Raw genomic sequence first — 42,602 nt, 5'->3', positions numbered from 1 at the left:
CGATTATATTTTTTACTACAATAACAAACGAATCAAAACAAAATTAAAAGGACTTAGTCCTGTGCAGTACAGAATTAAATCCTTTCAATAATATTTCTTGTCCAACTTTTGGGGGTCAGTACATTTCCACATGCTCCCAAAAAATAAGGGCTATTCCTCATTAGCATTGACACTGAATTTTATTTGTTCTATCAAAGCAAAAAGTGATAACACTTTTCAAAAATGGTATTATCCGTTATAATGAAACTTATGAAAAAACGCATATTTTTGAAGATTTTAGAAGCTCTCTGTGTCGTAGCAGTTTTGGGCTCAGTCGCTGCTAGCTTTTACTTTTTTGATGTCGCACAGGTGAGGGGCGAAAAATCGTTTGTGTCTAGTGATGAGACCCCTGCGGATAGCCGCCTTTATGCCTACCAAGAGGCTTTTGATAAACTGCCTAAAGAAGAACGCCAGATGACCCATCAAAATTTGAAGCAGGTGGCCTGGTATGTTCCAGCAGCGCAGAAAACAGATAAGACCGTTATCGTTGTTCATGGATTTGGTCAGACAAAGGCGCGGATGAGGCCTTATGCCTACCTTTTTCATAAGTTAGGCTACAATGTCCTGATGCCGGATAATATCGCTCACGGTGAGAGTGACGGGCAGCTTATCGGCTATGGTTGGAATGATCGGTTGAATGTGATTCGATGGGCAGAGCTTCTGGTTGAAGAAAATCCGATGAGTGAACTGGTGCTGTACGGTTTGTCTATGGGGGGTGCAACTGTTATGATGGCAAGTGGTGAGAGCAACTTGCCTGAGCAGGTGACAGCAATTATCGAAGATGCGGGTTACACCAGTGTTTGGGATGAACTTGTTTTTCAAGCCAAAGACATGTATAACTTACCAGCTTTTCCGCTCCTGTACCAAGTTTCAGCCTTGTCTAAGTTACGGGCAGGTTTTACTTATGGCGAAGCTAGCGCAGTCAAGCAACTTCAGAAAAATACCTTACCAACCCTCTTTATCCACGGTGATAATGATAACTTTGTCCCAACTTACATGGTTTATGACAACTATGAGGCGACAGCGGGCGATAAAGAACTCTATATCGTGAAGGGGGCAGATCACTCGGAGACCTTCCAAACAGATGTCGCAGCTTATGAGGCGAGGATTGAAGCATTTTTGAAAAGTGTGAATTAAACCGGGCTGAATAGTCGTGATGACACATTGAAAATCCGCACAAGCATGCTGTTGTCACTGTTTTTGCTAAGTGAGTTAATCTCGTTCTTTTAGTTTTTGGGAACGATTGCGCTATGCTTCTCAGGGGATTATGTTAGGCTTGACGAACATTCTCGTCTAAGTTAGAGTAAAAGAAGAAAACTGATTGTTTTGGTGGAACAGTTAAGCCATAAAAAAATCAGTTTAACCCCTTGCCAAGTTTCTTCTTTTTTGGTAGAATGGTTGGGTATGTGGTGCTAGCACATCCTTATATATTCTACGTAGGAGGAAACACAAATGGCTAAAGTATGTTACTTTACAGGTCGTAAGACTGTATCAGGCAACAACCGTTCACACGCGATGAACCAAACCAAACGCACTGTAAAACCAAACCTTCAAAAAGTAACTGTCTTGATTGACGGTAAAAAGAAAAAAGTTTGGGTTTCAGCTCGTGCGCTTAAATCTGGTAAAGTTGAACGCGTTTAATAAAAAAGTCCGTTAGGGCTTTTTTATTTTTGCCTCATAAGGTTGAATTTGTGGTAAAATAAAAGGGATACTAGTGGCTTGATACAAAGTTGAGGGTGGTTTTGGGGCAATAGCAGAGCAACTGCCTTGACCTTTGTAGCAAACCTAGTATCAGACCTTGTCCTCAATGGAATTGACTTCTTAAGCGGCTACGTTATAGCTAGCCGTTGTATTGGAACCGGTCTATTGAAGGGCGTGTCTTAATACTACATTTATAAGGAGACACTCATGTCCAAACAAGTTTTTGAAACAACCTTTGCTGGTCAGCCACTCGTGATTGAGGTTGGTCAGCTGGCCAAGCAAGCCAATGGTAGCGTGGTGACCCGCTACGGTAACTCAACTGTCCTGACCGCTGCGGTTATGTCTAAGAAAATGTCCACAGGAGATTTTTTCCCTCTCCAAGTCAACTACGAGGAAAAAATGTATGCGGCTGGTAAGTTTCCAGGCGGCTTCCACAAGCGGGAAGGTCGTCCGTCAACGGATGCAACCCTGACCGCTCGCTTGATTGATCGTCCGATTCGCCCGATGTTTGCCGAAGGATTTCGTAACGAGGTGCAGGTCATCAACACGGTTCTTTCCCATGATGAAAATGCTAGCGCTCCAATGGCAGCCATGTTTGGTAGCTCGCTAGCTCTGTCTATTTCAGATATTCCTTTCAATGGACCGATTGCTGGGGTACAGGTGGGCTATGTCGATGGTCGCTTTATTATCAACCCGACCAAGGAAGAGCAGGAAAAATCGCTTCTTGACCTGACCGTTGCTGGCACCAAAGAAGCCATCAACATGGTGGAGTCTGGGGCTAAAGAGTTGTCAGAAGACATCATGCTGGAAGCTCTGCTATTGGGCCACCAAGCCATCCAAGAACTAATCGCTTTCCAAGAGCAAATCGTGGCCGTTGTCGGCAAGGAAAAGGCAGATGTGGAGCTCTTGCAGGTCGATCCTGAACTTCAGGCAGAGATTATCGCTGCCTACAACGCCGATCTCCAAGCTGCTGTTCAAGTTGAGGAAAAGCTGGCGCGTGAAGATGCGACCAACGCCGTCCGTGAGCGTGTGACAGCTGTCTATGCGGAACGCTACGCTGATCATGAGGACTATGACCGCATCATGCGTGACGTGGCGGAAATCTTGGAGCTCATGGAACATGCCGAAGTGCGTCGTCTCATCACCGAGGACAAAATTCGTCCAGATGGTCGTCGTGTCGATGAAATCCGTCCGCTGGATGCGGAAGTGGACTTTTTACCACAGGTACACGGTTCTGGTCTCTTTACGCGTGGGCAGACCCAAGCCCTGTCCGTCTTGACCCTTGCTCCGATGGGAGAGACCCAAATCGTTGACGGTTTAGAGCCGGAATACAAGAAACGATTCTTGCATCATTACAATTTCCCGCAGTACTCTGTCGGTTCAACTGGACGTTACGGTGCACCTGGTCGCCGTGAGATTGGTCACGGGGCACTTGGTGAACGGGCTCTGGAGCAAGTCTTGCCGAGCCTTGAGGAGTTCCCTTATGCCATTCGTTTGGTCGCAGAGGTCTTGGAATCCAACGGTTCCTCCTCACAGGCCTCTATCTGTGCAGGCACGCTGGCGCTCATGGCTGGTGGGGTGCCGATTAAGGCACCTGTCGCAGGGATTGCCATGGGGCTGATTTCAGATGGGAACAACTACACCATCTTGACCGACATTCAAGGTCTGGAAGACCACTTTGGTGATATGGACTTCAAGGTAGCGGGGACGCGTGAAGGGATTACAGCCCTGCAAATGGACATCAAGATTGAGGGTATTACGCCGCAAATTTTGGAAGAAGCTCTGGCACAAGCCAAGAAAGCTCGCTTTGAAATCCTGGATGTGCTGCACGAGGCTATCCCAGCTGTTCGTCCAGAATTGGCACCGACTGCACCGAAGATTGACACCATCATGATTGATGTAGACAAGATTAAAGTGGTCATCGGTAAGGGTGGTGAGACCATCGACAAGATTATCGCTGAGACAGGTGTCAAAATTGACATCGAAGAAGACGGTTTGGTGTCCATCTTCTCTAGCGACCAAGCTGCCATGAACCGTGCCAAGGAGATTATTGCAAGTCTGGTGCGTGAAGCCAAGGTCGGTGAGGTCTACAAGGCCAAGGTTGTCCGCATTGAAAAATTTGGTGCTTTTGTCAACCTCTTTGATAAAACAGATGCTATGGTGCATATCTCTGAGATGGCATGGAACCGAGTGAACCGTGTTGAGGACTTGGTGGAAATCGGTGACGAAGTGGATGTCAAGATTATCAAGATTGACGACCGTGGTCGTGTGGATGCCTCTATGAAAGCCTTATTGCCACGTCCGCCAAAACCAGAAGGCAAGGATGGCGAACGTAAACCACGCCGTGAAAAAGCTGACCGTCCTGCAACTGGCTCTGCTGAAAACTAAACTCATTACCAAGATAAGGGAAGTTGGGCGTGATTGTTCTGTTCATTGTTTCTGTTTAGCTAGCTCTAGCGTCATCATCAGTGAACAGATAGGCTTAATCGTGTTGAGCCAGTTTCTGATGACTGAACTCTGCCCATTTCCCGCTTTTTAAGGAGAATATGATGAAAATAAAACTAACCAAGGAACTAGATAAGCGCCTGCGTGCCTTTATCGCTGACCCGACTAATTTTTTGGATGCCTTGGGTTTGGTCAATGCTTTTCATGGTGAAACTGTACTTGCCAGTGATAAACCCTATGCTATCGAGGTTGAAGGTCAAAAGGTTGTTCCGGTTTTTACAGATGTCGCTGACTTGAATCAATTTAAAGCACTGCAAGCCAGTGCGAACCAACAGAACTGGGTCGATCGTTCGGCGCTGGATGTCTTGCGTGAAGCGATTGAAAAACAGCTGGCAGGACTGGTCTTCAACTTGAAGAAGTCAGGCGACGGAGGCAACTCCACATTGATTAAGACCAGTGATATGATCACTTTTGTCAATCACCACACGCAGGTTCTGAATCGGGTGTTAGGAGAGGACAATCAGGCTGCTGATAAACTGGATAAGACCTACCTGATCCCTGCCTATCATCGCAAGGACGAGGATGGTAATCTGGTGCGGATTTTTGCCATGATGACCAATCCAGAAGGGCAGCACTACGTCCCTGTCTTTTCTAACCTCGTCAGCTTTGCGAGATGGTACAACGATGAGAATTTTGGTGGCTTTTTCCGTCAACAAGAAGGTGTCATTATGGTCTGGGAATTGAGTCGGTTTAAGACCCCGCCAGCCGGGAAAAATATCCTAGATGAGACGACAGGGATTGCCATTAACCCTTTCGACGAGGGGATGGAACTTTTGCTATGGGAACAGCTAGAGCCGAAAGCTTAGTCTGGATGTAAGTTCAGCTAGCTCGATGTCAGAGTGAATAGCCAACATCCTGAAGCTCTCTGGTGGACGTTGTTCATTTTTGATACACGGTTTAAACTGATTACTGATATGATATAAAGGAGAGGAAGATATGGGCTGGTGGGCAAAAACGATTGCGATCATCAAACAGCTAGATCCTGCGGCGCGGACAACGGCGGAGGTTCTTTTGACCTATCCTGGAGTCAAAGCTTTAGCTGCCCATCGCCTGTCCCACTGGCTTTGGCAACGTGACTTCAAGCTCTTAGCACGTATGCACAGTCAGTTCTGGCGGTTTTGGACCCAGATAGAGATTCACCCAGGAGCTGAGATTGCGGCTGGGGTCTTCATTGACCATGGGTCTGGTCTGGTAATCGGTGAGACTGCTGTCATCGAGGAAGGTGTCATGCTCTACCACGGGGTGACACTTGGTGGCACGGGGAAAGATACGGGTAAGCGTCACCCGACCATACGGCGAGGGGCCTTGATTTCGGCTCATTCGCAACTGATTGGTCCGATAGAGATTGGGGAAAATGCTAAAGTGGGAGCGGCTTCTGTGGTGCTTGCCGATGTTCCTGCTGATGTGACGGTTGTCGGTGTTCCAGCACGTGTCGTTCGGGTGCACGGTAAAAAAGATGATCTGGTCATTCATCAAATTGAGGAGGAACGTGAGTCGCTCTATTACACGTCTAAACTGGAACAGCTGAAAGAAAGCAGTCACCAGTCATCGGAGTTGTAAGATAGAGTAAATGTGGAGGGGTGAGAAGTATGTTATTAACGGAATTTAATCCGATTCCTGCGGTTATCGAACCAGATAATCTAGGGCTCAGCCATCGTGTGGATGAGGTCTGCTCGACCTTGATTTACTCGTTTAATGGGGAAATCGTAGAGCGGGTGCGTCAGATGGCAGGTGTCAGGCAGATTGGCTATATGAACAGCATCAACGGGCACAATCCCATCTACCTTTACGAACACGATGGGGTTCAGGTTGCTGTCATGCTGGCGGTAGTTGGAGCTCCGATGGCAGTTGGTCAGTTGGAGGAGTTAAAGGCATTTGGATTTGAACACTTTATCGTTCTGGGCTCGTGTGGGGTCTTGGACAAGTCGCTCAAGGCTGACCGTATTATCTTGCCAGCCTCTGCCCTACGGGATGAGGGGACAAGCTACCACTACGCTCCTGCTAGCGATGAGATTGCCTATGATCCAGCTTTGCTATTGACCATGGAAAAGGCCTTAGATGCCGCAGGGATCCCACATGTGCGGGCAAAGAGCTGGACGACGGACGCTTTTTACCGCGAGACGGCGGACAAGGTGGAGAGGCGCTTGGCGGCTGGAGCGACGGTGGTGGACATGGAGGCCTCAGCTATCATGGCGTGGGCGCAGTATCGACAAGCCAAGGTCTACCAGTTTTTCTACACAGCGGACTACGTTGACCATACCAGCAACCAGTGGGACAAGCGGGCAGACGAGCGCACCGCAGATGTCCTGACCTTCTTTGACGTGGCGTTGGTGATAGCGAGATATTTAGCGATGTAAAGAACCCTCTGCACCTGTCATGGTGCAGGGTTTTGTGTTATAATGGGAAAAGAAAGCATTTATAGAGAAGCAGGAAGCCTAAATGTTGTTCACATTCCCTTTTCTGCTGCTGAGGGCTCTTCAGCATTGTGTGATTATTGGTCTTGCTAGGAGTAACAAGCCTATCAGCACTCTAAAAACGAACTCGCTCTGCTATTTTTCAAAAGAATGAATGAGGACTATATGATTAAACTCTACGACACCATGACCCGCAGCTTGCGTGACTTTTTGCCCTTGGAAGAGGGAAAGGTCAAGATGTATGTTTGCGGACCGACGGTTTACAACTACATTCACATCGGCAACGCCCGATCGACGGTCGCTTTTGACACCATTCGCCGCTATTTGGAGTACCGTGGCTACGACGTCACCTACATCAGCAACTTCACCGACGTGGACGACAAGATTATAAGGGCGGCTGCGGAAAGCCAAATGACGCCAAAGGAGTTGGCTGACCAGTTCATCGCCGCTTTTAAGGAAGATACTGCCCAGCTCTTTGTCAAGCCTGCGACCAAGAACCCTCGCGTCATGGACTATATGGCCGAGATTATTGCCTTTATCGAGGTGCTTTTGGGAAATGGCTGCGCTTATGAGGCAGATGGGGATGTTTACTTCCGTGTCGAGAAGGCCACTAACTACGCCAAACTAGCCAATAAAACCCTCGCTGACCTCGAAATCGGTGCTAGTGGTCGGACTGACGAGGAAACAGCCCGCAAGGAAAATCCGCTGGATTTTGCCCTCTGGAAGTCTGCCAAGTCAGGTGAGATTTCATGGGATAGTCCTTGGGGAGCAGGTCGACCAGGCTGGCACATCGAGTGCTCGGTCATGGCGACAGAGCTACTGGGGGATACGATTGATATCCACGGTGGAGGAGCTGATCTTGAGTTTCCGCACCATACCAACGAAATCGCCCAAAGTGAGTGCAAGACAGGACACACCTTTGCCAACTACTGGCTCCACAATGGCTTTGTCAATGTGGACAATGAAAAGATGTCCAAGTCGCTAGGTAACTTTGTCTTTGCCCGTGACTTGTTGGATAAGATTGATGGTCAGGTCTTGCGCTTCTTCCTAGCGACCCAGCATTATAGAAAGCCGATTAACTTTTCGGAAAAAGCCATCTATGATGCTGAAGTTAACCTTAAGTACCTGAAAAATGCCTATACCCAGCCTCTGACAGCGACAGCTGACGAGGCAGTGTTGGCGGACTTTGTCGCTCGCTTCACAGACAGCATGGATGATGACATCAATGCCGCCAACGGCATTACGGTTGTTTTCGAGCTGGCTAAGTGGATCAACTCAGGCAACTACACACCAGCTGTCAAGACAGCCTTTGCGGCCATGCTGGAGGTCTTTGGCATCGTCTTTGAAGAGGAAGTCCTCGACAGTGCTATCGAAGCGCTAATTGCCGAGCGGCAGGAAGCACGTGCCAACCGTGACTTTGCTACCGCAGACCGCATTCGGGACGAATTGGCTCGCAGAGGCATTAAGCTTTTGGATACCAAGGATGGGGTGAGGTGGACGCGTGACTAGACCAGTAGACGTCAATCTGATCAACGGGATTGCCTTGGCTTTTGAGGGAGATGCTGTGTACGCCATGTACATTCGCCGCCACCTCATCATGACTGGGCAGACCAAGCCTAACCAGCTGCACCGCCTAGCAACCCACTATGTGTCCGCCAAGGCACAGGCCATGCTGGTTCAAGCCATGTTAGAAGCGCAGCTATTGACCGAAAAAGAAATCGAGATTTATAAGCGTGGGCGCAACGCCAACAGCCAAACCAAGGCCAAGAACACAGACATTGTCACCTACAAGGTCTCGACGGGCTTTGAAGCGGTGATCGGCTACCTTCACATGACCGATCAAATCGAGCGCTTGGAGGAGTTGGTGGCGTGGTGTATTGAAAAGGTGGAAGACCAAAAATAGTAGCTTTGAAGAGCTACTTTTTTGTTGGATAATATTTTAAGGAGTTGTTTACTTAAAGTTTTTTGAATGTGTATAGGAATGATTTGTTTTTATCTTTCAATTCTGCAACCTAAGTTTGTATGTTATTGTTGAGATTCTTTATTTAGAAGGTCTTTGAGAACGATGAAATATGATATAATAGCCTCAAGAGGAGCAGATTATGAACGACCAAGAGCGGCTATTGAGCATTTTTATCCGTTTACAGGCTGGAGCTCACCTAACGAAAGCTCAGTTAGCGGATGAGTTTGAAGTGGATCCGAAAACGATTCAGAGAGACTTTTCTCGTTTGAGTGACTTTATAGATACCCAGCCCATGATAGCGGGAGAATTGGTCTATGATGCCAAGCATCACACCCGCTACCTCAAGGGAAAATCTCTGTTTAACAAGAAGGATATTCTAATCGTTACCAAGATTTTACTGGAAAATCGAGCCCTGAACAAGGCAGAAAACAAAGCTTTGCTTGATAGCTTGCTTGGTCTGGTAAGCAAAGAAGAGCGTCAAGAGATTCAGGCTACGATTGCTAGTGAGCTTTTGAATTACACTCCCTTGAGTGACGAGCAGGATAGGATTGAGAAGATTTGGGAATGGTCGCAAGCGATTTACAAAGAACAGGTTATGACGATTGTCTACAAGTCGCCTTATCGCGATCAAGCCAAGTCGCACACGATTTTTCCTGTTTCGCTCTACTATGACAACCACTATTTTTATTTGGTGGCTTATCATCTGTTTCATCAGACCTATACGACCTTTAAGCTAGATCGAATCCTCTCATGGTTCCCTTCTGATGAGGGAAAACCTTCCCTGTCCTATGGTCGGAAATTCCGTGATGGTGACGTCCGCAATCGCCACGTTGACGCCTTTCTTGGAAAAGATATTAGGGTCAAGTTACTATTTGGTGCCGATCCTACCATTGTCCTTGATCAGTTTCCTGATGCGAGGCTTCTTTCTTTGGGAAATGGCAGCGCAATGCTAGAAGTACATACCCAGGATACTCCAGGTCTCAAACGCTGGTTGCTCAGCCAAGGAGCGTCCCTCAAAGTTTTGTCCCCTCAACCTTTGGTAGATGAGCTGCGACAATTGATTGATGAGATGCAGCAGTTATATAAAAATAAATAGATGGACGATTTTTGTCCATCTAATTTGATATTCTAGTATCATCAAGAAGAAAAGAGGTACCTTATGCCGAAAACACTGTTGTCAGAGACTGTCTTTACAGTTGTAACCATAGAAGATCAGTTGCTTAGTCCTGTGGGATGCTTAGAGAAGAACAGGGAAAATAGTAAGCAGTTTGCTAAACTATCCTGGGAATGTGACCTGATAAAAATTTCTGCTGTGACTTTTACCTTGTCTGAGAACTTGGCACATTATCAAGTTTTTATCAAGCCCAGCCAGCCCCTATCCGACTTCACTCGGGAACTTACAGGGATAACAGAGGCGGATTTCAAGGACGCAGTTAGCTTGACAGAAGCCCTACAAGGTCTAGTACACTTTTGCCAAGATACAGTTCTCGTTTGTCATAATGCTGTCTATGTATTTGGGATGTTGGCTGAAAAGATGCAAGAGTGCAGCTTGCCAGAACTGGAAGTGCCAAGGTTGGACACTGGGCAAATGGTCACACAACTACATCCTGAATGGAAGAGAAAAACAAGTTCTAAAGGTATTGCGAAACAGTATCAACTAGACCTAGAACACCTCGATTATCCGTACCGTATTCAGGTTATTTTTAAGGCTATCTGTCAGGAATTACAGAGCACTCAAAAAATTTCAACAGCAAAAGATCTTCAAGCATTTTTTAGCAGATCGGCAATAGCGTAAATCGCTGTTATAATCTAGGAAGGAGAATAGGAATGATTTCATTAGTGGTTAAAAAAGAATGGAATGGTGATTATACTTTTACCGTTTCTAATTCTTGAGATAAGCAAACTCTGACAACCTCGATGTTTGTATCTGATTTTCAGATTGATCACATCAGGCAAAGTGTTAGCTATTGTCACAGCTTGGATGATGCGATCCAAACTATCAAGCGAATTCTAGGTATTTAAATACAAAGGGAGGAATAGAGATGATGAACTATATTACACGCATTCATTTGAAGACAGATGACCGTTATCGAGCGAAGATGATTGATTTTTGTTTGAAAGGAGAACGTCAGTATTTAGCGATTGGTTGGAGTTATGTCTATCAAAAAGTTGAGAATGAGATTTTAACCTATCAAGATTATTATCATACTGTTAGAGAATATGTTAAACGTACACCGCCCGTATTAAATATTTTTAAAGAAGCTAGTATTGATGATTTATTTTGGACAAGAGACTTAGATGGTGTTTATTGGATTTGTCGAGCAAAAGGAGTAGCAGAAGCTTACCATGATACTGATTTAGATATTGGAGCAGTTGTTCCGGTTGAGGCTTATCTTGTTGGGACACAAGTTCCAGGACAAATTAAAGCTGCTTTTAACCGAGCTAGAGGAGGTACTAGTCAAAGGATTTGGGATAAATTGATAATCGAGTACTCGAAATCCGTTTTTAATACTGCTTCGGGTAGGACACATTACACAGTTGATAAGTTAAAAGGAAATATTTTAGATAATCTGCCAGATTTTGATTTGGAAGAGCTAGTTATTTCTTACTTACAGATTACTAAAGATTATTACGTCTTGTCCAATTCTATAGCCAATAAATCAACAACCATTAAGATTGAGTGTGAATTGATGTCTAGAAATCCTGAGAAGCAGGGAAAGGCAGTTGTACAAGTAAAGGGAAGAAAAGCTCCGACATTAAATGCTATGGATTATGCAGAATATATCAATAGTGGATATGTAGTTTACTTATTTGCTCCTGGTATTTCAAATGCTGAAAAGTTGAATAATATTATTTGTATTTCTAATGATGAATTAATGGAGTTTTATACACAGTATAAGGCTGTTCTTCCGAACTCTATTACGCAATGGGAAAATCTATATTAGTTTTATAAAAAGTGGCATTCGCCACTTTTTCTTATAGTATAATAGCATCTAACATCAAGATATAGTTTATGGTAGTTATACCGTTACGGAGAGCTTTCGTGCCAATATGGGAAATATACTTGATAGTTAGCACTATTTTAAGTTAAAAAAGATTAATAAAAATACTCTCCTAGGCACCAAGCCATGTTAGAAGCGCAGCTATTGACCGAAAAATAAGACGAAACAGGAGGCAGAAATGCCTCCTGTTTCGTCTTAAGCTATAATCGCTTTCGCTTGGCTAAATCAACAAATCTGAACTTTTCCAGTTTATGGCGGCTCTCGGTGAATTGGAACTGTTGTCCATCTGCCAAAAAGACCTGTGACTTGACAGAAACGACGTGGGCATCCTTGCCTAAGTCAAGCAACCGTTTATCACTTTCGGTGACATGGTCGATGGTAATCTCTTTTTGGGCAGAGGCAATGTCAAGGTTTAATTGATTTTCCAGATAGGCATAAATTGACCGCTCGGCTATTTCTCGTGTCATCTCAGGGACTAGACGCTTGAGGAGGTAATCGATGTCGACCACTGCGGCAACACCATCAACGATGCGCTGGCGAGTGACCCGCCAGATGATGGTGTGTTTTGGAAAGCCTGTCAGTGTGTGGAGTTTGTCGTCAATGATGACCTTGTCGATACTAACCAGCCGTGTCGTTGAATTGATGCCAAAGTTTGTGACCAATTCTTGGTAACTGATGAGATCAGATACCGGAAAGTTGAACCGCTCTCGCTTGCTGACTTGGGTCCCGCGACCCTGCATTTTTTGGATGAGACCAGTATCGGTGAGCAATTGCAGAGCTTTCCGGACAGTGTCTCGGCTGGCCTGATGGTGCTGGCTGAGTTCGATTTCTGTTGGTAGATAATCTCCTGGCGCTAGATGGCCTGTTAGAATGTCTTGTTCCAACTTTTTGAAAATAATCTCATATTTTTTCATAAACGTAGCATTCTCTTTCAAATGTTGTTGTTTTTCCAGACAAGTTATCTTATTTTAACAAAAAAGTCAAAAAATAGCACCAAACAACTTGCAGACAATTTTGTTGTCGGTTACAATGAGGGTGTAAAAAGTTGTACGACCTTTTTCAAAAAAATAGGAGGAGCTAGTTATCTAGCGCACAAAGATAATGGGAAAATTCCAAGAAGACGCGAAACAGCTGTTAGCAGCTGTTGGCGGTAAAGAGAACATCACAGCGGTTACCCACTGTGCCACCCGTATGCGCTTTGTTTTAAAAGATGATAAAGCAGCAGACATCAAGACTATCGAAGCTATCCCAGCGGTCAAAGGAACCTTTACCAACGCTGGTCAGTTCCAAGTGATTATCGGTAATGATGTGCCGATTTTCTACAACGACTTCACTGCCGTATCTGGTATCGAAGGCGTTTCAAAAGAAGCTGCTAAATCAGCAGCTAAAAGCAACCAAAACGCTATCCAGCGTGTCATGACCATGTTGGCAGAGATTTTCACCCCAATCTTACCAGCCATCATCGTCGGCGGTTTGATTTTAGGTTTCCGTAACCTGCTTGAAGGTGTCGGCATGGAATGGCTAGGTCAAGCCATGGCAGACGGCAAGCCTGTATTTGACGCAGATGGTAATCCTGTCTGGAACACCATCACACAAGTTTCTCCATTCTGGAATGGGGTTAACCATTTCCTTTGGTTACCAGGTGAAGCGATCTTCCACTTCTTGCCTGTAGGGATTACTTGGTCTGTTACGCGTAAGATGGGAACCTCTCAAATCCTTGGCATCGTCCTTGGTATCTGCTTGGTGTCACCGCAATTGCTCAATGCCTACGCAGTGCCTGGCACAGATGCTTCTGTCATTGCTGAGGAGTGGGTATGGAACTTTGGTAGCTTTACAATTAACCGTATTGGTTACCAAGCTCAGGTTATCCCAGCTCTCTTGGCTGGTTTGTCCCTATCTTACCTTGAAATTTTCTGGCGTAAACGTATCCCAGAAGTGATTTCTATGATTTTCGTGCCATTCTTGTCCTTGCTTCCAGCGCTTATCTTGGCACACACCGTATTGGGACCATTTGGCTGGTGGTTAGGTCAAGGCTTGTCAACCATTGTTTTAGCTGGTTTGACTGGTCCCTTGAAAGCCTTGTTCGGTCTTATCTTTGGTTCGCTTTATGCACCGTTTGTCATCACTGGTCTTCACCACATGACCAATGCCATTGACACGCAGTTGATTGCAGATGCTGGTGGTACAGGTCTCTGGCCGATGATTGCTTTGTCAAACATTGCGCAAGGTTCAGCAGTGCTTGGTTACTACTTCATGAACCGCAACAATGAAAAAGAAGCTCAAATTTCGCTTCCAGCAGCTATCTCAGCCTACCTTGGCGTGACTGAACCAGCCCTCTTTGGTGTTAACGTCAAGTACGTTTACCCATTTGTTGCAGGTCTTGCAGGTTCTGGTCTTGCAGGTCTCTTGTCAACAACCTTAGGCATTCAGTCTAATTCCATCGGTGTCGGTGGTTTGCCAGGTATCTTAGCGATTAAAGCGCAATACTGGGGAGCTTTCCTCGTAGCAATGGCTGTTGCCATCGCTGTCCCAATTGTGTTGACCTTCTTCTTCCGTAAGGCTGGTATCCTGACCAAGTCAGAAGACGAGGCTAAGGCAGACCGTGAGGTGACTGTAAAAAAGCCTAGTCCTGCTAAGGTTGCAAGTAAGGATATCCTTGTCCAAAGCCCCTTAGCAGGTCAGGTCAAGGCTCTTAACACGGCAACTGATCCTGTCTTTGCCCAAGGGCTAATGGGACAAGGTGTGGTGATTGAACCGAGTCAAGGTCTGTTGACAGCGCCTGTAGCTGGTACGGTATCTGTGCTCTTTCCGACCAAACATGCCATTGGGTTAACAACCGATGATGGGATTGAGTTGCTTATCCACATCGGTATGGACACGGTTACCCTAGAGGGTAAAGGGTTCGAGGCCCACGTCAAGCAAGGCGACCGAGTGGCAGCTGGAGATAAGCTCATCAGCTTTGACCAAGAGGTCATCTCAGCTGCTGGTCTGATTACAGAAACGCCGATCATCGTGACCAATACAGAGCAATTTAATATCACTGTTATCGGTGATTTGCCGCGTGCTATTGCTCATGGTGAGCACTTGCTGACAGCTGGTTACTGTTAAAGGATCATCAGATGATTATAAAAAAGTAGCAGTTTCGCCAAATGATAAAACTGCTACTTTATTTCAAACTAAGAACTTGTATTCGTAATCGAAGTGTTCGGTTGACTAGGCAAGCTTGAGTTCAATCAAGAAAGAGTAATACGGTTGGTATTGCAAGGGCATATGACAAAGAGTGGACACGAATTAGCCAGTCAGGGGCGTGCTGAGATGTGAATACATAGGTCATAAGGTTTCAAGTTATTTTATCGGCGTGGTCTGATGAAGCGATTCCACCAACTGGAAGCCCCTGTTGTCGGCATGCGCCGGCAGACCTCTGTGTAGAGGGCTAGACCATGCTGGGACAGGTTGCCGTCCCAGGCCAGCGGGGCTAGTTTGTCTTTGAGTTGCTGGACGACTTTGGGGAGGTAGTCTCCTGTTTCGAGCTGGTCTATGGATCTAGTGAGGGCTATTTGCTCTGCTTGGTTTAGGGGCAAGTTTAGCTGGTTGTTGAGCCAATACTGCCAATCGCTGTGAGATTTTAGTTTATTAGTTGATATCATGGACACCCTCCCATTAAGCCAGCAAAAGCAGGATTGTATGTTGGAATAGGCCAAGAACTTGAATGAGTTGCCCAGCCACTTATTACGGTATTGACCGTGTAATTAACTGTCGATGTCGTCTGTAGACTAGTTCGTCTACCTGTTCCAGTATGTTGATAATAGCTATAAGATTCAATGGTGTACAAATATTTCCAACATCCACTTCTGTATCCTGGATCGTCAAGAACCATGGCACGTGGTTGATAGCGGTCGGTCACTGTTATGCTATCTGCTGATATAGAGGGTGCGAGAGCTAATGATGTGATGAAGCAAGCGGCTAAAAGTTTGCCTATTTTTGCTGATGGTATCATTGTTTTCCTCCGATTGTATTTAGTCAGATAGGGCTGTTTTTCGATTTTATCGTTCTCCTTTCTAACGAAAAACAAGTTCAGATTCGCTTACATTTCTAGTTTACAGAATTTTCTCTTATTTGTCAATTTTTATCGTTTAATATTTTGTTTTTTGTGGTTTGGACCATGATGTGGTCAACTACCTGCTCTGCTATTTTTCAAAAAAGAAAGGACACTTCATGACACTGGATAAGACAAAGGTGGTCTACCAGATTTACCCCAAATCCTACAAAGATACGACTGGTAACGGTATCGGCGACCTGCGTGGCATCATCGACAAACTCCCTTATTTGGCGGAGCTAGGCATTGATATGGTCTGGCTCAATCCCTTTTACCCTAGCCCTCAGCGGGACAACGGCTATGATGTTGCTGACTACACGGCAGTTCATCCGCTTTTTGGAACCATGGCCGATTTTGAGGAGATGGTTGCTAGAGGTAAAGAGCTGGGCATCGACTTTATGCTGGACATGGTGCTCAATCACTGCTCAACCGAACACGAGTGGTTTCAGAAAGCCTTGGCTGGCGATGCTTTTTACCAAGATTTCTTTATCTTGAGAGACCAGCCGACCGACTGGGTATCAAAGTTTGGTGGCTCTGCCTGGGCGCCTTTTGGCGATACAGGAAAATACTACCTCCACCTCTTTGACGAGACGCAGGCTGATCTCAACTGGCGCAATCCCTATGTCCGCAAGGAGCTGTTCAAGGTGGTCAATTTCTGGAAGGACAAGGGCGTCAAAGGCTTCCGCTTTGATGTCATCAACCTCATCGGCAAGGACGAGGTGCTAGAGGACTGCCCGATAAACGACGGCAAACCTGCTTACACCGATCGCCCCATCACCCACGACTACCTCCACGCCCTCAACCAAGCTAGCTTTGGCACTGACCCCAGCTTTATGACGGTGGGCGAGATGTCTGCGACCACCATTGACAACTGCATCCTCTACACTGCCCCAGAGCGGGAGGAGCTGGCTATGGCCTTTAACTTCCACCACCTTAAGGTGGACTACAAGGACGGGCAAAAATGGACCATTATGGACTTTGATTTCAAGGCCTTACAAGAGCTCTTTCACAACTGGGGAGAAGGCATGAGTGCAGGCAATGGCTGGAATGCCCTCTTCTACAACAACCACGACCAGCCCCGTGCCCTCAATCGCTTTGTGGATGTGGACAACTTCCGTGAAGAGGGAGCGACCATGCTGGCGGCGTCTATTCACCTCTCTCGTGGCACCCCCTACATTTACATGGGCGAGGAGATTGGCATGCTGGATCCTGATTATGACGCCATGTCCGACTACGTGGATGTGGAGAGCCTCAACGCCTATGCCATGCTCTTGGAAAATGGCAAGCTGCCTTCGGAAGCTTTTGCCATTATCAAGGCCAAGTCCCGTGATAATTCACGCACACCGATGCAGTGGGATAGTAGTGAACATGCAGGCTTCTCCACCGCTACTCCGTGGCTCAAGGTCGGCAAGTCCTATGAGACCATCAATGTCGAAACCGAAAAAACAGGCAAGATTTTCCCTTTCTACCAAAAACTCATTCAACTCCGAAAAGCATACCCTATCATATCAGAGGGAGATTACCGAGCTGCCTACACCGACAGCGACAAGGTCTACGCCTTTGAGCGGCAGCTGGATGGACAGAGCTTGCTGGTGCTCAATAACTTCTTTGCTGAAAATGTGACCTTGGACTTAGCTGCTACTTATCAAGCAGGATGTGTCCTCATCAGCAACTATGGGTCGACCGATCTCGGTGCACACCTTACCCTGCAACCCTATCAAACCCTAGCTATTTTAACAGGAGAATAAAATGGCTCTAACCGCTTTTTCATGGACACGAGAGCCTGAGAATTGGACAGTCAAGGAGGACAGCTTGACCCTGACCACCCAGCCCCACACCGATCTCTGGCAACGGACCTACTACCATTTCCAAAACGACAACGCGCCACTCTTTCAGATGACAACGGATGACCCCTTTTTCTCCTTTACCGTCACCGTCGACTTTAAGGACAGCCATCACCGCTTTGACCAAGCAGGCATCGTCCTCTATCAGGATAGCTTCCACAGTCTAGGGAAAGACTGTGGAAGGTGCGAGCCTTGAAATGAAAAAGCGAGCAGAATTGGTTAAAAGCGTCTGTAGAATATGAAAACGACGATTTTCAACACTTAGGCAGTGTCGTGACCAACGGCGGTTATTCCGACTGGGCAACCGCCGAGTTTCCAACCACGACCAAACAGGTCGTCTACCGCCTGAGCAGACGACAGGACGACTTCAAAATCGAGTATTCTCTGGACGGCATCCGCTTCCACCAGATGCGGATTTGCCACATGGCAGCTGCCAGCAAGCAGGTCTCCTTCGGCGTCTATGCTTGCAGCCCAGAAGACTCTCGCTTTACTGCCTGCTTTAGCAATTTCCAGCTGACCGACTGCCTCTGGCAAGCCCACGATGGACAGCAGCCAGATTGATACGCTCTTTCTCTCTCGCCAGCCGTCGTCAACTCCCCTGTGACGGATAAGTGTTGAAGATGACACTGCCTCAACGACTGAGTTAGCGCAATCTGTAGTTGATAACTTGTAGAATTTGACCTCGTCTGATGTTGATTTTCTTTGAGTATACACAAACTAAAAATCCGCTCTGTGGCGGATTTTTTGCAATCTAATCAAATCGGATGCTCAGATTTGACGTGTCCACGGTCACCTGCCCACCAATCCGCAGGCTAAAGAGCGGTTGGGTGTGGGCAAAGTCCAAGTCATAAAGCACTGGGATGGTCTTGAGGACAGGGTGCTTGTCCAGAATGTAGAGAAGGGTCTCTTCCGTCATCTGACATTCCTTGGGAAAGCGTCCAATCAAGACGGTTTGAGGGTTAGGATAGGCTTGGAGAATGGCTGCCAAATGGCGATTAAATTCGATGTAATCATCACTTTCGGCCTCTTCTAAGAACAGCACATAGCGGTCTGGCTGTGGGGCATAAGGGGTGCCACGCAAGAGACCGAAGGTCGACAGGTTGCCACCGATGGCTGTGCCAGCAGCTCTGCCATGGGCATAAACCTTCCAAGCTGTTGGGAAAAACTGGCGTGGTAGGCTAGGGTCATACCAGGCATCACTGGACCACTCAGGACTAGGCGTTAGGTCGTAAGGGGCAAGGCTGGTCGCTGCTAGCCAAGACGCCGTTTGGTAGGGCTGTCCCTCCACCATCTTGAAGCTCGAGTAGCTGGGGCCCATGATGGTCACAAGCCCTGTCTTGGCGTAGATGGCATTGAGGAGGGCTGTTGTATCCGAGTAGCCACAGAGGATTTTTGGGTTCTGGGCAATCAACGCATAGTCCAGATAAGGTAAGAGCTCATTGGCATTGCTGCCGCCGATCGTCGCCAAAATCGCATCCACCGACTCGTCCGCAAAGGCCTCGTGTAAGTCCGCTACCCGATCGGCAATCGGGGCTGAGTCCAGCGCATCAGCAGGTACCAGATAATGGGACGAAAAGGACAGATGAAAGCCCAAGGCTTCCAAGCGCTCTTTAGCAGCTAGGTTCGCTTCGAAGCCCCCTAGACGATGGATGGAGCTAGATGGGCTAAGCACGCGGATGTGGGAACCTTTTGTCAATGGTTTTTTAGGGAACATAGCAGAGCCTCCTTTTTGTTTTGACCAGTATAGCAGATTGAGGAGGAAAAAACTAGACTTTGTTTATTTATTTTCAAAAAAGCTTGACACTCACGTCACGTCAGGGTGTAGAATGGGTATCAAGGAGGACATCTGTCATGAAAACAGTCAAAGAGGTCAGTCGACTGACAGGGGTGAGCGTACGCACCCTGCACTATTATGATGAGATTGGGCTTTTGCGTCCAAGTCAAGTGACTGCAAGTCTCTATCGGCTTTATGACGATAAGGCCTTGATGCGCTTGCAAGACATCTTGCTCTTTCGTGAGTTAGAGCTTCCTCTGAAAACCATAGCGGAGCTACTAGATGGCCCACCAGCGGTGAAGCAGACGATGCTAAGGGGGCATGTCCGTCTATTGGAACTCAAACGTGAGCGCTTGGACAAGCTCCTATCGCTCACCAAGGACTTAATCAAAGGAGAAGGTACCATGACACTAGACATTTTTAACCAGGAAGAACTCAAACAGCTTCAAGAAGAAGCTCAAAACCGTTGGGGCAATACTCAAGCCTACCAAGACTTTGTTGCCAAAACAGCCGCTGACGATTGGCAGACCAGTCATCATGAGCTGATGACGGTTTTTGTAGAGTTTGGGAAGCTGAGAGACTTGGCTGTTACAGCCCCTGCGGTGCAAGAGCAGGTTAAACGACTGCAAGATACGATTTCTGAACATTATTACCCTTGCACATCAGAAATTTTACGAGGACTTGGCACGATGTATGCCCAGGACAACCGCTTCACCCAGACCATTGACCAAGCAGCTGGTAAAGGGACTGCCCAGTTTGTCCATGAAGCGATTGAGGAAAGTCTAAGTTAATAAAAGGGTCGTGATTACTGTTTGACAACAAAAAAAGAAAGCGGTATAATTTCTGTATCAACAACATCAAACAAAGGAGATTTATCATGTCAGACAATCGCATGAATTACACCATTTCTAGCAACGAAAATTTTCCGCTGGTCGAAATCGCTCTAGAACGCGGTGAGTCTGCCTATATTCAACGTGGCAGCATGGTTTATCACACTCCAAGCATCAGTCTCAACACCAAGATCAATGCCCAAGGCAGTGGTCTTGGGAAGTTGATTAAGGCAGTGGGGCGTTCTATGGTGTCAGGTGAGTCCGCCTTTATCACGCAGGCAATTTCGTCGGCGGATGATGGCAAGTTAGCTATTGCTCCGTCGATGCCTGGTCAGGTGATTGCATTAGAATTGGGAGCAGAGCAGTACCGTCTCAATGACGGTGCCTTTCTAGCCATGGATGGCTCAGCGCACTATACCCTTGAGCGCCAGAGTGTTGGTCGTGCCCTCTTTGGTGGGCAAGGCGGTTTCTTTGTCATGACCACACAGGGGCAAGGGATTTTACTAGCGAATGCGTTCGGTTCTATCAAAAAAATCAGCCTAACCAATCAAGAAATGACCATCGATAACGCCCATGTGGTTGCTTGGAGCACTAGTCTTGATTACCATATTCACCTAGAAAACGGCTGGCTGCAGTCAGTCGGTACAGGCGAAGGGGTAGTTAACACTTTCCGTGGGACAGGAGACATCTACGTGCAAAGTCTTAATTTAGGCACCTTTGCTAGTCATCTAGGTACTTTTGTCGGCACGACCGAATCCAACAACACATCAGGTATCGGTGGCTTGATTAACGAATTTCTCTGATAAATACTCAAGCACAGAAGCAATAAACAATTGTTTCTGTGTTTTTAGTTGCGACACCTAAAAACGAACATTATTTGATTGCTGTATCTGTTTTTTTAGTTATCTAGTTTTGTCTGGTGTCAGGAGTTGCTACTTTCCTTATCAGCAGTAGCGTTCTTTGTGTCTTTCTAAGGAAAACATTTGTTGGCGGTAATGCGTTTACAAAAGAGACATAGTGCTTTAGACGATAAATGACTTGTAAAAAATGTTACAAGGTGCTATAATTCAAATGAGTATAAAATAATGAATAGGAGAATTGATGAATAAGCGTTCACAACGGCATCGCCAAGCAAAGTCTGCAAATGGATTAACCAATCTGTTTAATTTGTTTTTACTAGCTTTATACACTTTGGCGAGCGCTTATCTTGCTTTTTTAATAGTAACCTATAATTTTCTGGACTTCCGTTCGGTTAACTGGATAGTCATAGGTCTTCTCTTTCTTGTTTTTTGCCTAGGCTTGTTGCTTATCGTAACGAAAAGAGCCAAACTATTTAATAGTGTTCTCTTGCTTTTGTCTAGCTTACTAGTTGGTGCAGGGATTTTCTTTGCCCATTCAGCTATTGACTTATCAAAACAATTAAATCAAACCGCGAGCTTCTCACAGGTTGAGATGACCGTTATCGTAGCAAACGATAGCCCGCTGACGGACATCAGCCAAGTCACAAGCCTTCTTGCACCTGCTAATGACGCGGCAAATCTTGATAAATTGTTAGCCAATCTCAAAGCTGAGAAGTCACTGACACCAAACGTTGACACGGTTGATGCTTATCAAACGGCTTACAACCAGATTATGTCAGACCACTCAAAAGCGATGGCACTCAATCAAGCCTACATCCCGCTTTTGGAGGCAGTTGATTCCGAGTTTACAAGCAAGATTAGAACCCTTTACGGCACAAAAATTGAAACTCCCACACCACCTAAACAAACAGTAACAAATGGCGATGCCTTCAACATCTATATCAGCGGCATCGACTCTTATGGACCTATTTCAGGTGTTTCACGTTCAGATGTTAACATCATTATGACTGTCAATCGTCAAACCAAAAAAGTGCTTCTGACAACAACGCCGCGCGATGCCTATGTGCCAATCGCAGGTGGTGGAAACGGTCAGTCTGATAAACTGACACACGCAGGTATCTATGGTGTTGGCTCCTCTGTTCAAACACTTGAGAATCTCTATGGTCTGCCGATTGATTACTATGTTCGTCTTAATTTTACCTCCTTTGTTGAGCTGATTGACTTAGTCGGAGGGATTGAAGTCGACAATGATCAAGCTTTTACGGCAGGAGGGTCTCATTTTCCAGTCGGCAGCATTCAGCTAAATGCAGAACAAGCTTTAACCTTTGTTCGTGAGCGTTATAGTTTACAAGGTGGCGACAACGACCGTGGGAAAAATCAAATGAAGGTTATTTCAGCCTTGATCAACAAGTTGGCTTCGCTGGAATCTATCGGAAAATATCAGAGTTTGATTGACGGCTTGAGCGGCTCTGTTCAGACAGATATGCCGCTGTCAACCATGATGGATTTGGCAAATGGTCAGCTAGATAGCGGTGGTCAATATCAGGTGACTTCTCAGGCAGTGACAGGTTATGGCTCGACGGGGCAGTTGCCATCTTATGCCATGCCAAATGCTGCACTTTATATGGTGAGTCTAGATGAAGCCAGTGTTGCTCAAACTAAACAAGCAATGCTGGATGTGTTGGAGGGTCGTGGATGATTGACATTCATTCGCATATTATCTATGGCGTTGATGATGGTCCTAAAACCCTTGATGAGTCATTAAACCTTTTAAAAGAAGCCTATCGTCAAGGGGTTCGTCAAGTTGTTGCAACCTCTCACAGGCGAAAAGGCATGTTTGAAACACCTGAAGAAACCATATTGAGTCATTTTTTAGTGGTTAAAGCTCAGGTCAAAGAGCAGTTACCTGATTTGCAGCTGTTTTACGGTGGGGAACTTTATTATAGTTCCCCGATGATGGAGCAATTAGAAAAAGGCTATTTTCCGACCTTGAACGGGACACGATTTGCTCTTGTTGAGTTTAGCTCTAATACACCCTACAAGGATATCCACCAAGCGGTAAGCAAGGTTTCTTTGCTTGGCATCACACCAGTTTTAGCCCATATCGAACGCTATCATGCGCTAGCTTTTGATGACAAAAAAGTAAAAGACCTGATTCAAATGGGAGCTTATACGCAAATCAACAGTGTACATGTCACTAAACCAAAATTATTTGGAGATGGTCTGAAAGAGTACAAGAAACGTGCACGTTTCTTTCTGGATAAAAATCTGGTTCACTGCGTGGCTAGTGATATGCACAATCTAGACAGCCGTAAACCGTTTATGAAAGAGGCTTATGACATCGTTGCTCAAGCCTACGGAGCTGAGCGGGCAGAACATTTATTTATGACTAACCCGCAATCGTTATTAGATAATCAATACATTTAGGAGATACCATGGAAAATAATTACTCAACCATTGAAATTGATGTGCTATTCTTGTTGAAAAAACTTTGGGCGAAAAAATTTATGATTTTGTTCACGTCCTTGCTATTTGCCACGGCGGCTCTAGCGGTTAGTAGTTTTGTGCTAACGCCAAAGTATACGTCGACTACTCGTATCTATGTTGGTAATCAGCGAGGTCAAGCTGAAGGAAAAATCACGACACAGGACCTTCAGGTCGGCGACTATCTAGTCAAGGACTACAAGGAGATTATCACCTCTAAAGATGTCCTGTTGACTGTCATTGAAAAGGAAGGGTTGAACCTCAGCAAAGAAGCTCTACTGGGCAAACTTTCAGTTTCTATCCCAACCAACACGCGGATTATCTCAATCTCAATTGAGGATGAGAACCCAAGCGAAGCGACTCGTCTAGCCAATGCTGTGCGCGAGGTCGCATCTGAGAAAATTATGGACATCACGCAGGTTGAAACAGTCAAGACAATGGAAGAAGCAGAGGATGCCTCTGCTCCATCGTCTCCAAATCTCAAGAGAAATGCCCTTCTGGGTGCCTTGACAGGTGGTTTTTTAGTTGTTGTCATCGTGATGTTGACTGAGATTTTGAACAATCGCGTCCGCCGTCCTGAAGATGTGGAAGAAGTGCTGGGATTAACCCTTCTAGGCTTGGTTCCTGATACCGCTCAAATCAAATAGGAGATTATAACATGCCACAATTAGACCTGACTAGAAACAAGGCTTTAGACATCAAAAAAACAGAAGAATATTACAATGCTATTTGCACCAACATTCGCTTTAGTGGTGCTCATTTTAAGACCATTGTGCTGACTTCAGTGCAACCGAACGAAGGCAAGAGTACTACAGCGACGAGTTTAGCAGTGTCTTTTGCGCGTTCTGGCTTCAAAACGCTCCTGATTGATGCGGACACACGTAACTCTACCATGTCAGGGACGTTTAGGGCTAATGGTAAAATTGCAGGGCTAACTTCCTATTTATCGGGCAATAGCGAACTGCTGGAAGTCATCTGTGATACTAATGTGGAAAATCTATCTGTCATTCCAACAGGACCTTTTCCACCTAATCCAACAGCGTTGTTGCAAAACAACAATTTCAAGGAGCTATTGACCAATGCTAGAAGTTGGTACGACTATGTTATTATTGACTCACCACCAATTGGTATGGTGATTGATGCTGCTATTATTGCACAGCAATGTGATGCCAGTATTGTTGTTACGGAAGCAGGCGAAATCAAACGGAAATTTATCACCAAAGCTGTTGACCAAATGAAGCAGAGTGGCGCTCAGTTTCTAGGTATTATTCTGAATAAGGTCAAGCAGACCGTTGATAATTACGGCTCTTATGGGCATTATGGTGACTATGGGAAACAGCAGGAAAACAAAATAACAAAGCGTGCCAGAAAATAAATGTTATTTTTATAAAAAACGCTAGATAAAAGACTGAGAGAAGAGGTTGTTCTAAATTGAATGCACTTGTTTGAAAGGAGATAATAATGAGATTGATTACCTATAGCGAGGCTTTGTCACGTTCGACAAAACGAATGGTATTGATAATCGTTGATCTTCTGATGATTTTTTTAGCCTTACTGACTAGTAGCATGTTTTCTGAGGCATTTACAGTGATAACAAGTCGATTTTTTGTGGTTTCTTGGTTAATCATTAGCTTGGTTTACTTAATACTTGCTCGTTATCTCCATGTGTTTTCTGTACTAACACGTTACACAAGTTCCAGTACTTTGCTGACGATTGGTTTATCGCTTGCTGGTGCTCATTTGGCTTTGGTTGCCTACTCGCTTTCTATATTAGGGCAACTGAGTTACCGTTTTATTCTATTATCTCTCTTATTCTCGTTTCTTTATATCATAACACCCAGGATGTTATGGCGAACATTAAGTGAACGTGAACGCTACGGGAAATCCAGTCAAAGAACAGTGCGAACCTTGCTTGTAGGAGCAGGCGCTGGAGGTCATTTATTCTTATCAACCTTATCTGGTAACCATAGCGACATTGAGATAATTGGCATTATTGATCAAGATCGAAATAAAAAAGGGACCTACATACAAGGGAAGAAAGTGTTGGGAGATGTGGAAGATATTCCGCATTTAGTGCAAGAATACAGCATAGAACAGGTTACCATTGCAATTCCATCTTTAACAAAAGAAGCAAGGCAGAAGTTAGTTGATATTTGTCATTTGGCTGGAGTAACGGTTAATAGCATGCCAAATGTTGAAGATATTATTTTGGGAAAAGTCTCTACTTCATCCTTGCGTGAGATAGATATTGCTGATTTACTGGGGCGAGATGAAGTGGTGCTGGAACAGGAATCCCTCAATGCTTACTTCTCTGGCAAGACAATTTTGGTCACAGGGGCGGGTGGCTCCATTGGTTCAGAAATTTGTCATCAAATAGCCAAGTTTTCACCCAAACAGCTCCTATTGTTGGGACATGGGGAAAATTCTATTTATCTAATTCATCAAGAACTAGTTAATAAGTATGGTCAGGTGATTGATATTGTGCCTTTAATTGCTGATATACAGGACCGGGAGCTGATCGCTGAGTTGTTAGCAGCCTATCGTCCGCAGGTGGTTTACCATGCTGCAGCACATAAGCATGTCCCTCTAATGGAATACAATCCTAAAGAAGCCGTTAAAAATAACATCTTTGGGACAAAAAATGTTGCTGAAGCAGCCAAAGCAGCCCGAGTTGAAAAGTTTGTCATGGTCTCGACAGATAAGGCGGTTAATCCTCCGAATGTGATGGGTGCAACTAAACGTGTGGCAGAGATGATCGTAACCAATCTGAACGAAGCTGGTCAGACACAGTTCTCTGCTGTAAGGTTTGGTAATGTTTTGGGAAGCAGAGGCAGTGTTGTTCCTCTCTTTAAACGTCAGATTGCCAGTGGTGGACCAGTAACTGTAACAGATTTTCGGATGACACGGTATTTTATGACAATTCCAGAAGCGAGTCGTCTGGTGATACAGGCTGGCCATTTGGCCAAGGGAGGAGAGATTTTTGTACTTGACATGGGAGACCCCGTCTTGATTAAAGACTTAGCTACCAAGGTCATAAAACTCAGTGGTCATACTGTAGAAGAGATTGGTATTGTTGAGACAGGGATTAGACCAGGGGAAAAGCTTTATGAAGAACTTCTTTCCAGCGAAGAACGGATCAGTCAGCAAGTATATGATAAGATATTTGTGGGTCGTGTTCAAAACCAATCGCCAGCAATTGTTCAAACATTTGTGGATAGTTTACTGACGTTACCTGAAGATGAATTGAAAAGACAACTCGTTGATTTTGCAAGGCAGGAATAAACATGATATTTGAACGATTCAGAAAAGAAAGAAACGTTAACCTCAAAGGGAGGCTCTACCAAAAATTATAAATGAAGATTATTGACAGCTCGAATCTTACTGAAGGTGTCGTTTGACGGAAGTACAGAGATACCTTAAGGTTAGGCACCTTCATAGCAGAGCCATCAAGGGGTATAATATTGGATCGGGAGTTTTTATGATTTGAGCGTATCCACTCCCTTCAAAATAGAAAGGGATATATCGGGCGTCTTATCATGTTAAAGGAATGCTTGAAGTAAGGGGTTACCCCATTTATTATTATAGATGCTTTGAAATATTTCTATTACCATGTCTTAAACGAATATGGTGAAGTCAACGGCTATCTTATCGACATCTGCCTCACTGCTCAGGACAGGTTTGAGGCATATTTAGAGTATTTTAGGATTGAATAGCAATAAGGTAAGGATAACAATTTAATGGAATCATTTGAATGTAAAGTGTGGTTGTCATCTCCAACGATGCATGGGGATGAGTTGAAGTTTATGCAAGAAGCTTATGATACAAACTGGATGACAACTGCAGGTAGCAATATCACTGAGATTGAAAAGCAATTGTCAGGCTACCTAGAGGGGAAAGAAGTGGTTGCTCTCTCTTCTGGCACCTCCGCTCTTCATCTAGCCATGAAATTAGCCGGTGTGAAAAGGGGAGACAAAGTTTTTTGTTCTGATTTGACCTTCTCAGCAACAGTGAATCCTGTAGTTTATGAGGGGGCGGAGCCTGTTTTTATTGATTCCGAATATGATACTTGGAATATGGATCCAGCAGCACTTGAAAAGGCTTTTGAAATTTATCCTCATGTTAAAATAGTCGTTTTGGTTCATCTCTATGGGGTACCTTCTAAGCTTGATGAAATCAAGGCGATTTGTGACAAGCATGGAGCTATCTTAGTGGAGGATGCTGCTGAATCTCTTGGTGCGACTTATAAGGGACAGCAGACGGGTTCCTTTGGGCAGTATGCGATTATTTCCTTTAATGGCAATAAGATTATCACTGGCTCAAGCGGAGGTGCTTTAATTACTGGGACGAAGCAAGAAGCAGACAAAGTTCGGAAGTGGTCTACTCAAGCAAGAGAAGCAGCTAGCTGGTACCAACATGAAGAAATTGGTTATAACTATCGTATGAGTAATGTCATTGCTGGCGTTGTACGCGGGCAGTTGCCTTATTTGGAAGAACATATTGCGCAGAAAAAAGCGATTTATGAACGTTACAGAGAAGGATTGAAAGGTTTGCCAATCAGGATGAATCCTTTTGATGTGGAGAATAGTGTTCCAAACTATTGGCTTAGCTGTCTGATAATTGATCAAGAGGCTATGGCTAAGCAAGTACGTTCTGATCAAGAAGCCCTTTATATTCAGGAAGAGGGCAAAACGACACCGACTGAAATTTTGGAGGCTCTTGATAAGCTGAATGCAGAGGGGCGTCCGATTTGGAAGCCAATGCATATGCAACCTATTTTCCGTAATCATGAATTTGTTACAGCTAAGGGGAGTGGTCGAGCAAATAGCAATGCTTATATTGCTAGTGATTTCACTAATGCTTCAGAAGATATTTTTGAACGAGGACTTTGTTTGCCATCTGATAATAAAATGACAGCTGAAGAGCAAGACATTGTAATCGAAGCAATTAAAGCTTGTTTTAAGTAAGGAAAAAAATGAAAATTGACAACCGAACCATAGGTTTATATGAAAAGTATTTTAAACGTCTGCTAGATATACTACTCTCTGCTAGTGCCTTAATCATACTATCACCTGTCATGCTTTTAGTAGTCATTCTGGTCCGTGTGAAACTGGGAAGTCCTGTTATTTTTAAACAACAAAGACCAGGGAAGGACGAAAAAATCTTTTCCATGTATAAATTTCGAACGATGACAGATGAAAAGGATAGTGAAGGCAATTTACTTCCTGATGGGATACGGCTAACGCCATTTGGGAAACTTCTACGCTCAACCAGTCTGGATGAACTTCCAGAATTATGGAATATTTTAAAAGGAGACATGAGTATTATCGGTCCTAGACCACTGTTGACCTCATATTTAAGGCTATATAATAACGAACAAAGAAAGAGACACGCTGTTCGTCCGGGACTTACTGGCTTAGCTCAAGTTAATGGGCGTAACTCACTGTCGTGGGAAGAAAAGTTTGCACTAGATATTAGATATATAAATAACATATATTTTCTAAAGGATGTCGAAATTTTTTTAAAAACTATTAAATCAGTTATAAAAAGAGACGGAATAAGTTCTAATAATTCGGCTACTATTGAAGAATTTAAAGGAAACCAAAATGTCTAAAAAACTTACTATTATTGGAGCTTCTGGACACGGTAAAGTTATAGCAGATATAGCCTTATTAAATGGTTATCTCGATATTATTTTCTTGGATGATAATACTAGCATCAAAGAGTGTGCAGGTTTTCCTGTTGTTGATAAAATAGAAAATGCTGCGAACTATTCTAATCGTGATTTTATAGTTGCTATTGGTAACAATAGTATACGTAGAAAAATACAAAAAGGATTAAAAAATCTTCGGGTAACAACTCTTATACATCCAACGGCCGTTATCAGTAGACGAGTAACAATTGGTTCTGGGACTGTTGTAATGGCTAATACAGTTATAAATTCTGATGTTAAAATAGGAGGAGGGTGTATAGTTAATACCTCATCTTCTATAGATCATGATTGTACAATTAGTGATTATTGCCATATTTCTGTTGGTGCTCATCTAGCTGGGAATGTAAGTATTGGCGAAAGAAGCTGGATATCTATCGGTGCTTCCATTATAAATAATGTTTCAATTTGTAACGATGTTTTAGTAGGCGCTGGGGCTATCGTTATTAGTGATATTTTCTGCAAAGGGGTATACGTAGGGGTACCAGCTAAAAATTTGAAAGGATAGTATGAAAAAATTCTTGATGATTGCGACCGTTCCCTCAATGATAGGTCAATTTAATATGGATAACATACGACTCCTGTTAAATATGAATTATGAGGTACATGTTGCTTGCAATTTTAATGATAAAAGTGTTTGGGATAACGAAAGAATTACACGATTTAAAGCTGACTTAGAAGCTTTGGGAGTTAAACCTATTCAAGTAGATTTTGCTAGAACACCTTTTCATTTAGTAAAGCTTATAAAAAGTTATTGGTCAGTAAGAAAGTTACTAGTAAGAGAAAAATATGCGGTCCTTCATTGCCACACTCCAGTTGCAGGAATAATTTCAAGACTTGCTGCAATTAACAAGGGTATTAAAACAATTTATACTGCACATGGCTTTCATTTTTTTAAGGGAGCTCCATTGAAAAATTGGTTACTCTACTACCCAATTGAGCTTCTACTTTCTTTTTTAACAACAGACTTAATCACTATTAATGAAGAAGATTATTTGCTTGCTAAAGATTACCTATATGCTAAGCAGGTACATCGTATCTATGGTGTTGGAGTTGATTTAGATCGATTTTTACCAAAGCAAACTATGACAAAAGAAGTGTCAGAGGAGCTTCAACTATTTTCTGTAGGTGAATTAAATGAGAATAAGAATCATCGTCTAGTTATTGAAGCCATTCACCGTTCAGTTTACAAAGATCAGTTTCGTTATATAATTTGCGGTGGAGGGCCATTGTTGTCATCTCTTAGTGATTTAGCGAGAACCTATGGTTTGGAAAAGCAAGTGCATTTTTTGGGTTATAGAACAGATATTCCAGACTTACTACAACAAAGTGACGTCTTTGTTTTTCCATCAAAACGTGAAGGCTTACCAGTATCTGTTATGGAAGCAATGGCAGTTGGATTACCAGCCATTGTATCAAATATCAGAGGTAATAACGAGCTGATTGATCATGATAAAGGTGGATTTATATTTACTAGTAATGACATTGACGAACTTCGAAGCTATTTAGATAAGTGCATAGTAGCTTCGGATAAGTTAGCTGTTTTGGGGCAGTATAACAGGCAAAAAATCCAGTCTTATAGTTCAGAGGTTGTTACTCACCAGATGGCTATAATTTATCTACTAAAGAACTAGTATATAAGGTTTGTTTTATTGATTAAAAATAAAGTAATTTTGGCGATATCTTAAAGGAGTCTTTGTGGAAAATAATCCAAAATATTTATCTATTTTGAAAGTTTTGAGCGTCATTTCGGCTATACTAACTATTACATTAGCTTCATTCAGTACTGACTTTAAAGCTCCGTTTTGGTTAATAACTTGTAGCTATTCCGCATTGTTGTTCGTAATATCAAGGTATAATCAAATTTATTTTGCACCTGGTATTTTTATGTTAAACATTACAATGTTTATGCGTTATTGTGTTTTGATTTTATCAACTTATTTATTTGGCGAGCTTTCTATTTATGCGAACAATTACAATTATTTGACACAAGCAACATTTTTGATGATTTATGAGCAGGTAGCTATATTTATTATGTTGTATGTTACTGCCAAATTTGAAAAAAAACAGTTTTCTAGTTTGAATATAATCGGTTCAGAGTTGCCTTTTAAGCTTAACAATATGTTATTAGTAAGTGTTTTTATTTTATTTATAGTAGTAGGAGTTTTGGTTATAAATCCTTACTTAATAAGCGGTTTTTCATTAATTACTGAAGGTATGATCGCTAATGAAAATCTTGTTGAGAATAATTCAGGAATGATTATTATTTTATGGCAGGCATGCTTATCTTGGCTTTATATATTCTTTTGTACTTATGTCAGAAATAAGTATAAATCGGGGTCTCTTTATTTTTGTATACTATTTTCGGTTATTTACATTTTATTGACCTTCATTGGTCAGCAAAGTATTTCAAGATGGTATACAATTATCTCAGTTGTTTCGGTCTACTTTATCTTAAAAAAACTTTACCCAAATAAAGTAAAGACAATTATGATGACTGTTATTCCGCCAGTCTTAATCTTGCTTGTTCTTGCCAGTATTTATAAAAACACAGATTATCTGACGGATAGAGAACATTTTATTAATAATTTTATTAATTTGTTTGATTCTAAAAAACTGGATCCTTATTTTTCTGGACCTGTGGGCGTCAATAATGCTTTGGGATTGAAAAATGACTTAAAGTTAAATATTTCAACTCTACCTTTGGACGTTATTAATAATTTTCCGATTATTAATCATTTATTTGATACTTCAAAAAATACTGTAAATCAATACAATTACTACATTGGGCGTTTTTGGAATGGTAGTGGTGATCAAATTATACCTTTGCTTGGACAATCAATGATTTATTTTTCCGCGGTCTTTTCACCTCTTTTATCGTGTTTAAGTATTTTTCTTATGAGGAAATATGATAGAAAATATTTTACTTCCAGCTCTCTTGATGTATATCTGTACTCATTTGCCTCGGTGTGGATTGCTGTCATGCCAATTTTAAATTTGACAATCTTTTTAAGCTGGGTATATCTGAGAATTTTTCCACTCTTATTGCTGATTACATTTACAAACATTTTAACAACAGGGAAACTAGTGATACGTAGAAGATTTGACTAAGCTGATATAGAAAGGACATGTCACATGTCAAGAACAAAGAATTCCATTGCCAATAGTTTGTTTGGCATAGCTGGATCCCTACTTTCAGTTGTCATTAGTTTTGTAGTACGTTTCATCCTCATCAAAACTCTAGGCGAAGAAATCAATGGTCTACACAATCTCTTTCAGAACATTACCAATGTGTTGTTGTTGATGGAGCTGGGTATTAGCTCTGCCATGATCATTCACCTCTATGAACCGGTGACGACTGGAGATGAAGAGCAGATGGCTGGTATTTTGTCGTTTTATCGAACAGTTTATCGCTACATTGCTTTGGCTTTTTTCCTAACATCGATTGTGGTGTCTCTCTTTTTCTTAAAACATTTGGTTCACACCACTTTGCCGTTTCATCAGGTGCAACTGTATTTTCAGTTGTTTAATTTGACCTTTGTGTTGAACTATTTAACCAACTATAAACGGAGTTTGTTGTTCGCTGCCCAAAAAAATAGGGTGAGTGTTTTCTTCAATTCTGTGGCAGAACTTACTTTTCGGATAGTACAAATCTTAAGCCTTCTGATGTTTAAGGCCTACCTATTCTTCTTGATCTTGACCATCGTTGAAAAGCTGATGAGCAACCTCCTATGTAATCGTTACATTGATCGTCATTATCCTTTTTTACGTCAGACAGGTCAAGAATTAGCTTCTTCTAAGCGGCAGGCTATTATGACGACGGTCAAATCTTTAATGTTGAATAATGTCGCAGGAACTGTTCAACAATCATCAAGAAGCCTATTAATTAGTATGCTATTGGGTAATATTAGTATTGTAGGTTACTATGGTAACTACCAGTTGATTATCAGCGTGGTGGAGTTGATTTACAGCCAGATTGGAGGCGCTTTGACGTCTAGTTTTGGTAGCCTGGCAATTGAAAAAGACCAACAACGTCTTCAAGCTGCTTATAAAAAGGCTGCTTTTGTCCTGAACTGGCTGGCTGCCATTTGTTGTGCTGGTTTCTTAATTTGTGTGCAGGACTTTATCCAACTTTTGTTTGGTGAGGGGTCCTTATTAGAATTTAGTAGCGTTTTACTTTTGACTTTTGGGCTCATGCTTTATTTGCTAAATATTCCAATTATTTCCCTTCAAAATGCTTTAGGTTTACACCATTTAGATGCTTACTACATGCTGTTACAGGCAGGATTAGCAGTTGCTTTTGGCTATGTTGGCGGTCTTGTTTTTGGGATGGCAGGAATTTTTGCAGGCATGATTTTGCCACTGTTATGGCTAACAGTTATTCGAAAAGGAATGGTTGTTTCAGCTTATGCTCTAGGTATGTCTCATCGGTCCTACCTCAGTTTTTTGAGCTATGAAAGTTTGAAAATCCTTCTAGTTAGTCTTGTTGCTTACTTTATGGTTAGTTGTTTGGGACTAAACTTATCATTTATGACCTTAATTATAAAGGCCTTTTTGGTTCTGATTGTTGGATTAACCTTGCCAGCGTTCTTATCTAGCAGACAGACTGAGCTAGCTTATGTATGGAAATTGCTCCAACATCGTTTACAGAAAAAATAGAAAATAGAGGAATCTGATGAAAGTCATCACCTGTGCGAGTTTTTATGGGAGTGGGTCAAGTGCCCTAACAGATCTCATTGCAGAATATGATGTGGTCAAAGACTTAACAGACTATGAATTTCGTTTTTTACATGACATGGATGGGGTTTCAGATTTGGAGTTTCATCTATGTGAGTGTCATAATCGTCATAATTCGGGCCATGCGCTAAAACGCTTTAAACGTTTAGTTGATTACCATTCTGGTAATCGCTTAGTCACACGATATGAACCGTATTTTAATGGGCAATTTCGTCGGCTTTTTGAACGTTATATCGCTGACTTAACAGATTTTAGCTATAAGGGGTGGTGGTTTTATGACCCGTATGATAAAGGGGAAAATTACTATTATGTGATGCAGGCCCTTAATAAACTTGTTACCAAATTAAGTTTTGGAAAAATCAAGCTGTTTAGGAATGAAATCACCTATTGCGCTCACCCGACAACAGAAGACTTTTTGGTTAAGACCCAAAGCTATGTATCTGCTTTACTTAGTGCTGCCAATCCAGACGGTCTTCCTTATATAGAAATTGATCAACTCTTGCCTTCTCAGCATATTGAGCGTGCCCTGCGTTATATTAAAGAACCGATTCATGTTTTTGTGGTTGACCGTGACCCTAGAGATATTTACATTTTGGAAAAATGTTATTGGCAAGGAGCGATTTGTCCAACTGATGATGCGGAAACATTCTGTGACTGGTTTTTGTATACGCGAAATAGCGGAGCAGGTCAACAGCTTTCGCATGAACAAGTGACCTATCTGAAGTTTGAAGATTTGATTTTTCACTATGAAGATATGGTTGCTCGTATTGAAGACCAGACAGGCTTGTTGCCGTCACAACACACGAAGGCTTTTAGTAAGTTTAACCCCAAACGTTCTGTCAATAACACGCAACTTTGGAAAAAACATCCAGAACTTATGGCAGATATGAAAATTATTGAGCAGCGATTAGCAGCTTATTTGTACCCTTTTGAGCAAGTATCAACAAATCAGCTACCAGGTGTGTCGCCTGAGGTGACAGCAGTCTTTTAGGAGACCAGTTTATGAAACAAATTATTTTTGCTTTTAACCATCTCCAGTATGCTGATGGTGTTGCTCGTTCTGCGATTGGCATGGCTAATGCTTTGGCTGCACGTCAAGATGTTAAAGTGATTTTGCGGCCATTGTTTAAAGTTAATAAAACAGTTAGTGACTTGCTACACCCTAGAGTAACGGTTAAACCATTATTGGGTTTTTATGTGAGCGGCCTGAGCAAATTGTTGCATTTTCTACCCAGAACAGTACTTTATCAGTTGATTTTTGGTAGACAGGCTGATGTAGCTATCGGTTTTCAATATGGTATTGCCACTCGCGCTGTTGTTGGGGGGAGGCGTTTGCCAGGAACCAAACGCTATGTTTGGATGCATGGTTACGATGAAGGTTTGCACATGAAAGCTGACTATCTTATGGCAGATAAGGTTATGTGCGTCTCTCGCCATAATGCTGAACGTTTGTTTGCTGAATTAAAAGGTAAGGTTCCTGTTTATCCCTGTTATAATCTTGTTGATGATAAGGAGATCTACCAACAAGCAGAGCAACCAAATGATTTAATGCGTCCGAATACTTCCTTGTTTGTCACAGTTGGGCGTTTGAGCCTAGAAAAAGGCTTTGATCGCTTAATTCAAGTCTTTGGTCGTCTGCGTGATGAGGGGCATGCCTTTCACTTTTGGTTGATTGGAGATGGTCCAGAGAGGGAAAAACTAGAGGCGCTAATTAATCGTTTGAGCTTATCAGAGCAAGTAACCTTATTGGGCGAACAATCAAATCCTCACCAATTTACTAGTCGGGCGGACGTATTTGTTTGCTCTTCCTTTGCAGAAGGCTATAATACAGCTTGTTATGAGGCGTCCATTCTTGGTATACCCCTTGTTTCAACTGATGTTAGTGGTGCTCATGAAATAGTTCAAGATGCTCAAGCTGGTCTAGTTGTGCCAAACGATGAGGTTGGTCTCTATCAAGGATTGAAACAGCTGTTAAGTAGACCTGAACTAGTTGTTCAATGGAAAAAAACGTTGGAAAGCACTCGGAAAAATTTTTATTACGAGACGCGGGTTGCTCAACTCTATCGTGTACTAGAATTGGAGGACTAGTTAGTGATGTCACATCCTTTCTTTAGTGTTTGTGTACCTGTTTATAATGCAGAGGTTTACTTAGATGCTTGTTTGCAGTCTATTATGAACCAGACAGAAGTTGATTTTGAAGTTATTGCTGTTAATGATGGATCGCTTGATAATAGCCAGCGGTTGATTGAGCAATTCTCAGAGAAAGATAGTCGGTTCAAATTAGTGACCCAAGACAATAAGGGGTTGTTTCATACACGTCTGACAGCTTTGGAGCATTCCCAAGGCACCTATATTGTTTGGCTAGATGCTGATGATTATTTAGAAACTCATGCATTGTCATACTTACGGAACCTTATTCAACAATCAGATGCTGATATGGTTATATATAATCATTTTGATGAGTTTACAAATGGTAGTCGGCGGTGTGGTCAAGCGATTTTTGATGATGGTCATGTATTTGAAGGGCAGAAAAAGGAACTTTTTGAGCAGTTTATTCTGAGCTCGCAACTTACTTCTATTTGGCGCAAAGCTATTAAGCGTCATTTATTTGAATTAGATAAAGTTAGACATTTGCCTAGAATCACCATGGGAGAAGACTGGATTTGGTCTTACTATCCTATGCTGGTAGCTGATCGAATTGTTTATACAACTGAGCCTCTTATTAATTACCGTATTTTACCAACAAGCTTGACCAGTCAATATGATACTGGTTGGCATGAGACTCTCAGTCTGATGCATGATCTCGGGCAGCAGTGGTTGGCGACGGTGCCAGAAAGCCAGTTGACAGGTCAGGTACTTGATGTTAAGTATCTGGTCGATCTATCCAAGGCACTGGTCTATATTCCTGGTCGTGTTAAGGATAAGGGGGCTTATTTGGACATGTTACGAAAAATAGGTTCGAATAAAGTGATTAAAGAGCTCTATGATGAGCAAAAAGCCAACTTATCTTTTCTTTACCGTTTGCCATTTATCCTACTTTATAGCAGTTTTTATCATTGCCTCTTGCAATTAAAACGCTTATCTGCTATACTGAGAAAAAGAAAATAATCCAGTTAGCTGGATTATCTTTTTACACCGATGTTCAAAAAAAACAAACGAGGTAAAAAAATGAACAACCTTACCAAAAAACATTTTGATATTCTGCTCAAATTGGCTGTGGCTCCTTATCGTAACCAGAGAGAGCTAGCTGATGATTTGAGTTATGCCTTGGGGCTAGTTAATGCTTGTTTGAAAGACTTGATTGGTGCAGGTTTGTTGGAAACAAATATGCGGTTGACCAGAGCAGCTAAGGAACTTATCCGTGAACGTTCACCTAAAAGAGGCATTATTCTGGCAGCTGGCTTCGGCACGCGCATGGTTCCAATCAATTTAGAGACGCCCAAGGGGTTATTGGAGGTCAATGGTGAGCCTCTTGTTGAACGCTTGATCTGTCAACTGCATCAGGTTGGAGTGTCTGACATTACTATCGTTGTGGGATTCAAAAAAGAAAAATTTCATTATTTGTTGGAAAAATACGGTGTTAAACTAGTTGTTAACAGTGAGTACGCCAATAAAAACAATCTTTACTCCTTGTACCTTGCACGTCATTCTTTGGAGAATGTTTACATTATTCCATCTGATATTTGGTGTGCGACCAATCCTTTCCAGAGGCAAGAACTCTATTCCTGGTACATGATGAGTCAAGTACCAATAGCTGGTAGCCCAGTCGTGGTAAACAAGCAAGAACAATTGGCGATAATTTCTGGTAAAAAAACTGGTCATCGTATGGTTGGCATTGCTTACTTGACAGGCTCTCATACTGAACGTCTAAATGGTCTCTTAGACCAATGTGTCAATCAAGAAGCTTACGAGCAGTCATTTTGGGAGGACTTGCTTTTGTGTGACGTTACTAAACACACACCACTCTATGCTAAGTCTATCCAGTCAAAAGAAGTCATTGAAATCAATACGTTTGAAGAGTTACGGGAGCTTGATCATGTTTCTAAAAACCTTCAGATTGCTAGCATGGAGGTCATCTCAGAGGCTTTGGGTGTTGGTTTAGACGAGATTGAACACATCAGAGTTTTGAAAAAAGGCATGACGAATCGGTCTTTTCGTTTTACTTGCCGAGGGCATGATTATATCATGAGAATTCCAGGAGAAGGAACCGATCAGTTAATTAATCGTCAAGAAGAGGCTGATGTCTATCAGGCTTTGGATGGCTATGGTATCTGTGATCCAGTCTTTTATATTGATCCTTTAACGGGTTATAAGATTAGTGAGTATTTCGCTGATTCCCGCACAGCAGATGCTTCTGATTGGAAAGATGTTGAATCCTGTATACGTTTTTTAAGAACATTTCATGAACAGCAGTTGACAGTTGGGCATGAGTTTGATCTTTTCAAGCAACTGGAATTTTATGAAAGCCTTTGGTCGTCACGGCATTCTTTATATAAGGACTACGCCCAAACGAAGGAGCAGATTTTGTCTCTGAGACCTTTTATTGAGGCTCATGTTGAGCGCAAGGTGCTAAGTCACATTGATGCTATTCCGGATAATTTTTTGATGGTTAAAGATGCTGATGGTCTTGAGAATCTACACTTAATTGATTGGGAATATGCGGGGATGCAAGACCCACATGTTGATATTGCAATGTTTGCTATTTATTCTTTTTATGATAAAGAGGGCATTGATCGCTTGATTGATTGCTATTTTGAACAAGCCTGTCCAAATCAAACACGCTTAAAAATTTATGCCTATGTGGCAATTTGTGGCTTGTTGTGGAGTAACTGGTGTGAGTACAAGTATGGTTTAGGAGTAGATTTTGGTGATTATTCCCTTAAGCAATACAGCTATGCCAAGGATTTTTATAAACTAGTGTCAGAAGCTTTATAAGATAAAGGAGAACAGCAATGAATACAATAAAGCGTGCCATTATCATGGCAGCAGGCAAGGGCACACGCCTTTGGCCCTTGACTAAAACGGTACCTAAACCCTTGGTGCCCGTCAATGGTAGTCCCATGATAGAAACCATTATCAATGCCTTGATGACTCAGGGCGTCCATGAGATTTATGTGGTGGTCGGTTATCTGAAAGAGAAATATGATTATTTGGTGGTTCAATACCCTAATGTTCAGTTGATTGATAATCCATATTACGATACTGCTAATAACATTTCTTCACTTTATGTGGCTAGAGAATACTTGTCTGATGTGCTAATTTTAGATGGCGATCAGGTTATTAGCAATCCTGTGATTTTGACGCCTCAGTTTTCAGCTTCAGGTTACTGTGCTATCTGGTCTGAGGAAGAGACAGCGGAATGGCTATTGACAGTTAATGAGGAAAATCTTGTTCAATCTTGTAGTCGGACAGGTGGCAAACAGGGCTGGCAACTCTTGAGTGTGTCACGATGGACAGCTGAGGATGGTGAGCGTTTGATGCGGCATCTGGAGATTGAATTTGAAGCGAAGAGACACCATGATATTTATTGGGATGATGTGGCTTTGTTTTGTTACCCAGATGATTATCAGCTTCAAATTTACCCGATTGAGCGTTCAGATATGATCGAGATTGATAGCTTAGAGGAATTGGTTATGATGGATGTCAGTTATGCTGCGTTACTCAAAAGGGAGGAGAGCTGATGATGTCACCTAATAATAGACAGATTGACTGGTTTGTGACACTTGTTCCTTTTCTGTGTGTGCTGGCCTTATGTGTTGTACTTTTTATTTTTCCAGCGCAAGCGACTGAAACCTTGCAAGGGATTCGGTATTTATTGGGGGATAAAGGGGGCATCTATTATGCTGTTTTGGGGCTTGGAAGTTTTGGCTTAACACTTTATATTGCTTTTTCAGATTATGGCAAGATTAGATTAGGAAAGCTTGATAAACCTGCCTATACTTCTTTTCAGTGGGGAGCCATGATTTTTACTTCAACCATGGCCGCAGATATTCTTTTCTTTTCTTTTATTGAATGGGCCTTATATGGTGGTGAAGACCATGTGAAGCAATTAGGAGATCTTCAAAAGTGGGCGCCGACTTTCCCGCTCTTTCACTGGGGGCCGATTCCATGGAGTTTCTACATTATTTTAGCGGTAGCTTTTGGTTTTATGATGCATGTTAAGCAACGTAGTAAGCAACGGTTGTCAGAGGCCTGTCGTCCACTTTTGGGAGATAAGGTTGACGGTGCTATCGGTAGGGGCATTGACTTGATTGGTGTATTTTCCTTGATTGCAGGAACAGCGACGACCTTCTCGGTAGCAACACCTTTATTATCATCAGCAATTAGTCGCTTGTTTAGATTGGCTAATACCCCTGTCTTAAATATTGTCATTCTGCTCATCATCGCTTTGATTTATACGGCTGTGGTAACCATGGGGATGGAAGCTGTTTCCCGTTTGGCTTCTTATTGCAGCTATTTATTCTTGGCCATTTTGTTTTATGTGCTCTTCTTTGGTGGAGAAACAATCTATATTTTGGAAACTGGTTTTTCTGCATTAGGAAATCTTGCCCAAGAATTTGTGGGCTTAGCAACTTGGATGGATCCTTTACGACAAACGTCATTTCCTCAAAACTGGACATTTTATTATTGGGCCTATTGGATGGTCTGGTGTGTGGCAACCCCTTTCTTTATCGGAACGATTAGTAAGGGTCGAACAATCAAAGAAACGATTCTCGGAGCTTATTCTTGGGGGTTAGCGGGCACCTTTACTTCATTCATCATCTTGGGTAATTATGGATTAGCACAACAGTTGAAACATGGGGTTGATACCCTTGGTTTCCTCAATAATGGCGGAAGTTATGCGGAAGCTATTATTCAAGTAGTTGATACCTTACCAATGAGTTCTCTAGGTTTATGCTTGCTGGTGATTACCATGGTGGCTTTTTATGCGACGACGTTTGACTCTCTGACCTTGGTGGTGTCTTCTTATTCCTATAAGAATTTGCTTCCTGACCAAGAACCATCTAAGGGCATTAAGTTATTCTGGTCAGTGATTTTTATCTTGTTTCCAATTGCCTTAATTTTCTCTGAGAGTTCACTGTTTAGTTTGCAGTCGGTCTCTATTATTGCTGCATTTCCTTTAGGGATAATTATTATAATTATCATTCTGAGCTTTTTCAAGGATGCGAAGAATTACTTAAATAAACTTGGAAAAGATTCTTCCAAAAAGTGATATTGATGTCAAAAACATCAATATTTAATGACAATATAACATCTATTTCCCGCATGCTGATTAGATATAAACTAGAGATTGGCGAACAATTTTGAAATGGTTATGGATAGTATTTGACAAAAAAATTCCTAAAAGTCTAAATTTTTTGTAAAAAACAAAAAACAAAACAAAAGAAAGCGGGATTCTTTTATGAAAAGTTTATTTTCCAAATTGAACACTGATGCTATTCGTAAATTGAGTGTTGGGCTTGTTCGGTTCTTGTTGGAACGATGCTTTTGGGAAGTTCTGTAGTACATGTGGCTGACACTCTTACGACACCGCTTTTGTCTGAACCTAATCGTCAGGTAGTGGTGGAGACGATAGGTCAAGATGAACAACTGTTAAATCTTCTTGTGGCAAATTATTCAGAAAAATTTTTTGTGACAGAAGGATCGAGGGAACTATTAGTGGGTAGTGCGCTTGCTTCAGAAACAGTTGAAATACTATTAGGTGAAAATCAGGAGGCTGATAAGGAGAGTTTGCCTAACTCTTCTTTGCAGTTTGAAGAAAACAGGGTAGAAGCAACCGATGTTATTGTTAAAAAAGATGAACATCCGTTGACTTCTCGCTCGGAAGCTGAGAAGAAAGATGATTCTGATAATATTTCTAATAAAGAATTATTAAGTGCTACTGATTTATCTGTCAGTCTTTCAGACTCAGTCAATGATTTAGGACCTTTAAATCCTTTTTAGAGGATAACAGCACAGATGCGACAATTTCTGCTTTGGAAAATCAAGGAACATCTGGTTTTCGGAGAGCAGGAGGAAATTATGTCGGAGATGGCTGTGTCCGTTGGGTTAAAGATCGGGCAAGAGGGTTATTGGGGATTGGACTTCCAAATACGGGATATAATAAGTATGGCTTAGCAGGAGCATCTGCTTACTGGGATCTTCTGCCACGGCATGGCTACCAGAGAGGTGGTGAACCTGCGAAGAATTCTTTAGCTGTCTGGGAAGAAACAATAGTCTCTGTGGGCGGAACATATAAGTATAGGCATGTTGCTTATGTGGAAGAGGTCCAGGGAGATAATATCGTTTTATCTCAAGGTGGGATGCCTTCTTCACGCCACACATGGGGCGGTCATGTTGGAGTACAGCATGCAACCTTTCATAAATCTCAGATGGATGGAACGAGCATTGCACGTAAGTTTTTAGGTTATGTTTACCTCCGTGAAAAGCCAATTCCACCTATCTCACCTGCCCCTCCAGTTCAGCGCTATGATGTTAATCAGCTAGCTAGTCAACATGGTCAAACAGTCTCAGATGGAGATTTGAATCGGTTACACTAAACTAGACAGAATTTATAAAGTGTTCTACACTAAAGAAAACAGGAGAACTCTATGTCTAGAAAAATCCGTCGTCAATTTAGTGATGACTTTAAGCAACAAATTGTTG

38 protein-coding genes and 1 pseudogene are annotated in these 42,602 nt (G+C 42.8%); 36 read left to right on the top strand and 3 right to left on the bottom strand.

Annotation, left to right across the window (positions count from 1 at the left end; translation table 11 throughout):
* The 12 genes from ACERC5_RS06145 to ACERC5_RS06090 all read left to right on the top strand — a co-directional run.
* Positions 1–91 (top strand): IS3 family transposase (locus ACERC5_RS06145; protein ID WP_373660429.1); only part of this gene is annotated, 91 nt, incomplete at its 5' end.
* A 158-nt stretch (positions 92–249) separates the two neighbouring features.
* Positions 250–1,176: an alpha/beta hydrolase gene (locus ACERC5_RS06140; protein WP_373660427.1), complete on the top strand. Its 927-nt coding sequence runs from the start codon at positions 250–252 to the stop codon at positions 1,174–1,176.
* Positions 1,177–1,491: 315 nt separating this feature from the next.
* On the top strand, positions 1,492–1,680 hold the full coding sequence (rpmB, locus tag ACERC5_RS06135; RefSeq protein WP_018369200.1) for a 50S ribosomal protein L28: 189 nt from the start codon (positions 1,492–1,494) through the stop codon (positions 1,678–1,680).
* 267 nt (positions 1,681–1,947) lie between these two features.
* On the top strand, positions 1,948–4,128 hold the full coding sequence (gene pnp, locus ACERC5_RS06130) for a polyribonucleotide nucleotidyltransferase (RefSeq protein ID WP_373660426.1): 2,181 nt from the start codon (positions 1,948–1,950) through the stop codon (positions 4,126–4,128).
* A 161-nt stretch (positions 4,129–4,289) separates the two neighbouring features.
* Positions 4,290–5,051 (top strand): SseB family protein, encoded by a 762-nt coding sequence (locus ACERC5_RS06125; RefSeq protein WP_373660425.1) that lies wholly within the window; start codon positions 4,290–4,292, stop codon positions 5,049–5,051.
* A 130-nt stretch (positions 5,052–5,181) separates the two neighbouring features.
* Positions 5,182–5,805 (top strand): serine O-acetyltransferase, encoded by a 624-nt coding sequence (cysE, locus tag ACERC5_RS06120; RefSeq protein WP_373659133.1) that lies wholly within the window; start codon positions 5,182–5,184, stop codon positions 5,803–5,805.
* A gap of 29 nt (positions 5,806–5,834) precedes the next feature.
* Positions 5,835–6,602, top strand: coding sequence for a nucleoside phosphorylase (locus ACERC5_RS06115; protein WP_373660424.1), 768 nt, complete (start codon positions 5,835–5,837; stop codon positions 6,600–6,602).
* 222 nt (positions 6,603–6,824) lie between these two features.
* Positions 6,825–8,168 (top strand): cysteine--tRNA ligase, encoded by a 1,344-nt coding sequence (gene cysS, locus ACERC5_RS06110; RefSeq protein WP_373660423.1) that lies wholly within the window; start codon positions 6,825–6,827, stop codon positions 8,166–8,168.
* Positions 8,161–8,562, top strand: coding sequence for a Mini-ribonuclease 3 (locus ACERC5_RS06105; protein WP_373660422.1), 402 nt, complete (start codon positions 8,161–8,163; stop codon positions 8,560–8,562). Before cysS ends, ACERC5_RS06105 begins: the two co-directional genes overlap by 8 nt.
* A gap of 199 nt (positions 8,563–8,761) precedes the next feature.
* The gene (locus tag ACERC5_RS06100; RefSeq protein ID WP_373660421.1) at positions 8,762–9,718 is read left to right on the top strand and encodes a helix-turn-helix transcriptional regulator; all 957 of its coding nucleotides are present in this window, start codon (positions 8,762–8,764) and stop codon (positions 9,716–9,718) included.
* A gap of 63 nt (positions 9,719–9,781) precedes the next feature.
* Positions 9,782–10,417 carry a PolC-type DNA polymerase III gene (locus ACERC5_RS06095; protein WP_373660420.1) on the top strand — a complete coding sequence of 212 codons (636 nt, stop codon included), beginning with the start codon at positions 9,782–9,784 and terminating at the stop codon, positions 10,415–10,417.
* A gap of 247 nt (positions 10,418–10,664) precedes the next feature.
* Positions 10,665–11,567 (top strand): ribonuclease D, encoded by a 903-nt coding sequence (locus ACERC5_RS06090; protein WP_373660419.1) that lies wholly within the window; start codon positions 10,665–10,667, stop codon positions 11,565–11,567.
* A 257-nt stretch (positions 11,568–11,824) separates the two neighbouring features.
* Here the strand turns inward: ACERC5_RS06090 and treR are convergent, their stop codons facing one another.
* Positions 11,825–12,538, bottom strand: a complete 714-nt coding sequence (treR, locus tag ACERC5_RS06085) for a trehalose operon repressor (protein ID WP_373660418.1) — start codon at positions 12,536–12,538, stop codon at positions 11,825–11,827.
* Positions 12,539–12,725: 187 nt separating this feature from the next.
* Between treR and treP the strand changes: the two genes are divergently transcribed.
* Positions 12,726–14,732, top strand: a complete 2,007-nt coding sequence (gene treP, locus ACERC5_RS06080) for a PTS system trehalose-specific EIIBC component (RefSeq protein WP_373660417.1) — start codon at positions 12,726–12,728, stop codon at positions 14,730–14,732.
* A 242-nt stretch (positions 14,733–14,974) separates the two neighbouring features.
* Here the strand turns inward: treP and ACERC5_RS06075 are convergent, their stop codons facing one another.
* Complete coding sequence (locus ACERC5_RS06075; protein WP_373660416.1) at positions 14,975–15,271, bottom strand: hypothetical protein; 297 nt, start codon at positions 15,269–15,271, stop codon at positions 14,975–14,977.
* Positions 15,272–15,839: 568 nt separating this feature from the next.
* Here ACERC5_RS06075 and treC point away from each other — a divergent pair.
* Together treC and ACERC5_RS06065 are read left to right on the top strand one after the other, a co-directional pair.
* On the top strand, positions 15,840–17,468 hold the full coding sequence (gene treC / locus ACERC5_RS06070) for an alpha,alpha-phosphotrehalase (RefSeq protein ID WP_373660415.1): 1,629 nt from the start codon (positions 15,840–15,842) through the stop codon (positions 17,466–17,468).
* A 1-nt stretch (position 17,469) separates the two neighbouring features.
* Positions 17,470–18,125, top strand: a pseudogene (locus tag ACERC5_RS06065) (DUF1349 domain-containing protein).
* A 190-nt stretch (positions 18,126–18,315) separates the two neighbouring features.
* Here ACERC5_RS06065 and ACERC5_RS06060 read toward each other — a convergent pair.
* Entirely contained in the window at positions 18,316–19,278 is a 963-nt protein-coding gene (locus tag ACERC5_RS06060) for a S66 peptidase family protein (protein WP_373660414.1), read from the bottom strand.
* A gap of 137 nt (positions 19,279–19,415) precedes the next feature.
* Between ACERC5_RS06060 and ACERC5_RS06055 the strand changes: the two genes are divergently transcribed.
* The 21 genes from ACERC5_RS06055 to ACERC5_RS05955 all read left to right on the top strand — a co-directional run bounded on the left by ACERC5_RS06055 (position 19,416) and on the right by ACERC5_RS05955 (position 42,496).
* The gene (locus tag ACERC5_RS06055; RefSeq protein ID WP_373660413.1) at positions 19,416–20,129 is read left to right on the top strand and encodes a MerR family transcriptional regulator; all 714 of its coding nucleotides are present in this window, start codon (positions 19,416–19,418) and stop codon (positions 20,127–20,129) included.
* Positions 20,130–20,215: 86 nt separating this feature from the next.
* On the top strand, positions 20,216–20,971 hold the full coding sequence (locus ACERC5_RS06050; RefSeq protein WP_373660412.1) for a TIGR00266 family protein: 756 nt from the start codon (positions 20,216–20,218) through the stop codon (positions 20,969–20,971).
* A gap of 298 nt (positions 20,972–21,269) precedes the next feature.
* Positions 21,270–22,727 (top strand): LCP family protein, encoded by a 1,458-nt coding sequence (locus ACERC5_RS06045; protein ID WP_373660411.1) that lies wholly within the window; start codon positions 21,270–21,272, stop codon positions 22,725–22,727.
* Positions 22,724–23,455 carry a capsular polysaccharide biosynthesis protein Cps4B gene (gene cps4B, locus ACERC5_RS06040; RefSeq protein ID WP_373660410.1) on the top strand — a complete coding sequence of 244 codons (732 nt, stop codon included), beginning with the start codon at positions 22,724–22,726 and terminating at the stop codon, positions 23,453–23,455. The genes ACERC5_RS06045 and cps4B overlap by 4 nt, the downstream gene beginning before the upstream one ends.
* Before the next feature lie 8 nt (positions 23,456–23,463).
* A complete protein-coding gene (locus ACERC5_RS06035) occupies positions 23,464–24,159 on the top strand; it encodes a Wzz/FepE/Etk N-terminal domain-containing protein (protein WP_373660409.1) in 696 nt (231 codons plus the stop codon).
* A gap of 11 nt (positions 24,160–24,170) precedes the next feature.
* Positions 24,171–24,887, top strand: coding sequence for a tyrosine-protein kinase (locus ACERC5_RS06030; RefSeq protein ID WP_373660408.1), 717 nt, complete (start codon positions 24,171–24,173; stop codon positions 24,885–24,887).
* Between the two features lie 113 nt (positions 24,888–25,000).
* The gene (locus tag ACERC5_RS06025; protein ID WP_373660428.1) at positions 25,001–26,794 is read left to right on the top strand and encodes a polysaccharide biosynthesis protein; all 1,794 of its coding nucleotides are present in this window, start codon (positions 25,001–25,003) and stop codon (positions 26,792–26,794) included.
* A 455-nt stretch (positions 26,795–27,249) separates the two neighbouring features.
* Positions 27,250–28,476 (top strand): DegT/DnrJ/EryC1/StrS family aminotransferase, encoded by a 1,227-nt coding sequence (locus ACERC5_RS06020; RefSeq protein ID WP_373660407.1) that lies wholly within the window; start codon positions 27,250–27,252, stop codon positions 28,474–28,476.
* 8 nt (positions 28,477–28,484) lie between these two features.
* Positions 28,485–29,123, top strand: coding sequence for a sugar transferase (locus ACERC5_RS06015; protein ID WP_373660406.1), 639 nt, complete (start codon positions 28,485–28,487; stop codon positions 29,121–29,123).
* Positions 29,116–29,727: an acetyltransferase gene (locus tag ACERC5_RS06010; protein WP_373660405.1), complete on the top strand. Its 612-nt coding sequence runs from the start codon at positions 29,116–29,118 to the stop codon at positions 29,725–29,727. Before ACERC5_RS06015 ends, ACERC5_RS06010 begins: the two co-directional genes overlap by 8 nt.
* 1 nt (position 29,728) lies before the next feature.
* A complete protein-coding gene (locus tag ACERC5_RS06005) occupies positions 29,729–30,853 on the top strand; it encodes a glycosyltransferase family 4 protein (protein ID WP_373660404.1) in 1,125 nt (374 codons plus the stop codon).
* A gap of 64 nt (positions 30,854–30,917) precedes the next feature.
* A complete protein-coding gene (locus ACERC5_RS06000) occupies positions 30,918–32,330 on the top strand; it encodes a hypothetical protein (RefSeq protein ID WP_373660403.1) in 1,413 nt (470 codons plus the stop codon).
* Between the two features lie 24 nt (positions 32,331–32,354).
* Positions 32,355–33,878: a lipopolysaccharide biosynthesis protein gene (locus ACERC5_RS05995; protein ID WP_373660402.1), complete on the top strand. Its 1,524-nt coding sequence runs from the start codon at positions 32,355–32,357 to the stop codon at positions 33,876–33,878.
* A 16-nt stretch (positions 33,879–33,894) separates the two neighbouring features.
* The gene (locus ACERC5_RS05990) at positions 33,895–34,947 is read left to right on the top strand and encodes a hypothetical protein (protein WP_373660401.1); all 1,053 of its coding nucleotides are present in this window, start codon (positions 33,895–33,897) and stop codon (positions 34,945–34,947) included.
* Positions 34,948–34,958: 11 nt separating this feature from the next.
* Positions 34,959–36,044 carry a glycosyltransferase gene (locus ACERC5_RS05985; protein ID WP_373660400.1) on the top strand — a complete coding sequence of 362 codons (1,086 nt, stop codon included), beginning with the start codon at positions 34,959–34,961 and terminating at the stop codon, positions 36,042–36,044.
* 6 nt (positions 36,045–36,050) lie between these two features.
* Positions 36,051–37,064, top strand: coding sequence for a glycosyltransferase family 2 protein (locus ACERC5_RS05980; RefSeq protein ID WP_373660399.1), 1,014 nt, complete (start codon positions 36,051–36,053; stop codon positions 37,062–37,064).
* A 60-nt stretch (positions 37,065–37,124) separates the two neighbouring features.
* Entirely contained in the window at positions 37,125–38,891 is a 1,767-nt protein-coding gene (locus ACERC5_RS05975; RefSeq protein WP_373660398.1) for an NTP transferase domain-containing protein, read from the top strand.
* A 17-nt stretch (positions 38,892–38,908) separates the two neighbouring features.
* Positions 38,909–39,637 (top strand): sugar phosphate nucleotidyltransferase, encoded by a 729-nt coding sequence (locus ACERC5_RS05970; protein WP_373660397.1) that lies wholly within the window; start codon positions 38,909–38,911, stop codon positions 39,635–39,637.
* Positions 39,638–39,639: 2 nt separating this feature from the next.
* Positions 39,640–41,169, top strand: coding sequence for a BCCT family transporter (locus ACERC5_RS05965; RefSeq protein ID WP_373660396.1), 1,530 nt, complete (start codon positions 39,640–39,642; stop codon positions 41,167–41,169).
* Positions 41,170–41,438: 269 nt separating this feature from the next.
* Positions 41,439–41,900, top strand: a complete 462-nt coding sequence (locus tag ACERC5_RS05960; protein WP_373660395.1) for a hypothetical protein — start codon at positions 41,439–41,441, stop codon at positions 41,898–41,900.
* A gap of 32 nt (positions 41,901–41,932) precedes the next feature.
* Positions 41,933–42,496 (top strand): CHAP domain-containing protein, encoded by a 564-nt coding sequence (locus ACERC5_RS05955; RefSeq protein ID WP_373660394.1) that lies wholly within the window; start codon positions 41,933–41,935, stop codon positions 42,494–42,496.
* The last annotated feature ends 106 nt before the right edge of the window (positions 42,497–42,602 follow it).

This window comes from Streptococcus sp. E24BD (genome assembly GCF_041807825.1).
Classification (GTDB): Bacteria; Bacillota; Bacilli; order Lactobacillales; family Streptococcaceae; genus Streptococcus; species Streptococcus entericus.
Note: the sequence above shows the minus strand (reverse complement) of the source record. Positions and strands in the feature narration are given on the sequence as shown.

Bases quoted from the DNA above. Each gene is read 5' to 3' on its own strand.
- ACERC5_RS06125 (WP_373660425.1), top strand. From the start codon at position 4,290: ATGAAAATAAAACTAACCAAGGAACTAGATAAGCGCCTGCGTGCCTTT.
- pnp (WP_373660426.1), top strand. From the start codon at position 1,948: ATGTCCAAACAAGTTTTTGAAACAACCTTTGCTGGTCAGCCACTCGTG.
- ACERC5_RS05975 (WP_373660398.1), top strand. From the start codon at position 37,125: ATGAACAACCTTACCAAAAAACATTTTGATATTCTGCTCAAATTGGCT.
- ACERC5_RS06020 (WP_373660407.1), top strand. From the start codon at position 27,250: ATGGAATCATTTGAATGTAAAGTGTGGTTGTCATCTCCAACGATGCAT.
- cysS (WP_373660423.1), top strand. From the start codon at position 6,825: ATGATTAAACTCTACGACACCATGACCCGCAGCTTGCGTGACTTTTTG.
- rpmB (WP_018369200.1), top strand. From the start codon at position 1,492: ATGGCTAAAGTATGTTACTTTACAGGTCGTAAGACTGTATCAGGCAAC.
- treR (WP_373660418.1), bottom strand. From the start codon at position 12,538: ATGAAAAAATATGAGATTATTTTCAAAAAGTTGGAACAAGACATTCTA.
- ACERC5_RS05990 (WP_373660401.1), top strand. From the start codon at position 33,895: ATGAAAGTCATCACCTGTGCGAGTTTTTATGGGAGTGGGTCAAGTGCC.
- treP (WP_373660417.1), top strand. From the start codon at position 12,726: ATGGGAAAATTCCAAGAAGACGCGAAACAGCTGTTAGCAGCTGTTGGC.
- ACERC5_RS06035 (WP_373660409.1), top strand. From the start codon at position 23,464: ATGGAAAATAATTACTCAACCATTGAAATTGATGTGCTATTCTTGTTG.
- ACERC5_RS06005 (WP_373660404.1), top strand. From the start codon at position 29,729: ATGAAAAAATTCTTGATGATTGCGACCGTTCCCTCAATGATAGGTCAA.
- cps4B (WP_373660410.1), top strand. From the start codon at position 22,724: ATGATTGACATTCATTCGCATATTATCTATGGCGTTGATGATGGTCCT.
- ACERC5_RS06115 (WP_373660424.1), top strand. From the start codon at position 5,835: ATGTTATTAACGGAATTTAATCCGATTCCTGCGGTTATCGAACCAGAT.
- ACERC5_RS05970 (WP_373660397.1), top strand. From the start codon at position 38,909: ATGAATACAATAAAGCGTGCCATTATCATGGCAGCAGGCAAGGGCACA.
- ACERC5_RS05980 (WP_373660399.1), top strand. From the start codon at position 36,051: ATGTCACATCCTTTCTTTAGTGTTTGTGTACCTGTTTATAATGCAGAG.
- ACERC5_RS06060 (WP_373660414.1), bottom strand. From the start codon at position 19,278: ATGTTCCCTAAAAAACCATTGACAAAAGGTTCCCACATCCGCGTGCTT.
- ACERC5_RS06140 (WP_373660427.1), top strand. From the start codon at position 250: ATGAAAAAACGCATATTTTTGAAGATTTTAGAAGCTCTCTGTGTCGTA.
- ACERC5_RS05965 (WP_373660396.1), top strand. From the start codon at position 39,640: ATGTCACCTAATAATAGACAGATTGACTGGTTTGTGACACTTGTTCCT.
- cysE (WP_373659133.1), top strand. From the start codon at position 5,182: ATGGGCTGGTGGGCAAAAACGATTGCGATCATCAAACAGCTAGATCCT.
- ACERC5_RS06045 (WP_373660411.1), top strand. From the start codon at position 21,270: ATGAATAAGCGTTCACAACGGCATCGCCAAGCAAAGTCTGCAAATGGA.
- ACERC5_RS06010 (WP_373660405.1), top strand. From the start codon at position 29,116: ATGTCTAAAAAACTTACTATTATTGGAGCTTCTGGACACGGTAAAGTT.
- treC (WP_373660415.1), top strand. From the start codon at position 15,840: ATGACACTGGATAAGACAAAGGTGGTCTACCAGATTTACCCCAAATCC.
- ACERC5_RS06100 (WP_373660421.1), top strand. From the start codon at position 8,762: ATGAACGACCAAGAGCGGCTATTGAGCATTTTTATCCGTTTACAGGCT.
- ACERC5_RS06030 (WP_373660408.1), top strand. From the start codon at position 24,171: ATGCCACAATTAGACCTGACTAGAAACAAGGCTTTAGACATCAAAAAA.
- ACERC5_RS05960 (WP_373660395.1), top strand. From the start codon at position 41,439: ATGCTTTTGGGAAGTTCTGTAGTACATGTGGCTGACACTCTTACGACA.
- ACERC5_RS06055 (WP_373660413.1), top strand. From the start codon at position 19,416: ATGAAAACAGTCAAAGAGGTCAGTCGACTGACAGGGGTGAGCGTACGC.
- ACERC5_RS05995 (WP_373660402.1), top strand. From the start codon at position 32,355: ATGTCAAGAACAAAGAATTCCATTGCCAATAGTTTGTTTGGCATAGCT.
- ACERC5_RS06015 (WP_373660406.1), top strand. From the start codon at position 28,485: ATGAAAATTGACAACCGAACCATAGGTTTATATGAAAAGTATTTTAAA.
- ACERC5_RS06050 (WP_373660412.1), top strand. From the start codon at position 20,216: ATGTCAGACAATCGCATGAATTACACCATTTCTAGCAACGAAAATTTT.
- ACERC5_RS06090 (WP_373660419.1), top strand. From the start codon at position 10,665: ATGATGAACTATATTACACGCATTCATTTGAAGACAGATGACCGTTAT.
- ACERC5_RS06075 (WP_373660416.1), bottom strand. From the start codon at position 15,271: ATGATATCAACTAATAAACTAAAATCTCACAGCGATTGGCAGTATTGG.
- ACERC5_RS06095 (WP_373660420.1), top strand. From the start codon at position 9,782: ATGCCGAAAACACTGTTGTCAGAGACTGTCTTTACAGTTGTAACCATA.
- ACERC5_RS05985 (WP_373660400.1), top strand. From the start codon at position 34,959: ATGAAACAAATTATTTTTGCTTTTAACCATCTCCAGTATGCTGATGGT.